General features: G+C 49.2%; 66 protein-coding genes (1 of these 66 only partly in view). 54 read left to right on the forward strand and 12 right to left on the reverse strand.

The window, feature by feature from the left end; translation table 11 throughout:
- The 33 genes from H8L47_RS08200 to H8L47_RS08360 form a co-directional block, all read left to right on the forward strand.
- The coding region (locus tag H8L47_RS08200) for an EF-Tu C-terminal domain-related protein (RefSeq protein WP_456243385.1) at nt 1-125 on the forward strand (125 nt) is incomplete at its 5' end.
- Nucleotides 126-257: 132 nt separating this feature from the next.
- Nucleotides 258-575 carry a 30S ribosomal protein S10 gene (gene rpsJ / locus H8L47_RS08205; protein ID WP_110255911.1) on the forward strand — a complete coding sequence of 106 codons (318 nt, stop codon included), beginning with the start codon at nt 258-260 and terminating at the stop codon, nt 573-575.
- A 223-nt stretch (nt 576-798) separates the two neighbouring features.
- On the forward strand, nt 799-1,455 hold the full coding sequence (rplC, locus tag H8L47_RS08210) for a 50S ribosomal protein L3 (RefSeq protein WP_186953125.1): 657 nt from the start codon (nt 799-801) through the stop codon (nt 1,453-1,455).
- Nucleotides 1,456-1,458: 3 nt separating this feature from the next.
- Nucleotides 1,459-2,082, forward strand: a complete 624-nt coding sequence (gene rplD, locus H8L47_RS08215) for a 50S ribosomal protein L4 (RefSeq protein WP_186953126.1) — start codon at nt 1,459-1,461, stop codon at nt 2,080-2,082.
- Nucleotides 2,079-2,393, forward strand: a complete 315-nt coding sequence (gene rplW / locus H8L47_RS08220) for a 50S ribosomal protein L23 (protein WP_110255914.1) — start codon at nt 2,079-2,081, stop codon at nt 2,391-2,393. The genes rplD and rplW overlap by 4 nt, the downstream gene beginning before the upstream one ends.
- A gap of 2 nt (nt 2,394-2,395) precedes the next feature.
- Nucleotides 2,396-3,223, forward strand: coding sequence for a 50S ribosomal protein L2 (gene rplB, locus H8L47_RS08225; protein WP_186950513.1), 828 nt, complete (start codon nt 2,396-2,398; stop codon nt 3,221-3,223).
- Nucleotides 3,224-3,233: 10 nt separating this feature from the next.
- Nucleotides 3,234-3,509 carry a 30S ribosomal protein S19 gene (gene rpsS / locus H8L47_RS08230; RefSeq protein WP_110255916.1) on the forward strand — a complete coding sequence of 92 codons (276 nt, stop codon included), beginning with the start codon at nt 3,234-3,236 and terminating at the stop codon, nt 3,507-3,509.
- A 6-nt stretch (nt 3,510-3,515) separates the two neighbouring features.
- On the forward strand, nt 3,516-3,848 hold the full coding sequence (rplV, locus tag H8L47_RS08235; RefSeq protein WP_174244915.1) for a 50S ribosomal protein L22: 333 nt from the start codon (nt 3,516-3,518) through the stop codon (nt 3,846-3,848).
- A 9-nt stretch (nt 3,849-3,857) separates the two neighbouring features.
- A complete protein-coding gene (rpsC, locus tag H8L47_RS08240) occupies nt 3,858-4,691 on the forward strand; it encodes a 30S ribosomal protein S3 (protein WP_186953127.1) in 834 nt (277 codons plus the stop codon).
- 2 nt (nt 4,692-4,693) lie between these two features.
- Nucleotides 4,694-5,113, forward strand: a complete 420-nt coding sequence (gene rplP / locus H8L47_RS08245) for a 50S ribosomal protein L16 (protein WP_110255918.1) — start codon at nt 4,694-4,696, stop codon at nt 5,111-5,113.
- Between the two features lie 12 nt (nt 5,114-5,125).
- Nucleotides 5,126-5,317: a 50S ribosomal protein L29 gene (gene rpmC, locus H8L47_RS08250; RefSeq protein ID WP_110255919.1), complete on the forward strand. Its 192-nt coding sequence runs from the start codon at nt 5,126-5,128 to the stop codon at nt 5,315-5,317.
- Nucleotides 5,317-5,589, forward strand: a complete 273-nt coding sequence (gene rpsQ, locus H8L47_RS08255; RefSeq protein ID WP_110255920.1) for a 30S ribosomal protein S17 — start codon at nt 5,317-5,319, stop codon at nt 5,587-5,589. The genes rpmC and rpsQ overlap by 1 nt, the downstream gene beginning before the upstream one ends.
- 239 nt (nt 5,590-5,828) lie before the next feature.
- Complete coding sequence (rplN, locus tag H8L47_RS08260) at nt 5,829-6,197, forward strand: 50S ribosomal protein L14 (protein WP_006464924.1); 369 nt, start codon at nt 5,829-5,831, stop codon at nt 6,195-6,197.
- Nucleotides 6,198-6,206: 9 nt separating this feature from the next.
- Complete coding sequence (gene rplX / locus H8L47_RS08265) at nt 6,207-6,521, forward strand: 50S ribosomal protein L24 (RefSeq protein ID WP_186953128.1); 315 nt, start codon at nt 6,207-6,209, stop codon at nt 6,519-6,521.
- Nucleotides 6,522-6,525: 4 nt separating this feature from the next.
- Nucleotides 6,526-7,065: a 50S ribosomal protein L5 gene (gene rplE / locus H8L47_RS08270; protein ID WP_186953129.1), complete on the forward strand. Its 540-nt coding sequence runs from the start codon at nt 6,526-6,528 to the stop codon at nt 7,063-7,065.
- Between the two features lie 7 nt (nt 7,066-7,072).
- Nucleotides 7,073-7,378: a 30S ribosomal protein S14 gene (gene rpsN, locus H8L47_RS08275; protein ID WP_110255923.1), complete on the forward strand. Its 306-nt coding sequence runs from the start codon at nt 7,073-7,075 to the stop codon at nt 7,376-7,378.
- 14 nt (nt 7,379-7,392) lie between these two features.
- On the forward strand, nt 7,393-7,788 hold the full coding sequence (gene rpsH / locus H8L47_RS08280) for a 30S ribosomal protein S8 (protein ID WP_110255924.1): 396 nt from the start codon (nt 7,393-7,395) through the stop codon (nt 7,786-7,788).
- 10 nt (nt 7,789-7,798) lie between these two features.
- Complete coding sequence (gene rplF, locus H8L47_RS08285; protein ID WP_110255925.1) at nt 7,799-8,332, forward strand: 50S ribosomal protein L6; 534 nt, start codon at nt 7,799-7,801, stop codon at nt 8,330-8,332.
- A 12-nt stretch (nt 8,333-8,344) separates the two neighbouring features.
- Complete coding sequence (gene rplR, locus H8L47_RS08290) at nt 8,345-8,707, forward strand: 50S ribosomal protein L18 (RefSeq protein WP_110255926.1); 363 nt, start codon at nt 8,345-8,347, stop codon at nt 8,705-8,707.
- 12 nt (nt 8,708-8,719) lie between these two features.
- Nucleotides 8,720-9,238, forward strand: coding sequence for a 30S ribosomal protein S5 (gene rpsE, locus H8L47_RS08295; protein WP_110255927.1), 519 nt, complete (start codon nt 8,720-8,722; stop codon nt 9,236-9,238).
- 10 nt (nt 9,239-9,248) lie between these two features.
- On the forward strand, nt 9,249-9,428 hold the full coding sequence (gene rpmD / locus H8L47_RS08300) for a 50S ribosomal protein L30 (RefSeq protein WP_110255928.1): 180 nt from the start codon (nt 9,249-9,251) through the stop codon (nt 9,426-9,428).
- A 28-nt stretch (nt 9,429-9,456) separates the two neighbouring features.
- A complete protein-coding gene (rplO, locus tag H8L47_RS08305) occupies nt 9,457-9,888 on the forward strand; it encodes a 50S ribosomal protein L15 (protein ID WP_110255929.1) in 432 nt (143 codons plus the stop codon).
- 25 nt (nt 9,889-9,913) lie between these two features.
- Complete coding sequence (gene secY, locus H8L47_RS08310; protein ID WP_186953130.1) at nt 9,914-11,251, forward strand: preprotein translocase subunit SecY; 1,338 nt, start codon at nt 9,914-9,916, stop codon at nt 11,249-11,251.
- 23 nt (nt 11,252-11,274) lie between these two features.
- Complete coding sequence (gene infA, locus H8L47_RS08315; RefSeq protein ID WP_005663428.1) at nt 11,275-11,493, forward strand: translation initiation factor IF-1; 219 nt, start codon at nt 11,275-11,277, stop codon at nt 11,491-11,493.
- Between the two features lie 33 nt (nt 11,494-11,526).
- On the forward strand, nt 11,527-11,640 hold the full coding sequence (rpmJ, locus tag H8L47_RS08320; RefSeq protein ID WP_014004415.1) for a 50S ribosomal protein L36: 114 nt from the start codon (nt 11,527-11,529) through the stop codon (nt 11,638-11,640).
- Nucleotides 11,641-11,667: 27 nt separating this feature from the next.
- Nucleotides 11,668-12,033: a 30S ribosomal protein S13 gene (gene rpsM / locus H8L47_RS08325; protein ID WP_186950499.1), complete on the forward strand. Its 366-nt coding sequence runs from the start codon at nt 11,668-11,670 to the stop codon at nt 12,031-12,033.
- 31 nt (nt 12,034-12,064) lie between these two features.
- Nucleotides 12,065-12,469 (forward strand): 30S ribosomal protein S11, encoded by a 405-nt coding sequence (gene rpsK, locus H8L47_RS08330; RefSeq protein WP_110255932.1) that lies wholly within the window; start codon nt 12,065-12,067, stop codon nt 12,467-12,469.
- 249 nt (nt 12,470-12,718) lie between these two features.
- Nucleotides 12,719-13,342 (forward strand): 30S ribosomal protein S4, encoded by a 624-nt coding sequence (gene rpsD / locus H8L47_RS08335; RefSeq protein ID WP_110255933.1) that lies wholly within the window; start codon nt 12,719-12,721, stop codon nt 13,340-13,342.
- Nucleotides 13,343-13,446: 104 nt separating this feature from the next.
- Nucleotides 13,447-14,424 (forward strand): DNA-directed RNA polymerase subunit alpha, encoded by a 978-nt coding sequence (locus tag H8L47_RS08340; RefSeq protein ID WP_186953131.1) that lies wholly within the window; start codon nt 13,447-13,449, stop codon nt 14,422-14,424.
- A gap of 124 nt (nt 14,425-14,548) precedes the next feature.
- Nucleotides 14,549-14,944 (forward strand): 50S ribosomal protein L17, encoded by a 396-nt coding sequence (gene rplQ, locus H8L47_RS08345; RefSeq protein WP_110255935.1) that lies wholly within the window; start codon nt 14,549-14,551, stop codon nt 14,942-14,944.
- 150 nt (nt 14,945-15,094) lie between these two features.
- Complete coding sequence (gene cutA, locus H8L47_RS08350) at nt 15,095-15,424, forward strand: divalent-cation tolerance protein CutA (protein WP_186953132.1); 330 nt, start codon at nt 15,095-15,097, stop codon at nt 15,422-15,424.
- Entirely contained in the window at nt 15,421-17,271 is a 1,851-nt protein-coding gene (gene dsbD / locus H8L47_RS08355; RefSeq protein ID WP_186953133.1) for a protein-disulfide reductase DsbD, read from the forward strand. Before cutA ends, dsbD begins: the two co-directional genes overlap by 4 nt.
- A 99-nt stretch (nt 17,272-17,370) precedes the next feature.
- Nucleotides 17,371-18,012 carry a peroxiredoxin gene (locus H8L47_RS08360; RefSeq protein ID WP_186953134.1) on the forward strand — a complete coding sequence of 214 codons (642 nt, stop codon included), beginning with the start codon at nt 17,371-17,373 and terminating at the stop codon, nt 18,010-18,012.
- A 255-nt stretch (nt 18,013-18,267) separates the two neighbouring features.
- On the opposite strand, the gene sbcB is transcribed toward H8L47_RS08360, so the two are convergent.
- The 6 genes from sbcB to yihA all read right to left on the reverse strand — a co-directional run bounded on the left by sbcB (nt 18,268) and on the right by yihA (nt 24,778).
- Complete coding sequence (sbcB, locus tag H8L47_RS08365) at nt 18,268-19,704, reverse strand: exodeoxyribonuclease I (RefSeq protein WP_186953135.1); 1,437 nt, start codon at nt 19,702-19,704, stop codon at nt 18,268-18,270.
- Between the two features lie 71 nt (nt 19,705-19,775).
- Nucleotides 19,776-20,870: a magnesium transporter CorA family protein gene (locus H8L47_RS08370; protein ID WP_186953136.1), complete on the reverse strand. Its 1,095-nt coding sequence runs from the start codon at nt 20,868-20,870 to the stop codon at nt 19,776-19,778.
- A complete protein-coding gene (locus tag H8L47_RS08375; RefSeq protein ID WP_186953137.1) occupies nt 20,851-22,101 on the reverse strand; it encodes a sterol desaturase family protein in 1,251 nt (416 codons plus the stop codon). The genes H8L47_RS08370 and H8L47_RS08375 overlap by 20 nt, the downstream gene beginning before the upstream one ends.
- Before the next feature lie 10 nt (nt 22,102-22,111).
- A complete protein-coding gene (locus H8L47_RS08380) occupies nt 22,112-22,792 on the reverse strand; it encodes a lysoplasmalogenase (RefSeq protein WP_186953138.1) in 681 nt (226 codons plus the stop codon).
- 5 nt (nt 22,793-22,797) lie between these two features.
- Nucleotides 22,798-23,823, reverse strand: a complete 1,026-nt coding sequence (hemB, locus tag H8L47_RS08385; RefSeq protein WP_186953139.1) for a porphobilinogen synthase — start codon at nt 23,821-23,823, stop codon at nt 22,798-22,800.
- 187 nt (nt 23,824-24,010) lie between these two features.
- Nucleotides 24,011-24,778 (reverse strand): ribosome biogenesis GTP-binding protein YihA/YsxC, encoded by a 768-nt coding sequence (gene yihA, locus H8L47_RS08390; RefSeq protein WP_186953140.1) that lies wholly within the window; start codon nt 24,776-24,778, stop codon nt 24,011-24,013.
- 217 nt (nt 24,779-24,995) lie between these two features.
- On the opposite strand from yihA, the gene H8L47_RS08395 reads away from it, so the two are divergent.
- The 6 genes from H8L47_RS08395 to H8L47_RS08420 all read left to right on the forward strand — a co-directional run bounded on the left by H8L47_RS08395 (nt 24,996) and on the right by H8L47_RS08420 (nt 31,800).
- Nucleotides 24,996-25,694, forward strand: a complete 699-nt coding sequence (locus H8L47_RS08395; protein ID WP_186953141.1) for a c-type cytochrome — start codon at nt 24,996-24,998, stop codon at nt 25,692-25,694.
- A gap of 249 nt (nt 25,695-25,943) precedes the next feature.
- The gene (locus H8L47_RS08400) at nt 25,944-28,082 is read left to right on the forward strand and encodes a cytochrome c biogenesis protein ResB (protein WP_186953142.1); all 2,139 of its coding nucleotides are present in this window, start codon (nt 25,944-25,946) and stop codon (nt 28,080-28,082) included.
- 83 nt (nt 28,083-28,165) lie between these two features.
- Nucleotides 28,166-29,311: a c-type cytochrome biogenesis protein CcsB gene (gene ccsB, locus H8L47_RS08405; RefSeq protein WP_186953143.1), complete on the forward strand. Its 1,146-nt coding sequence runs from the start codon at nt 28,166-28,168 to the stop codon at nt 29,309-29,311.
- Nucleotides 29,312-29,420: 109 nt separating this feature from the next.
- Entirely contained in the window at nt 29,421-30,401 is a 981-nt protein-coding gene (gene msrP, locus H8L47_RS08410; protein WP_186953144.1) for a protein-methionine-sulfoxide reductase catalytic subunit MsrP, read from the forward strand.
- 12 nt (nt 30,402-30,413) lie between these two features.
- Nucleotides 30,414-31,040 (forward strand): protein-methionine-sulfoxide reductase heme-binding subunit MsrQ, encoded by a 627-nt coding sequence (locus H8L47_RS08415; RefSeq protein ID WP_186953145.1) that lies wholly within the window; start codon nt 30,414-30,416, stop codon nt 31,038-31,040.
- A 130-nt stretch (nt 31,041-31,170) separates the two neighbouring features.
- Nucleotides 31,171-31,800: a 1-acyl-sn-glycerol-3-phosphate acyltransferase gene (locus tag H8L47_RS08420; protein WP_186953146.1), complete on the forward strand. Its 630-nt coding sequence runs from the start codon at nt 31,171-31,173 to the stop codon at nt 31,798-31,800.
- On the opposite strand, the gene lptM is transcribed toward H8L47_RS08420, so the two are convergent.
- Nucleotides 31,791-31,916 carry an LPS translocon maturation chaperone LptM gene (gene lptM / locus H8L47_RS08425; protein WP_186953147.1) on the reverse strand — a complete coding sequence of 42 codons (126 nt, stop codon included), beginning with the start codon at nt 31,914-31,916 and terminating at the stop codon, nt 31,791-31,793. The two genes, H8L47_RS08420 and lptM, sit on opposite strands and share 10 nt — an antisense overlap.
- A 62-nt stretch (nt 31,917-31,978) precedes the next feature.
- Here lptM and cyaY point away from each other — a divergent pair, with 62 nt between their 5' ends.
- Nucleotides 31,979-32,290: an iron donor protein CyaY gene (gene cyaY, locus H8L47_RS08430; protein WP_186953148.1), complete on the forward strand. Its 312-nt coding sequence runs from the start codon at nt 31,979-31,981 to the stop codon at nt 32,288-32,290.
- A gap of 14 nt (nt 32,291-32,304) precedes the next feature.
- On the opposite strand, the gene H8L47_RS08435 is transcribed toward cyaY, so the two are convergent.
- Nucleotides 32,305-34,617, reverse strand: coding sequence for a penicillin-binding protein 1A (locus H8L47_RS08435; protein WP_186953149.1), 2,313 nt, complete (start codon nt 34,615-34,617; stop codon nt 32,305-32,307).
- Between the two features lie 313 nt (nt 34,618-34,930).
- Between H8L47_RS08435 and H8L47_RS08440 the strand changes: the two genes are divergently transcribed.
- The 14 genes from H8L47_RS08440 (at nt 34,931) to H8L47_RS08505 (ending at nt 52,622) form a co-directional block, all read left to right on the forward strand.
- Entirely contained in the window at nt 34,931-36,010 is a 1,080-nt protein-coding gene (locus H8L47_RS08440) for a pilus assembly protein PilM (RefSeq protein ID WP_186953150.1), read from the forward strand.
- The gene (locus H8L47_RS08445; protein ID WP_186953151.1) at nt 36,010-36,630 is read left to right on the forward strand and encodes a PilN domain-containing protein; all 621 of its coding nucleotides are present in this window, start codon (nt 36,010-36,012) and stop codon (nt 36,628-36,630) included. Before H8L47_RS08440 ends, H8L47_RS08445 begins: the two co-directional genes overlap by 1 nt.
- Before the next feature lie 35 nt (nt 36,631-36,665).
- The gene (locus H8L47_RS08450) at nt 36,666-37,319 is read left to right on the forward strand and encodes a type IV pilus inner membrane component PilO (protein ID WP_186953152.1); all 654 of its coding nucleotides are present in this window, start codon (nt 36,666-36,668) and stop codon (nt 37,317-37,319) included.
- Nucleotides 37,316-37,858, forward strand: coding sequence for a pilus assembly protein PilP (locus H8L47_RS08455; protein WP_186953153.1), 543 nt, complete (start codon nt 37,316-37,318; stop codon nt 37,856-37,858). Before H8L47_RS08450 ends, H8L47_RS08455 begins: the two co-directional genes overlap by 4 nt.
- Nucleotides 37,855-40,005 carry a type IV pilus secretin PilQ gene (gene pilQ / locus H8L47_RS08460; RefSeq protein ID WP_186953154.1) on the forward strand — a complete coding sequence of 717 codons (2,151 nt, stop codon included), beginning with the start codon at nt 37,855-37,857 and terminating at the stop codon, nt 40,003-40,005. Before H8L47_RS08455 ends, pilQ begins: the two co-directional genes overlap by 4 nt.
- 70 nt (nt 40,006-40,075) lie before the next feature.
- Nucleotides 40,076-42,448: a beta strand repeat-containing protein gene (locus tag H8L47_RS08465; RefSeq protein ID WP_186953155.1), complete on the forward strand. Its 2,373-nt coding sequence runs from the start codon at nt 40,076-40,078 to the stop codon at nt 42,446-42,448.
- Nucleotides 42,449-42,606: 158 nt separating this feature from the next.
- Nucleotides 42,607-44,244 carry a bifunctional shikimate kinase/3-dehydroquinate synthase AroKB gene (gene aroKB / locus H8L47_RS08470; protein WP_186953436.1) on the forward strand — a complete coding sequence of 546 codons (1,638 nt, stop codon included), beginning with the start codon at nt 42,607-42,609 and terminating at the stop codon, nt 44,242-44,244.
- A gap of 5 nt (nt 44,245-44,249) precedes the next feature.
- Nucleotides 44,250-45,395: a deoxyguanosinetriphosphate triphosphohydrolase gene (locus H8L47_RS08475; RefSeq protein ID WP_186953156.1), complete on the forward strand. Its 1,146-nt coding sequence runs from the start codon at nt 44,250-44,252 to the stop codon at nt 45,393-45,395.
- Between the two features lie 145 nt (nt 45,396-45,540).
- Nucleotides 45,541-46,242 (forward strand): DUF4197 domain-containing protein, encoded by a 702-nt coding sequence (locus H8L47_RS08480; RefSeq protein ID WP_186953157.1) that lies wholly within the window; start codon nt 45,541-45,543, stop codon nt 46,240-46,242.
- Nucleotides 46,243-46,663: 421 nt separating this feature from the next.
- On the forward strand, nt 46,664-47,821 hold the full coding sequence (locus tag H8L47_RS08485) for an ABC transporter substrate-binding protein (RefSeq protein ID WP_186953158.1): 1,158 nt from the start codon (nt 46,664-46,666) through the stop codon (nt 47,819-47,821).
- A 135-nt stretch (nt 47,822-47,956) separates the two neighbouring features.
- Nucleotides 47,957-48,847 carry a branched-chain amino acid ABC transporter permease gene (locus H8L47_RS08490; protein WP_186953159.1) on the forward strand — a complete coding sequence of 297 codons (891 nt, stop codon included), beginning with the start codon at nt 47,957-47,959 and terminating at the stop codon, nt 48,845-48,847.
- Nucleotides 48,848-48,856: 9 nt separating this feature from the next.
- Nucleotides 48,857-50,806 (forward strand): branched-chain amino acid ABC transporter ATP-binding protein/permease, encoded by a 1,950-nt coding sequence (locus tag H8L47_RS08495; protein ID WP_186953160.1) that lies wholly within the window; start codon nt 48,857-48,859, stop codon nt 50,804-50,806.
- Nucleotides 50,807-50,816: 10 nt separating this feature from the next.
- The gene (locus tag H8L47_RS08500; protein WP_186953161.1) at nt 50,817-51,545 is read left to right on the forward strand and encodes an ABC transporter ATP-binding protein; all 729 of its coding nucleotides are present in this window, start codon (nt 50,817-50,819) and stop codon (nt 51,543-51,545) included.
- 126 nt (nt 51,546-51,671) lie between these two features.
- A complete protein-coding gene (locus H8L47_RS08505; protein ID WP_186953162.1) occupies nt 51,672-52,622 on the forward strand; it encodes an alpha/beta hydrolase family protein in 951 nt (316 codons plus the stop codon).
- A gap of 451 nt (nt 52,623-53,073) precedes the next feature.
- On the opposite strand, the gene H8L47_RS08510 is transcribed toward H8L47_RS08505, so the two are convergent.
- From H8L47_RS08510 to H8L47_RS08525, 4 genes are all read right to left on the reverse strand, one after another.
- On the reverse strand, nt 53,074-54,168 hold the full coding sequence (locus H8L47_RS08510; protein WP_186953163.1) for an enoyl-CoA hydratase/isomerase family protein: 1,095 nt from the start codon (nt 54,166-54,168) through the stop codon (nt 53,074-53,076).
- A gap of 78 nt (nt 54,169-54,246) precedes the next feature.
- Nucleotides 54,247-54,615, reverse strand: coding sequence for a hypothetical protein (locus H8L47_RS08515; RefSeq protein WP_186953164.1), 369 nt, complete (start codon nt 54,613-54,615; stop codon nt 54,247-54,249).
- Nucleotides 54,616-54,813: 198 nt separating this feature from the next.
- Entirely contained in the window at nt 54,814-55,161 is a 348-nt protein-coding gene (gene hpf, locus H8L47_RS08520) for a ribosome hibernation-promoting factor, HPF/YfiA family (protein WP_186953165.1), read from the reverse strand.
- A 107-nt stretch (nt 55,162-55,268) separates the two neighbouring features.
- Nucleotides 55,269-55,962 carry the end of an RNA polymerase factor sigma-54 gene (locus H8L47_RS08525; protein WP_186953166.1) on the reverse strand. It continues 797 nt past the right edge of the window, so 694 of the gene's 1,491 nt are visible here — the last part of the coding sequence; its start codon lies beyond the right edge, outside the window; its stop codon occupies nt 55,269-55,271.

The raw sequence follows: 55,962 nt of genomic DNA on the forward strand, positions 1-55,962 counted from the left end.
GTGATAACGTTTCTATCACTGTAAAACTGATCAACCCGATCGCGATGGAAGAAGGCTTGCGCTTTGCTATCCGTGAAGGTGGTCGTACAGTCGGTGCTGGCGTTGTTGCTAAAATCATCGAGTAATATCTGCTGTAATTTGTAGTATACTAGCTGGCTGCCGTATTGAATTTAATGCGGCAGCCAATTTAGTTTTCGCTCTTTATTAAATATGCCGGCGGCTCTGCCGTACCTGGCTCGCTCTTTATAGGAATGAACATGTCCACACAAAATCAAAAAATCCGTATCCGTCTGAAGGCTTTCGATTACAAACTGATCGATCAGTCCGCTCTGGAAATCGTGGAAACAGCCAAGCGCACTGGCGCTGTTGTTAAAGGCCCGGTTCCTTTGCCTACACGTATCCAGCGCTTCGACGTACTGCGTTCCCCACACGTGAACAAAACTTCCCGTGATCAATTTGAAATCCGTACTCACCAGCGTTTGATGGACATCGTTGACCCAACTGACAAAACAGTTGATGCGTTGATGAAGCTCGATCTGCCAGCTGGCGTTGACGTAGAAATCAAATTGCAATAATTCTTATTGATTTGAGCATACTGATGCAAATTAGTATTCTCAGAAAAATACTGAAAATTCGACATACCACAATTTTTCGAAAATTCAAATAAATTAGTCTTGTAAATAAAAAATTTGCGGGCTATAATCGAAGGCTTAGATGTGGGTCAGCTCCGGCTGGCCTATTCGTTTAAGTTTTTTAAACATCAGCCTCACCCAATCGTAGGTGAGAATGGAGAAAACAATGAGCTTGGGCCTAGTTGGTCGCAAGGTTGGCATGATGCGCATCTTTACAGATGATGGGGATTCGATTCCTGTTACTGTTTTGGACGTGTCCAACAACCGCGTGACGCAAGTCAAAACTCCTGAAACAGACGGTTACTCCGCTGTTCAGGTAACTTTCGGTCAGCGCCGTGCATCCCGCGTAACAAAAGCGGCTGCCGGTCACCTCGCAAAAGCAGGTGTTGAAGCTGGTACTGTATTAAAAGAATTCCGTATTGATGCTGCTAAAGCCGCTGAAATGAAAGCAGGCGATGTCGTGCCTGTTGGCATGTTCGAAGCTGGTCAAAAAGTGGACGTGCAAGGTGTGACGATTGGTAAAGGCTATGCCGGTACTATCAAGCGCCATCACTTCTCTTCTGGTCGTGCAACTCACGGTAACTCCCGTTCGCATAATGTACCTGGTTCTATCGGTATGGCGCAGGATCCAGGTCGTGTATTCCCTGGTAAGCGCATGACTGGTCATCTGGGTGATGCAACTCGCACTGTGCAAAATCTGGAAATCGCTCGCGTAGATGCAGAGCGTCAGTTGTTGCTGGTGAAGGGTGCCGTGCCGGGTGCAAAAAATGGTCAGGTGATTGTATCTCCTGCTGTTAAAGTTAAAGCCAAGAAGGGAGCCTAATCCATGGAACTGAAGCTCCTAAACGAACAAGGTCAAGCAGCGTCTAATGTAGCCGCTCCTGATACTATCTTTGGTCGTGATTACAATGAAGCCTTGATCCATCAAGTCGTTGTTGCATTCCAAGCCAATGCTCGTAGCGGTAATCGCAAACAAAAAGATCGTGAAGAAGTTCATCACACAACCAAGAAGCCTTGGCGTCAAAAGGGTACTGGTCGTGCACGTGCTGGTATGTCTTCTTCTCCATTATGGCGTGGCGGTGGTCGTATATTCCCGAACTCGCCTGATGAGAATTTCTCTCACAAAGTTAACAAAAAGATGTATCGCGCAGGTATCTGCTCGATTCTGTCCCAGTTGGCTCGTGAAGGTCGTTTGAATGTGGTTGACGATGTTACTGTTGACGCACCTAAGACAAAACTGTTGTCCGACAAACTGAAAGCAATGGGTTGCTTGGATTCCGTCCTGATCATTACTGACGAATTCAATGAAAACCTGATGTTGGCAGCGCGTAACCTGGCAAACGTGCTGGTTGTTGAACCACGTTATGCTGATCCAGTTTCTTTGGTGTTCTACAAGAAAGTGTTGATCACCAAGCCAGCACTGGCAAAGATTGAGGAGATGCTGGCATGAGCGCACAAGTCAAAATTAGCGAAGAACGCCTGATGAAGGTGTTGCTGGCTCCTGTTATTTCTGAAAAAGCAACTATGGTTGCTGAGAAGAATGAGCAAGTGGTTTTCCTGGTTATGCCAGATGCAACCAAGCCAGAAATCAAAGCTGCCGTCGAATTGCTGTTCAAAGTACAAGTTGAATCCGTACAAGTAGCAAATCGCCAAGGTAAACAAAAACGTACCGGTAAATTTAATGGCCGCCGCAATCATACAAGACGCGCTTTTGTATGCTTGAAGCCAGGTCAGGAAATTAACTTCACTGAGGGGGCATAAGCATGGCACTCGTTAAGATGAAGCCAACCTCACCAGGTCGTCGTGGTATGGTGAAGGTAGTGACAGAAGGCCTGTACAAAGGTCGTCCGTTCGCTGCTTTGTTGGAAAAGAAATCAAAAACTGCTGGCCGTAATAATAACGGTCACATCACTACCCGTCATATCGGTGGTGGTCACAAGCAGCATTATCGTCTGGTTGACTTCAAACGCAACAAAGATGGTATCCCTGCAAAAGTAGAACGTATTGAATACGATCCTAACCGTACAGCGCACATTGCTTTGTTGTGCTACGCGGATGGTGAGCGTGCATACATCATTGCTCCCAAAGGTATGGCTGCTGGTGATCAGGTCATGAACGGCTCTCAAGCGCCAATCAAATCTGGTAACTGTTTGCCTATCCGCAATATCCCGGTCGGTACAACTATGCATTGCGTAGAAATGCTGCCAGGTAAAGGTGCTCAGATTGCACGTACAGCTGGTGCTGGCGTTGTATTGATGGCGCGTGAAGGTACTTACGCTCAGGTTCGTCTGCGCTCCGGTGAAGTTCGTCGTATTCATATCGAATGCCGCGCGACTATCGGTGAAGTAGGCAACGGTGAGCATAACCTGCGCAAAATCGGTAAAGCTGGTGCAATGCGTTGGCGTGGTGTTCGTCCTACCGTTCGCGGTGTGGTCATGAACCCGGTCGATCACCCGCACGGTGGTGGTGAAGGTAAAACTGCAGCCGGCCGTCACCCAGTATCACCATGGGGTCAGCAAACCAAGGGTAAGAAGACTCGTCGCAACAAGCGCACTACTTCGATGATCGTCTCACGCCGTGGCAAGAAATAAGGGATAAAACATGACACGTTCATTGAAAAAAGGGCCGTTTTGCGACGCCCACCTGGTGAAGAAAGTCGAAACCGCGCAAGCGACCAAAGACAAGAAGCCAATCAAGACTTGGTCCCGTCGTTCGACAATTATGCCGGACTTCATCGGTTTGACCATTGCGGTTCATAACGGTAAGCAACACGTACCAGTTTATGTTTCCGAAAACATGGTTGGTCACAAGCTCGGCGAATTCGCGCTGACCCGTACGTTCAAGGGTCACGCTGCCGATAAAAAGGCTAAGAGATAAGGACCGATGATGGAAACTAAAGCAAATTTGCGCGGTGTGCGTCTGTCTGAGCAAAAAGGTCGCCTGGTGGCTGACCTGATTCGCGGTAAAAAAGTAGATCAGGCATTGAATATCCTGGCATTCAGCCCTAAAAAAGGTGCTGCGATCATCAAGAAAGTGTTGGAGTCTGCAATTGCAAACGCCGAACACAATGATGGCGCGGATATCGACGAGCTGAAAGTAAAGACTATCTATGTCGAAAAAGGTGCGATTCTGAAGCGCTTCACAGCACGCGCTAAAGGTCGTGGTGATCGTATCTCTAAACAATCCTGTCACATTTATGTGACCGTTGGTAACTAAGGAGTCACGATGGGACAGAAGATACATCCAACCGGTTTTCGTTTGGCAGTAACACGTAACTGGTCTTCTCGTTGGTATGCTGGCAATGGTAACTTTGCCACTATGCTCATCGAAGATCTGAAGGTACGTGAATACCTGAAGAAGAAACTGAAAAACGCGTCTGTAGGCCGCATCGTTATTGAGCGTCCTGCTAAAAACGCACGCATCACGATATACAGCTCCCGTCCAGGCGTTGTGATCGGTAAAAAAGGCGAAGATATTGAAGTATTGAAAGCTGAATTGTCGAAATTGATGGGCGTGCCAGTGCACGTCAACATCGAAGAAATTCGCAAGCCAGAAATCGATGCTCAACTGATCGCTGATTCTATCGCTCAGCAACTGGAAAAACGCATCATGTTCCGTCGCGCCATGAAACGTGCGATGCAAAATGCAATGCGTTTGGGCGCTCAAGGTATCAAGATCATGTCTGGTGGTCGTTTGAACGGTATCGAGATCGCACGTAAAGAATGGTATCGCGAAGGCCGCGTGCCTCTGCATACTCTGCGTGCTGACATCGACTACGGCTTTGGCGAAGCATCCACAACTTACGGCATTATTGGCGTAAAAGTATGGGTCTACAAAGGCGATCGTTTGGCAAATGGCGATGCGCCTGTTATTGAATCGACACCGGAAGACGACAAAAAACGTCGTGGCCCACGTCGTGATGATGGCAAGCCAAATAGCCGTCCACGCGCCAAGCGTCCAGAAGGACAAACACCGACGACCGGCGCAGCAGCCCCGGCAGCCAAGCGCGTACGCGCAAAAGCTGACGCTGCAGCACCGGCTGAGAAAGCAGGAGAATAATCATGCTGCAACCAGCACGCAGAAAATATCGCAAGGAACAGAAAGGCCGTAACAAGGGTATCTCGCATACTCGTGGTACAGCAGTTTCCTTCGGTGAGTTTGGCTTGAAGGCAGTTGGTCGTGGTCGTATCACAGCGCGTCAGATTGAAGCAGCGCGTCGTGCAATGACTCGTCACATTAAACGCGGTGGCCGTATCTGGATCCGCATTTTCCCGGACAAGCCAATTTCCCAGAAACCAGCGGAAGTCCGTATGGGTAATGGTAAAGGTAATCCTGAGTACTACGTTGCCGAGATTCAACCAGGCAAAATGTTGTACGAAATGGATGGTGTCGATGAGACGCTGGCACGCGAAGCGTTCCGCTTGGCTGCAGCTAAATTGCCGCTGTTGACTACGTTCGTCGTCCGTCAAGTCGGCCAATAATAGGAGTTGTAAATGAAAGTATCTGAACTCCAAGGTAAGGATCAGGCGGCTTTGACCAAAGAACTGAATGAATTGTTGAAGGCTCAATTCAGCCTGCGCATGCAAATCGCTACGCAACAGCTGACTAACACTTCTCAATTGAAGAAAGTTCGTCGTGACATCGCACGTGTGAAAACCGTCATGAACCAGAAGGATGCCAAATAATGAACGATCAAGTTAAAGTCGCACTGAAGCGCACATTGATTGGCAAGGTTGTTTCCGACAAGATGGACAAAACCGTAACAGTGGTTGTTGAACGTCACGTCAAGCATCCTTTGTATGGCAAGATCATCGTCCGTAGTGCCAAGTACCACGCACACGATGAAGCGAACCAGGCAAAGGCCGGCGACACCGTTGAAATTCAAGAAGGTCGTCCTATCTCCAAGACTAAAGCTTGGACAGTGACACGTGTGGTTCAAGTCGCACAAGTAGTATAAATTTATTGCACAAATCGTTTTTTAGTGTAATAATGATGGGCTGTCATTTGCAAAGTGTGCGAGTGGCAGCCTAAATGTCTTTCATAGCGCCCTCTTGTTGTGAAAGTGGTTAAAAAATCGTCCACCTAATCAGTTGGCTCGTGCATTGTAGGTTATGTAGGGGTTAGCTGGCGGGACCAAGACTGACTACAAATTTGCATTGCGCAAGTTGTGTGGATTAAGTTGGGAAAGAGAACATTATGATTCAAACAGAAAGCCGGCTGGAAGTGGCTGACAATACTGGTGCGCGCGAAGTTCTGTGCATTAAAGTGTTGGGCGGTTCCAAGCGTCGTTATGCGGGTATTGGTGACGTAATTAAAGTCACTGTAAAGTCTGCTGCTCCGCGCGGTCGTGTAAAAAAAGGTGAAATTTACAACGCCGTTGTCGTGAGGACAGCTAAGGGTGTTCGTCGTCAAGATGGCTCGTTGGTCAAATTTGATGGCAATGCTGCAGTATTGTTGAATGCAAAACTTGAGCCTATCGGTACTCGTATTTTCGGCCCAGTAACACGCGAACTGCGTACTGAGCGCTTTATGAAAATCGTGTCTTTGGCTCCAGAAGTGCTGTAAGGGGTCGTGATGAACAAAATTCGTAAAAACGACGAAGTCATCGTCTTGACGGGTAAAGACAAAGGTAAGCGCGGTCAGGTACAAACATGTATCGATAGCGATTACGTTGTTGTTGCAGGTATTAACGTTGCTAAAAAAGCTGTTAAGCCTAACCCAATGACTGGCGCAGTAGGTGGCATCGTGGATAAAGTGATGCCGATTCATGTGTCGAATGTTGCATTGTTTAATGCAGCGTCTGGCAAAGCAGACCGTGTAGGCTTCAAGGTAGTGGATGGCAAGAAAGTCCGTATCTACAAGTCGACTGGCGAAGTTGTGAAGGCATAACATCATGGCCCGTCTACAAGCAATATATAAAGATAAAATCGTTGGTGATCTGACTGAAAAGTTCGCTTATAAGTCAGTCATGGAAGTTCCGCGCATCTTGAAAATCACCCTGAACATGGGTTTGTCTGAAGCAATTGCAGATAAAAAGATTATTGAGCATGCAGTTGGCGACCTCACCAAGATTGCTGGTCAAAAACCAGTAGTTACCAAAGCTCGCAAAGCGATCGCTGGTTTTAAAATCCGTGAAGGCTACCCAATTGGTTGTATGGTAACTTTGCGTGGCGCTCAGATGTATGAATTCCTGGACCGTTTCATTACTGTGGCTTTGCCACGTGTACGTGACTTCCGTGGCGTTTCTGGTCGTGCGTTTGATGGTCGTGGTAACTATAATATCGGTGTCAAGGAACAAATCATTTTCCCTGAAATCGAATACGACAAGATCGACGCGTTGCGTGGTATGAACATCAGTATCACGACAACAGCAAAGACCGACGAAGAAGCGAAAGCGCTCCTCGCCGCATTTAAATTTCCGTTCAGAAACTGAGGTCGCCATGGCAAAACTGGCACTGATTAATCGTGAGCAAAAGCGTGCAGACCTGGTGAAGAAATTCGCTGGTAAGCGTGCCGAATTGAAGGCCATCATTGATGACCAATCAAAGACTGAAGAAGAGCAGTACGCTGCCCGTCTGAAGTTGCAGGCATTGCCACGTAACTCCAATCCGACCCGTCAGCGTAACCGCTGCGCCTTGACAGGTCGCCCACGTGGCACATTCCGTAAATTCGGTTTGGGCCGTATTAAACTCCGTGAAGTCGCCATGCGTGGTGAAATCCCGGGTATGACTAAAGCCAGCTGGTAATAGGAGAATAAGCAATGAGTATGAGCGATCCTATCGCCGATATGCTGACCCGCATCCGTAACGCACAAGTTGTTCAAAAGACTGTCGTCGCGATGCCGTCCTCTAAAGTAAAGATCGCAATTGCGAACGTACTTAAAGACGAAGGTTACATTGAAGATTTCGCAGTTTCTGAAACTGCAGGTAAGTCCGAATTAAAAATCGGCTTGAAATATTACGCAGGACGTCCTGTGATTGAACGCTTGGAACGTGTATCACGTCCAGGTCTCCGTATTTACAAAGGTAAAGACGAGATCCCAAGTGTCATGAACGGTTTGGGAGTGGCGATCGTTTCCACACCACAAGGCGTTATGACTGACCGCAAAGCGCGCGCAACCGGTGTCGGTGGCGAAGTGATTTGCTACGTCGCCTAAGGAGTGAAAGATGTCTCGAGTAGGTAAGATGCCAATCGCTTTGCCGGCAGGTGCTGAAGTCACCATTTCGACAGAGCAGATTACAATTAAAGGCCCACAGGGCGTGTTGTCTCAAGCCTTGAACGGCCTGGTGACAGTTGCGAACGACAATGGCACTTTGAGTTTTTCCCCAGCGAATGATGGTCGTGAAGCCAATGCGATGAGCGGTACCTTGCGTGCCCTGGTCAACAACATGGTTAACGGCGTCACTAAAGGTTTCGAAAAGAAACTGAACCTGGTCGGTGTTGGTTACAAAGCGCAAGCTCAAGGCGACAAATTGAATTTGTCTCTTGGTTTCTCGCACCCTGTTGTTCACGCAATGCCAGCTGGCGTTACATGTGCAACACCAACTCCAACTGAGATCCTGATTAAAGGGATTGATAAGCAAAAAGTTGGTCAGGTCGCCGCTGAAGTTCGTGCATACCGCAGTCCAGAGCCTTATAAAGGCAAAGGCGTTCGCTATGCGGACGAAGTGGTTGTGATTAAAGAAACCAAGAAGAAGTAATAGGGGTTGACGATGGACAAGAAACAATCACGTCTGCGCCGCGCACGTCAAACCCGTGCCAAGATCGCAGAACTCAAAGTGAACCGCCTGGCCGTGCATCGCACAAACCTGCACATCTATGCAAACATCATTGGCCCAGATGCCAAAGTGTTGGCATCGGCTTCTACCGTAGAGGCAGAAGTACGTGCAGAGTTGGCTGGCAAGTCTGGTGCTGGCGGCAACGCTGCTGCAGCGAGCTTGATCGGCAAACGTGTTGCAGAGAAGGCAATCAAAGCAGGGGTTACCGAAGTTGCGTTTGACCGCTCCGGTTTCCGTTACCACGGTCGCGTCAAGGCGCTTGCAGAAGCAGCCCGTGAAGCTGGCTTGAAGTTCTAAGGAAAATTTGTCATGGCAAAAATGCAAGCAAAAACAGCAGCCGACAAGCCGGATGATGGCATGCGCGAAAAAATGATCGCGATCAACCGCGTGACCAAAGTGGTCAAGGGTGGTCGTATCATGGGTTTCGCGGCGCTGACAGTCGTTGGTGACGGCGATGGCCGTATCGGTATGGGCAAAGGGAAATCGAAAGAAGTTCCAGTTGCTGTACAAAAAGCGATGGAAGAAGCACGTCGTAAGATGATCAAAGTGACTTTGAAGAACGGTACTCTGCAACACACCGTTACTGGCAAGCACGGCGCATCTTCCGTCATGATTTCTCCAGCAAAAGAAGGTACTGGCGTTATCGCTGGTGGTCCAATGCGCGCGATTTTTGAAGTAATGGGTATTGTAAACGTCGTGGCGAAATCCAACGGCTCCACAAATCCATACAACATGGTTCGTGCAACTTTGAATGGTTTGGCCAAGATGAGTACTCCATCTGAAATCGCTGCAAAGCGTGGCAAAACTGTTGAAGAAATTCTCGGTTAAGGAGCACCTCATGTCTAAGACAGTAAAAGTGCAATTGGTTAAAGGTTTGATCGGCACACGCCAGGATCACCGTGCAACTGTACGTGGCCTGGGTCTGCGTCGTGTTAATTCAGTTTCCGAATTGGAAGACACGCCATCCGTACGCGGCATGATCAATAAAGTCTCGTATCTTGTGAAGGTTGTATCGTAAGCCGTCAGGTTTGCGATCGGAGCAAATTATGGAATTGAATACAATCCAGCCAGCTGATGGCGCAAAACACTACAAACGTCGTGTTGGTCGCGGTATCGGTTCAGGCTTAGGTAAAACAGCGGGTCGCGGTCATAAAGGCCAAAAATCCCGTTCAGGCGGCTTTCATAAAGTCGGTTTTGAAGGCGGTCAGATGCCTCTGCAACGTCGTTTGCCAAAACGTGGTTTCAAATCACTGGCAACTCCGTACAAAGCAGAAGTTCGCCTGACAGATCTGGAAAACCTGCCAGTGACAGAGATCGACGTTTTGGCTTTGAAACAAGCCGGCGTAGTTTCTGAGCTCGCACGTGTAGTCCGTGTGATCTTGTCTGGTGCTATCACCAAGAAAGTTTCTTTGAACGGCTTGATCGTCACTAAAGGCGCTAAAGCTGCAATCGAAGCTGCTGGTGGCACAATCGCTTAATTTGAGCAGACAACCGGAGCATTAATTGGCAACATCTCCACAACAAGCTAAAAGTGCTGCAAGCGGGTTTCCCTGGGGGCGACTCTGGTTCTTGCTGGCGGCACTGGTTGTCTACAGGATTGGTGCACATGTTCCTGTACCAGGTATAGACGCCAAAGTGCTGGAAGAAATGTTTAAACAAAACCAGGGTGGTTTGCTGGGTATGTTTAATATGTTCTCTGGCGGTGCGATGCAAAGATTTACCGTGTTCGCGCTGGGTATCATGCCGTATATTTCTGCGTCGATCATCATGCAATTGATGTCGATCGTCTCTCCGCAGTTGGAAGCTCTCAAAAAAGAGGGTGAGTCCGGCCGTAGAAAGATTACGCAATATACACGGTATGGCACTGTGGTTCTTGCCTTGATCGAAAGTTACTTCATCGCATTTGGTCTGGAAGGTCAGGCCGGCTTGGTACTTGACCCTGGATTGGCATTCCGTTTAACAACGGTCTTGTCACTGGTGACAGGCACTATGTTCTTGATGTGGTTAGGTGAGCAAATCACTGAACGCGGTCTGGGAAATGGTATTTCAATTATCATTTTCGCTGGTATTGCAGCAGGTTTGCCTGGTGGTTTGAGTAATTTGTTTGAACTGGTCCGTACTGGTCAAATGGGTAACTTTGCTGCACTGGTTATCTGTGTTGTAGTTCCTGCAGTAACGTTTGCTGTGGTGTTTGTCGAGCGCGGTCAACGCAAGGTCTTGGTGAACTATGCCAAGCAACAAACTGGCAACAGGGTGTCGCAAAGGCAAAGCAGTCATTTGCCACTGAAGTTGAATATGGCTGGTGTGATTCCTCCTATTTTTGCTTCTTCGATTATCTTGTTCCCGGCGACGATTACCAGTTGGTTCACCAAGGGTGCAGAATCTTCAACAAGTGGTTTTATCACTTTCCTGAAGGATCTGGCAGCGTCGATGGCGCCTGGTGAGCCGATACACGCTTTGTTGTATGCAGCAGCGATCATCTTCTTTTGCTTCTTCTATACCGCATTGGTATTTAACAGTAAAGAAACCGCAGACAACTTGAAGAAGAGTGGTGCTTTTGTTCCCGGGATACGTCCTGGTGATCAGACCGCACGCTATATCGACAAGATATTGATGCGTTTGACGCTGGCAGGTGCGATTTACATTACGCTGGTTTGTCTGTTGCCAGAATTTTTGATTGCGAAGTGGAAAGTACCATTTTATTTCGGCGGAACGTCTCTGCTGATTATCGTGGTGGTGACCATGGACTTTATGGCGCAGGTACAGAACTATGTTATGTCCCAGCAATATGAATCGCTTCTTCGTAAAGCAAATTTCAAGGGCGGGATTCCTTCGAGGTAATCGCCCAGGGGACAGCAGATCGAATGGCAAAAGACGACGTTATACAGATGCAGGGCGAGATTCTTGAGAATCTTCCGAATGCAACATTTCGAGTTAAGTTGGAAAACGGGCATGTTGTACTTGGCCATATTTCCGGGAAGATGCGAATGAACTATATTCGTATTCTTCCAGGTGATAAGGTGACAGTGGAATTGACGCCTTATGATTTGAGCCGGGCGCGAATAGTGTTCCGTACCAAGTAAATTTAAAATGAACTAGAAGGAAAGAGGGCAAAAATGAAAGTTCTCGCATCAGTTAAGCGGATCTGCCGCAACTGCAAAATCATCAAGCGCAAGGGTGTTGTTCGTGTTATTTGCACAGAACCACGCCATAAGCAGCGCCAAGGTTAATTAACGTTATTGAACGAGGAATAACGAATGGCACGTATCGCAGGGGTTAATATCCCAAATCATCAGCATACCGTAATCGGCTTAACAGCTATCTATGGTATTGGCCGTCCACGCGCACAGAAAATCTGTGACGCAACAGGTGTTTTGACCAATAAAAAGGTTAAAGATCTGGATGACAACGAACTCGAGAAGCTTCGCGACGAAATCGGTAAATTTATCGTCGAAGGCGACTTGCGTCGTGAACTGTCCATGAACATCAAGCGCTTGATGGACTTGGGTTGCTACCGTGGTCTCCGTCATCGTAAAGGCTTGCCTTGCCGTGGCCAACGTACTCGCACAAATGCGCGTACTCGTAAGGGTCCACGTAAAGCAGCGCAATCTTTGAAGAAATAATCCAGGCTAGCCCGGATCCAAGGAAAACATTATGGCAAAAGCTCAAAATAACGCTGCAGCAGCACGTGCGCGTAAGAAAGTTAAAAAGAACGTTGCAGAAGGTATTGCTCACGTTCACGCTTCTTTCAACAACACCATCATCACGATCACTGATCGTCAAGGCAATGCGTTGTCTTGGGCAACTGCCGGTGGTGCTGGTTTTAAAGGCTCACGTAAATCTACTCCGTTTGCAGCGCAGGTCGCAGCAGAAGCAGCAGGTAAAGTGGCCGTTGAATGCGGTATCAAAAATCTGGAAGTTCGTATCAAAGGCCCAGGCCCAGGTCGCGAATCTTCAGTACGCGCTTTGAACAATCTGGGTATCAAGATCTCCCTGATTCAAGACGTTACTCCAGTTCCACATAACGGCTGCCGCCCTCCAAAGCGTCGTCGTATCTAAGCTGGAACACTAAGACGCTGGTTATTTAAGCGCCTTAAGCAAGCAGATTTATTCTCTGCTGGCATTCTTGCGGAATCTCCGTTAGAATGCAGACCCGCCATTCCGTTGGCGGGTTTTGTGTTGTGGAAATTTTAGAGTAGTACAAATTAATCAAAGGCTTAGCCTTTGTTGTTAAGACCACCGTCTGGTTGCAGGTAGATCAGACTAGCGTAGTGTAGAAAACATTACGTCATTTACAAGGAAAATATCGTGGCACGTTATATCGGACCAAAAGCAAAACTTTCCCGTCGCGAAGGCACGGACCTGTTCTTGAAGAGCGCACGTCGCTCCCTGGACTCCAAATGCAAACTGGACGCAAAACCAGGTCAACATGGTCGCACTTCCGGTGCTCGTACCTCTGACTACGGTAACCAATTGCGCGAAAAGCAAAAAGTTAAACGTATGTACGGCGTTTTGGAACGTCAGTTCCGCCGCTACTTCGCTGAAGCTGACCGTCAAAAAGGCAACACAGGCGAAACACTGTTGAAATTGCTAGAATCCCGTCTGGACAACGTTGCTTATCGTATGGGCTTCGGTTCCACACGCGCTGAAGCACGTCAGCTGGTGAGCCATAAAGCATTCACAGTCAACGGTATCGTTGTTAACATCGCTTCTTACCAAGTTAAAGCTGGTGACGTAGTTGCAGTTCGTGAAAAAGCTAAAAAACAAGTTCGTATCGCTGAAGCGCTGTCCCTGGCAGAGCAATCCGGCATGCCTTCATGGGTAGCTGTTGATGCGAAAAAACTGGAAGGTACTTTCAAGTCCATGCCAGATCGTAGCGACATCGCTCACGATGTCAACGAATCCTTGATCGTTGAATTGTATTCTCGTTAATACTTAAGTTTCACCGCCTGCCTGTTTTGTTACAGGCAGGCTTTTTTCTTTAATGCCGTCAGCCTTATCGGTGTAACGAACCGAGGGTATTGAAAAGGACATTCATGCAAAACAATCTGTTAAAGCCACGTATTATCGATGTGGAAATGTTGGGTGCCGGTCACGCTAAAGTCGTGATGGAACCGTTTGAACGTGGCTATGGCCACACACTGGGCAACGCGTTGCGTCGCGTCCTGTTGTCCACTATGGTTGGTTATGCACCGACTGAAGTTGTGATCGCCGGTGTCGTTCATGAATACTCTTCCCTTGATGGCGTGCAAGAAGACGTCGTCGACATTCTGTTGAACTTGAAAGGTGTAGTTTTCAAGTTACACAACCGTGATGAAGTCACGCTGACATTGAAAAAAGATGGCGAAGGCGCAGTATTGGCTTCCGACATCGATCTGCCGCATGACGTAGAACTGATCAACCCGGATCACGTTATCGCCAATCTGACTGCCGGCGGTAAGCTGGACATGCAGATCAAGGTAGAAAAAGGCCGTGGCTATGTACCTGGTAACGTTCGTCGCTTGTCTGAAGATGCGAACAAAACCATCGGTCGTATGATATTGGATGCGTCTTTCTCACCAGTACGCCGTGTTTCTTACGCTGTGGAATCTGCCCGCGTTGAACAACGTACTGATCTGGATAAACTGGTCATCAATATTGAGACCAATGGCGTTATCTCTCCTGAAGAAGCAATCCGTCAATCTGCCCGCGTGCTGGTTGATCAATTGAATGTCTTTGCCGCTCTGGAAGGTACTGAAGCCGCTGCTGAAGCTCCATCCCGCGTACCTGCAGTTGATCCTGTCCTGTTGCGTCCAGTCGATGATCTGGAACTGACAGTACGTTCAGCCAACTGCCTGAAAGCAGAAAACATTTACTACATTGGTGATCTGATACAGCGTAGTGAAAATGAACTGTTGAAGACCCCAAATCTGGGTCGCAAGTCGTTGAACGAAATCAAAGAAGTTTTGGCTTCCCGTGGTTTGTCTCTGGGCATGAAACTGGAAAACTGGCCACCTGCTGGCCTGGAAAAATAATTTTGTCTGACGGGTGGGCTGGGACAGCCTGCTCGTTTTTTAACTGTAGTAAAAATAATTACCGGCCCGCGATAAGTTTACTTATCGATAGAAGAGCTGGCATTTAAATCTGAAAGGAAATACCATGCGTCATCGTCACGGCTTACGTAAGCTGAATCGTACTTCTTCCCACCGTCTGGCAATGCTGCGCAACATGACAGTATCCCTGTTGCGTCACGAAGCCATCAAAACAACTTTGCCAAAAGCTAAAGAACTGCGCCGCGTTATCGAGCCGATTCTGACTTTGGGTAAAACAGACACACTGGCTAACAAGCGTTTGGCTTTCTCCCGTTTGCGCGACCGCGAAATGGTAGTTAAGCTGTTTGCTGAACTGGGCCCACGTTACGCAAATCGTAACGGCGGCTACCTGCGTATCCTGAAAATGGGTTTCCGCGTTGGCGATAATGCTCCTATGGCATACGTTGAATTGCTGGACCGTCCAGAAGGCGTAGATGCAGCTGATGCACCTGTTGCTGAGTAATTAGCAAGCCTGGGCTTCCTGCTCAAGACTAGAAAAAGCCGTTCAGTGTAAACTGAACGGCTTTTTGCATATGCGCACTTATTCCGGGACACATATTTTGTGGTGCCCTGTAATGGCCAGGCATGGCGTTCGACCAAATAGAGAATAACAATGGATAATGACAATCTGATCCTGGTATTGACTAATCTGCCCAGCCGCGACATGGCCAGAAAGCTGGCCAGCCAGATCGTCGCCGAAAAATTGGCTGCCTGCGTGAACATTTCTCCTGATATATTGTCCATCTACAACTGGGACGGCGAGCAACAGGCTGATACAGAAGTGCAATTGATGATCAAGACCCGGCAAGCTTGCTATGCCGGGCTGGAAGCACTGATACTGAGCCAGCATCCCTATGATCTACCCGAAATAATAGCCATCCCCCTGTTGGCCGGACTACCGGCTTATCTGGACTGGGTGAGAAAAGAAACTGAAACGCCATGAATACCTCAACGCCGTTGTTTTCTGTAAGCATGCCAGCCAAGCTCCAGAATGTCAGGATATCGCAGCTATGGTGCCTGTGTGCCTTGCTGGCTGCCTTGCTGTTTGCCTCCCTATTGTCATCCAATGCCAAGGCAGAAGACTTCCTCGACCCTGAAGAGGCATTCAAAGTATCTGCCAGAATGATAGAGCCAGGCATGGCCGAGGTGACTTTTACGATAGCAGACGGTTACTACCTGTACCGTGAACGTTTCAAATTCAGCTCAGATGATGCCAAGATTGGTGACATAACCATGCCAGCTGGCAAGGTCAAGTTTGATGAAACCTTTCAAAAAGAAGTAGAGACTTATCGTAAATCCCTGGTGGTGCGTGTGCCTGTCCAGGCGGCGGCAGATTTCACCCTGAACATAGGGCGGCAGGGCTGTGCTGACGGAGGTTTGTGCTATCCACCGCTGGAGACGCCGGTTAAGTTGCAGATAACTGGGGCCAACAGCGCTGGCACACAGACCGCAGCAAATGCCAGCATTGCTACCGCTAATGTTAGTACAGAATCCAATGGCAAAGGCGCAGAAGCTAGCACTGATGAGGAAACCAGCAGCATCAGCGCTGCACTGAAGAGCGGTAGATTGGTCCTGATCCTGCCTTTGTTCTTACTGCTTGGCCTGGGCTTGTCCTTCACTCCCTGTGTCTTGCCTATGGTGCCAATTTTGTCCTTCATCATCGTCGGTGAAGGTGCTGGCATCAAACGCAGTCGCGGCTTTCTGCTGTCCTTGTGCTACGCCCTTGGCATGGCGCTGGTGTACACGGCCCTCGGCATAGCGGCGGGACTGGTTGGCGAAGGTTTGTCGGCTACTTTGCAAAATCCCTGGGTACTTGGTGCCTTCGCCTTGCTGATGGTGATATTGTCGCTGTCCATGTTCAATGTGTATCAATTGCAGGTGCCTGCTGCCTTGCAAACCAAGCTCACCATTGCATCAGAAGGTCAGCGCAATGGCAAGCTGGTAGGTGTGTTTTTCATGGGGGCAATCTCTGCCCTGATCGTTGGCCCTTGCGTGGCCGCTCCACTGGCAGGTGCGCTGGTTTATATCAGCCAGACCCGCGATGTCGTCGTTGGTGGCTCGGCCTTGTTTGCCATGGCGATGGGCATGAGCGTGCCATTGCTGCTGGTGGGTATCTCGGCCGGTAGCCTGTTGCCACGCGCTGGTATGTGGATGGAAAGTATCAAACGTTTCTTTGGTGTCTTGATGCTGGCCATGGCCCTGTGGATGATCAGTCCAGTGATCCCGGCCTGGTCGCAAATGCTGGGATGGGCCATCTTGTTGCTTGCCTATGCCATCTATCAATTATTTTTCCATCGTAGTGGCATGTTCGCCAAAGCTGTGGCAGTAATGTTTTCCCTGCTCGGTGCCGTGCAACTCGTTGGTGTTGCGACTGGTGGCCGCGATGTATTTTCTCCCGTTGCCCACTTGTACGGTGGCAGTACGGAACATGTAAAATTTACCCGTGTGCGCAGCATTGCAGAACTTGATGCTGCCCTGGCGCAATCCAAAGGCAAAACGGTCATGCTGGATTTTTACGCGGACTGGTGCGTCTCTTGCAAAGAGATGGAAAAACTGACTTTCCCAGAAACCAAGGTCAAAGCCAAGCTCGACAATATGCTCTTGCTGCAAGTTGATGTCACTGCCAACAATGCCGATGATAAAGCCCTGTTGAAACGCTTTGGCCTGTTCGGCCCTCCAGGCATTATCTTCTTTGATGCGCAGGGTAAGGAAATTCCCCGTCAGCGCGTCATCGGTTATCAGAATGCGGATAAATTCCTGCAATCCTTGAATCGTGCTGAGGGCAAATAAAGCATATTCTTAGAATGTATAAGCATGCAACAAAACTATCCTTGAGTAAGGGCGACAGAGGGGCTATATTCAAACTCTTGTTTCTTTTTGGAGAAAAATATGACTTTGCGTTTAGGCGATATCGCCCCTGATTTCGAACAGGATTCTTCTATCGGCCCTTTGAAATTTCATGAATGGGCAGGTAATTCCTGGGTAGTTTTGTTTTCCCATCCGGCTGACTTCACGCCCGTCTGCACAACAGAACTCGGCTTGACAGCAAAACTCAAGCCAGAATTTGACAAGCGCAATGTAAAAGCCATCGCCCTCTCAGTCGATGGTGCAGAATCCCATCTGCAATGGATCAAGGATATTGAAGCTACACAAAATACGGTAGTCGGTTTCCCTATCGTCGCTGATGCCGACAAAAAAGTTGCCGCATTGTATGACATGATCCACCCTAACCAGTCCGAGACTGTGACTGTGCGATCCTTGTTCGTCATCGACCCGAATAAAAAAGTCCGTCTCATCATCACTTATCCTCTGACCACAGGACGCAATTTTGATGAAGTCCTGCGGGTCATTGATGCCCTGCAATTGACAGATGGCTATACCGTCGCTACCCCAGGTAACTGGCGTGATGGTGATGACGTGATCATTCCGTTGTCTATCAAGGATGAAGACGTGATCAAACAAAAATATCCTAAAGGCTATACCGCTGCCCGCCCTTATCTGCGCGTGACACCACAGCCAAACAAACCATGACTTGCGCAAAACCGCCCCAACTGCGTTGCAGCTCCTAGCCGTACTAAAGTACTGTCTTCGTCGCTGATGGTATAGTCGGGATTTCAGGCAACATGTTGCCTGCCGATGCAACGAACCTCCCTTGCAAGGGAGGTTTCCTGAAAGCGATAGCCTTGCTGGGACAATTTTGCGCAACTCATGTAGTGCATCAGTAAAAAAAACAAAAGCCACGAGTCACTCGTGGCTTTTGTTTTTGAAATGCAGAATGAATTCAGCTTATCTCGACGGCACGATCATTTCAGCATAGTCATACAAAGCGCCTAAAATCTCTTCTGCCGCTTCATCTGCTGTTTCTGACAAAGTATCGATCTCATTGAAATACATGTCCACCGTCCTGGCATTGCCTGCACCATCAAGCAAACGTGCGGCGCGGTGTTCTTCCCAAGTTTCCTTTTCTTCCATGCTCAGGCTGTCAAAGAAATTACGGGCGCGGTAACGGAATAGCAATTCGGCCAGGCGGACATCCTGGAAGACGACGCTGACGGCAGCCAGTTGCACTGGCTTCTTGCGGCGTAACTCATTGAGTAGACGGCGGTCACCAGCACCCACAAAGCCGCCATACAAGTCTTCATCGACGTCGCTGGCCGCAGCCTCAGGGCGGGCATACACTTCTTCCCAGATTGCCTTGGCAGAGGCGGGCAGGGAGGCCGCTTTGATGATGTGCTCTTGCACCAGATGCATATCTATCTTCCAGCGCTCAGCCATGGGGGCAGTCAAGGTTTTTAGATTGCCAATGACGATGGGGGACTTGTTGATGTGTATGCTTTTCACTGGCAGACGCTGCACACCTTCAGGCAAGGCATCGCTCTTGCTGAACATGCGCAGCTGTATGGTCTCTGCATCCAGTCCCGCCAGCTCTGTCGGATCATGGGACAGGTCCCAGGCGATGACTTCATTCTTGTTCTTGGGATGCATGGCCAGCGGCCACATGACGGCCAAGCACCCACGCTCTATCGGGAACATGCCCGACACATGCAAGAACGCTTTGTTCAGCACGGGCATATCAATTTCTGATGCAACCTTGTCTTTTTTGTGCAGGGCAAAGCAAAAATCGAATAACTTGGGCTGACGCTCACGTATCAGACGTGCCAAAGCTATCGTCGCGCGCACATCTGACAAGGCATCATGTGCTGCTTCATGCGCAATGCCATTGGCCTTGGTCAGGTGCTCCAGGCGAAAGCTGGGCTTGCCTTCATCATTCTTTGGCCAGTTGATACCCTCCGGGCGCAACGCATAACAGGTACGCACCATGTCCATGATGTCCCAGCGGCCACAATTGTTTTGCCATTCGCGCGCATACGGGTCGATGAGGTTACGCCAGAACATGAAGCGGGTAATTTCATCATCGAAACGTATGGTGTTATAGCCGACACCGATAGTGCCAGTCTTGGCCAGTTCCTGTTCTATCTTTGATGCAAATTCATGCTCAGGTATGCCACGCTCCAGGCAGGTTTGTGGTGTGATATGGGTGATCAGGCAAGACTGCGGGTCAGGCAAGAAATCATTGGCGGGTTGGCAGTACAGCATGAGCGGTTTGCCGATTTCATTGAGTTCAGCATCCGTGCGTATGGCGGCAAATTGCGCAGGCCTGTCGCGACGGGCGACAGCGCCAAAGGTTTCATAGTCATGCCAGAGAAAGGTATGTTCTTGCATTGGTATTTAAATTAGTTTGTTGATTTGGTCTTCACAGATCGTATTACGCAGACCGCATTTTATCCAGTATGTCATTCAATGCGACGGCTGGCCTGATCTTGCAGATAGCGCTGGCTGCGGAAATAAATCAGCAAGAGCACCACGATGACACCCATGCCTCCCATGATGTACCAGAAACCAGAAGCATGCTTGAGCAAGGGCATGACTTCAAAGTTCATGCCGAAGATCCCTGTGAGTAAGGTCAAGGGCATGAACAGGGCGGTGATCACAGTCAGGGTACGCATGATTTCGCTGGTTCTGTGTGCCATCGCTGCAAAGTGGATTTGCACTGCCGATTCCAGTGATGCTTCGAGGCGGCGAGCATGATTGAGCACGCGACTGATATGTTCCATCACATCATTGGTGCGCACCAGCAGCAAATCCTTGGCACGGCTATTGCCATCGTGGGTATCGACGATATGGTCGCGCAATTCCTGCATGGCATCGCGCTGTTCTTCACACAGGTTATCAAGCTTGCGTAGTTCCACCCGAGAGTCGAGCAAGGCCAGCCAGTTATTGAAAGGGCGGCGCGGGTCCAGCAAGGCATGTTGCCACCGATCGAGTTGCTGGGTCAGTGGATGGCGCAATTCTAGGTATTGATCGACCATGGCGTTCAAGAGCCGCAACATCAATTCTTCCGGTGACGCTGGCAAGCGGCTGCCGTGGGTATTATTCTCTGCTCTCGATCGATAATCCAGCAGGCGTTGGCGCGCCAGTTCGACCGTGCGGCTTTGTGCAGGGCGTACTGTGATGAGAACATTTTTCATCAGCAAAAAAGACACTGGCGAGGTCGCCAGTTTATTCAGAGCTGCAGGTATCTTGCGATTCACGCCACTCTTGTTGTCGCCATTTGCTTCTGTCAGTGTCAGCTTGCGAAACACCACCATTTCATAGTCTTCAGTAGCATCGAAATAGGATGGGTGCGAGAGATTGCTGATGTCCTTCAAATGCAAGTCATAAATTTGCGTTCCCGTCATGGCCTCGACACTGCTACGCCATGCTTCCGGGTCTGCTGCGACTTCATCATGGCTGGCATCGAGCCACAGAAAACCTACAGCATTGATCAGGGTTTCAGGTTTGTCAGGATTTTTCAGGGTCTGCGTATCGTTAATGTGGAAGATGTCCATGCGTCTTTTGTCGGGAGAAAATAAGCCAGAGTCCAACCAGCGAAATCAGGCAAGTGGCAGTCAGCAATGCCTGAATTGGCGTGGACAATGCAAAGGAGTAAAACCAGTTGGCAGTAAATAAATTCATCACCAGGATGCACAGTATACGCACGGTCTCAGGCAACAGGTAAATACGACCTCTTTCCATCAGGCCGCCTATGCACCAAAGACCCATAACCAGCCAGCTCACATAGATGGTGGCATTCAAGGCGCTGATGGATTTATACACCAACAAAAAATGCGTCGCCGCTTGCAGCAGCAGGATAAACTGCACGATGCAATACCATGTTGTAGCCTTGCTCATGGCGGGATCATAAATGGGGCGTTGCAAATTGAATGTGGTAGGCGCAGATTGCGCCAGCAAGTCGGCAGGACGCCAGTTAGGTGGGCGCAACCAGATCTGCAATTTATCCAGCCAGTTTTTCGTGTGCCAGGCATCGCGCCAGACTTGCTCGTACACTTCCAGGTTGGCCCACAAGGGGTTCCAGCTTCGCAGAGGCTTGCGCGTGCCGTAGACGATAGCTACATGATCTCGCTCTTCGATGAAAGTGCCAAACAGTCTGTCCCAGATCACTAGTATTCCGCCAAAATTCTTGTCCAGATACATGTCATTGACAGCATGGTGAACCCGATGATTGGAGGGGGACACAAATATGCGGTCAAACCAGCCGAGCTTGCCTATCTGTTCGGTGTGTACCCAGAACTGGTAGAGTAAATCGATGAGGGCAACCGCAATAAACACATCCAGTGGAAAGCCTATCAGCGCCATGGGCAGATAAAAAATCCAGCCAAACAAGGGGCCTGTGCTGGTTTGCCGCAAGGCTGTGCTCAGATTGTATTGTTCGCTCTGATGGTGTACGACATGGGCAGCCCATAACAGATTGGTTTGATGCCCCATCCTGTGCAGCCAGTAATACAAAAAATCGTAGAGTAGCAGGGCCGCTACCCATACCCAGACACTGTCTGATGGCAGGTTGAACAGCGAAAGATACTTGAGCACCAGGGCATACATGCCTATCGAAAACAGCTTGGAAAATGCTCCTATGATCTGGCTCATGACACCCAGGGATAGGCTGTTGAGTGAATCATTGATCCGATACAAATGGCGCTGGCGCTTGCGTGCCACGATAAATTCTAGGGCGATCAGAATGAAAAAAACCGGGCTGGCAAAGGTAATGATTTTTTCATGCATGATCCTGGCCTTATTCAGAGGGGAATGATGTGACCGAAGCAGCAATCAGCCACAGCGCCAGATAATAGCTGCTGAGGATGAGTAAAGGGGAATGGGCAATAGGTGCGTAGAAACGATTGTAAGCGAGCAGGGTATCTGACAGCATGAAGCATAGGCCGCCAATCAAAGCCAGGCGGCCAGACATGCTGCGCAATTGCAAACCACGGCTGATGGCTTGTGCTGTCATGCAAAGCAGCAGACAGACGTAGGCAACGACTGGTATCTGCAAGGCGCTGGGCAAGCCCGGCCACAATATGGACAGGTTGATGATACCAAGTGCTGCGATGCTGACAAAGGCCAGCGGTTTGCCAGCGAAGCGGCTATCTGTGAGCAGGGCGCGCAAGAAGCAAATGTGGGCCAGCAAAAAACTCAACAGGCCGCATAGGAATCCCTGGCGAAATACGCTAGACGGTAACATCAGGAAGACGTCGCCAATCAGCGAGCAGATGATGCCTGCCAGTATGGCTTGCTGATAGGTGCGACTGATGACAGGCTTGCTGTGCCAGGCAAAAAAGAAAATAGTGAGGGTCGTCAGTGGTTTGAAAATGTAGTGGAGATATTGCGCACTGCTTATCTCTTTTCCCAGTTCTGCTCCGGCGATTGCCAGCGCAGCAAAAATGAAGATGAAGACAGAGCGCAACATCGCAGACATGGTGATCAACCAGTATGCTTCAGCAGGCGCGCAATGTCGCGGGCGAAGTACGTAAGGACGCCATCGGCACCAGCACGCTTGAACGCGAGCATGGATTCCATCATGGTCTTGTTGTGATCGAGCCAGCCATTTTGCGCAGCGGCCTTGATCATCGCATATTCACCACTGACCTGATAAGCAAAGGTCGGCACCTTGAATTCATCCTTGACCCTGCGCACGATATCCAGATAAGGCATGCCGGGTTTTACCATCACCATGTCAGCACCTTCTGCCAGGTCCAGAGCGACTTCGCGCAAGGCTTCATCGCTATTGGCCGGGTCCATCTGGTAACTGGCTTTATCACTCTTGCCCAGGTTGGCAGCAGAACATACGGCTTCGCGGAAAGGGCCGTAAAAAGCTGATGCATATTTCGCAGAGTAAGCCATGATGCGGGTATGGATGAAGTCATTGACTTCCAGCGCGTGGCGGATCGCACCTATGCGGCCATCCATCATATCGCTGGGGGCAACGATGTCGACACCAGCTTCGGCTTGCACCAATGCCTGGCGTACCAGCATGGCTGTAGTTTCGTCATTGAGGACATAGCCGTCAGCATTGATCAAACCATCCTGGCCGTGGCTGGTATAGGGGTCCAGCGCGACATCGGTCAATACACCCAGTTCAGGGAAGCGGCTTTTCAGCTCGCGTACTGCGCGAGGGATCAAACCTTTGGGATTGGTGGCTTCTACGCCATCTGGCGTTTTCAATTGCGGGTTGATGGCAGGGAACAGCGCCAGCACCGGAATACCAAGGGCCACGCAATCTTCCGCCACGCCCATCAGCAAATCTATCGTTACTCTTTCCACGCCAGGCATGGATGAAATTTTTTCACTTTGGTTGACACCGTCGATGACAAAAACGGGGTAAATCAAATCAGATGCAGTGACCATGTTTTCACGCATCAATGCGCGCGAAAACGCATCCTTACGCATGCGGCGCATACGTATTGCGGGGAAATGTGCTGAGGGATGAGATTGTTTTATGGATGACATAGTCAGATGAAAATCAATGAAAAGAATTTTATGCAGGTTAATGAAACTTTTTTGAAGTTGCAACATCTTAATGCATAGGTTGGATCAACTCCACGCCTACCGCTTCTCCTCCCTGAGCGGGCACCGTGCGTCCCTATTCGTAACGGTGTTATTACCCCGGCAAATAACTAATTTTGCCGGGGTTTTTTTATTCTGCGTCGGCAGGCTTGTCCGCCGGGGTTTCTGCAGGCGAATCTGTTACATTTGCGTTCGCATCTGCATCGTTTTCATCAATAGTGTCGACGACAGGGTCACGGTCCAGTCCAACCAGGCGCTGTACCGCTGCATCAGCTTCTTCTATACCTATGCGTTTCAGTGCAGAAAACAATTGCAGGCTGAAAGGGAAGAGCGGGCCTTCATCATCAACGTAACTGTCCAGCACAGCCTTGGCTTTGCGCAAAGCGTCAGTACATTCGCTGCGATTGAGTTTGTCGGCCTTGGTCAAAATGCAATGGATAGGGCGCCCAGTTGGTGCAAACCATTCCAGCATCTGTATATCAAGATCAGTAAACGGACGACGTGCATCCATGATCAGGACCAGCGCCGCTAATTGCGTACGTCTTTGTACATAGGCACCGAGTAACTGGTTCCAGTGTTGTTTGGCGGCCCCAGGTACTTCTGCATAGCCATAACCTGGCAAATCTACTAACAGGGCGCGAATTTCATCGACCCTGGTTTCATCTTTGCGATGCTGGCCTACATGGGCACCACCAATGGAAAAATAATTAATATGTTGAGTGCGTCCCGGTGTTTTGGAGGCAAAACAGAGTTTTTTCTGATTGCACAGGGTATTGATTGCAGTCGATTTGCCAGCGTTGGAGCGGCCAGCGAAAGCAATTTCGGGCACGTGGGTGCGCGGGAGATCGCGCAGATGGTTCACTGTAGTGAAGAAGCGGGCTTGCCAGAGGATAGACATAGAGGAAAGGAATAATGGAAAAATGCAACATAAGGCAGTAAAATCGCCCGAAAGCTATTGTACAATAAGGGGTTAGGTCTTGGGCAGCGATTAAAACCATGTCCACATGCCAGTTTTGAACGTATTTTGTTGCCAAAAAGTGCTGTTTACGTATCAAAATAGCTGCAATGCGTCGCCAATAGGGCAGATTTCCATTATTTAGTCTCAGGGTGTTTGAATGAACCGTGCGTTTTTATCGTTGTCCAAGTCCATCAGCGTCGCAGTCCTGGCGGTGTCTTCTTTTGCCTCCTCGGTCTACGCTAATGAAGTAGCCAAGCCAGCCAAAGCTGATCCTGTCAAAGGCGAAGCCCTGTATACCAACGGCGATGCAGCACGCGGCATTGCTGCTTGTGCATCCTGCCACGGTGCAGCTGGTAATTCGACCATCGCTGCCAACCCCAAGTTGTCGGCACAGCACGAAGCTTACCTGGTAAAGCAGTTGACAGACTTCACTGGTGATACACGCAAAAATGCCGTAATGACCGCGTTTGCCAAGGCCATGACTGCGGAAGACATGAAAAACGTTGCAGCCTACCTGTCGGTACAAAAATCCAAACCAGGTACTGCAAAAAATAAAGACATCGTTGAACTGGGTAAACAAATCTATCGCGGTGGTATCGCTGAGAAAAACGTTCCAGCCTGTGCTGGCTGTCATAGCCCGAATGGTGCTGGTATCCCTGCACAATTCCCTCGTATTGCTGGTCAACACCAGGATTACACGATTGCCCAGTTGACTGGCTTCCAGAACGGTTCCCGCAAGGATGGCGCAAAAATCACTGGTGCCCGTCTGAACAGTGCACAGATGATGACTATCGCCAAGAAAATGTCTGAAGATGAAATTAAAGCGGTAGCGGACTACGTTGCAGGTTTGAAATAATAAACAAAGATAGAGTAATTGAGGAGGGGGTGGCAATAGCCATCCCCTTTTTTCATGATGAAAGCGGCTGCCAGACAGGTGTGCAAAGTGCTTGCGCGTGTTTCAGCCATTTTTTGATGAAACGTGTACTATTCGTTGCGCCTGGATATTGATATAAAACACCTACTGGCATGGATGTTTCCTCTAACATCTGCCACATTCATTTTGCGCAAGCCTCATAAGTAATATCACAAGCAATAAGCAGAGAGTATGAACAATAAGACAGACGGCGATCAGCCTGCAGATACTGGCGGAATACAGTTACAAACCCGGCGTGCCTGGCTTGCAGACGGGGTGGAGTTGCTGTCTTCCATGCGCTTTGCCATCAGCTTACTGACATTGATCGCGATTGCCTCAATCATAGGCACAGTGCTCAAGCAAAATGAACCGATGCCGAACTATGTGAATCAGTTCGGCCCTTTCTGGTTTGAGGTTTTCAATAAGCTGGGCTTGTATGCGGTGTATTCTGCATGGTGGTTCCTGCTGATCATGACTTTCCTGGTGATTTCGACTTCGCTCTGCGTGATACGCAATGCACCGAAGATGATGAGGGATATGCGCAGCTGGCGCGATACTGTGCGTGAGCAATCACTGCGTAATTTCCATCACCGCTCTGAATGGCATAGCAGCAATGCCAGGGCCAAAGTGACAGAGCAAATCCTGGCTCATCTGGCCAGGTTAGGTTATCGCTTCAAGCTCGTCGAAAAAGAGGGAGCGACCCTGATTGCCGCCAAGCAAGGCGCTGCAAACAAATGGGGATATATTTTTGCCCATGGTGCGATCGTCATCATTTGCGTGGGTGGCTTGCTTGATTCGGATCTTTCGATACGTTTTCAGCAATGGTTCATGGGTAAAGTGCCATTTGAGGGAAGCGGCATTATTTCCAAGATACCTGAACAACATCGTCTGTCGCTGGCTAACCCCACCTTCCGTGGCAATACCATGATCCCTGAAGGGGCCAGCAGTAGTACCGCAATCTTGCCACAGGCAAGCGGAGTACTGGTGCAGGATTTGCCATTCACCATCAAACTGAAAAAATTCACGATAGATTTTTACTCGACTGGCATGCCCAAGCTGTTTGCCAGTGATGTGGAAGTGACTGACCATGAAACCGGCAAGTCATTTTCCTCTGTCATCAAGGTCAACGAACCTTTGATCTACAAGGGTATTGCTGTTTATCAATCGAGTTTTGAGGATGGTGGAAGCCGTTTGCAAGTCAAGGCCTATCCCATGTTGGGGCCGGATGTCAGCACTTTGGCCATGAGCGGAGAAATGGGCGGCAGCACCGCTCTGAAGCCAGGCACAGGGAATGACTACACGATAGAGTGGTCAGGCTTTCGGCCTTTCAATGTCGAGAATATGGCGCGTAATGGTGCGGATGTCAGGGCGGTTAATCCGAATCAAAGCTTGAATGAAAAATTCACCGCTGACTTGAACAAGCACCTGGGCTCTGCTGCCAAGAATGCGAATAATAAAGACTTGAAAAATGTTGGCCCTAGCCTTCAGTATAAATTGCGCGATAAAACTGGCCAGGCCAGGGAATTTCATAACTATATGCAGCCTGTGCTGATCGATGGTGCTTATATGATACTGGCGGGTACCCGCGATACCCCGGCCGAGGCTTTCCGTTATTTGCGCATACCGGCTGATGATGAAGACAGCGTCAAGGAATGGATGCGTTTGCGCGCTGCCGTGCAAAATCCTGAATTACGGGAACTGGCCGCGCAACGCTATGCCAAACGTGCGCTACCGGCGAACATGCCGAACGCAGAGCAAGTGCAGGCGCAATTGACAGAGTCAGCCAGGAAAAGCCTGAACATTTTTGCCGGTGATGAACAGCAGTCCGGGTTTGTGGTAATTTCCAAGTTTCTTGAGCAAATCCCTGAGGCAGAGCAAGGCAAGGCGGCCGATGTCTTCATGAAGATTTTGAATGGCAGTATGTGGGATTTGTGGTTGGTCGCCAGGGAAAAAGAAGGCTTGCCAGCACTGGAGCTGGATGAGAAACATGCACGCTTCTTGCAACTGGCAACCGGAGCGATTTCTGATGCGTTTTTCTATGGCGCACCGGTTTTCCTGCAACTCACGGGTTTTGAGGAGGTCAAGGCGTCCGTTCTGCAAGTGACGCGTTCGCCAGGCAAGAATGTCGTATATCTGGGCTGTTTACTGTTGGTATTGGGTGTATTTGCGATGTTTTACATACGTGAACGCCGCCTCTGGGTATGGATCAGGGACGATGTTGCAGGCACACATGCCTTGATGGCGCTCAGTTCTCAGCGCAAGACCCTGGATTTTGAAAAAGAATTTGAACAGTTGAAGATACATTTACAGCAATTGAGTACGCAGCCTTAACACTGCAAGTAGCCACTAACTGCAGCGTAATCGACTACACTAGGAAGCATACGGCCTGATGGCCATGCATCTGGGGATATATGATGGAAATCACACAGAACTACTCACCCTACCAGGGTTTTTTCAAACGCCTCTCTATCGCTGACTGGTTGTATGCCGTGGTCTTGTGCCTGGCGTCCCTGTTTGCCTTAAGCCGTTTTGGTGCTTATATGGATGTCTACGAAAAAGGCATCCTCTTGCTGGCAGCTCCGACTTTTGCCTGGTTGGGCTGGCATTGGAAATCAGTGCGCACCCTGATGGTGATCCTGGCGGTATTGAGCCTGCTTGCCATACAGATGTACGGTGGGTCACTGGATATGGCAAACAAGAAATTCTTCTTGAAATACCTCTTGTCCAGCCAGTCGGCGATTCTGTGGATGAGTACCCTGTTTTTCCTGTCCACCCTGTTTTACTGGGGGGGACTGATTGCCCGTTCTGATTTTGGTGCTTCCCTTGGTTCAGTCTTGTGCTGGTCTGCGGTCGTCATGGGTTTCACTGGCATGCTGGTGCGCTGGTATGAGTCTTACCTGATCGGTGCTGATGTTGGCCATATCCCGGTATCGAATCTGTATGAAGTGTTCATACTATTCTCCATGATTACGGCCTTGTTCTATTTGTATTACGAGCAACAATACCGTACCCGCCAACTGGGGCCCTTTGTCATGCTGATCATTTCAGCAGCAGTTGGTTTCCTGCTGTGGTACACCGTCAGCCGTGATGCTGCAGAAATTCAGCCTCTGGTGCCTGCCCTGCAAAGCTGGTGGATGAAGATACATGTACCGGCCAATTTCATCGGTTATGGCACTTTTGCACTGGCGGCCATGGTGTCTGTTGCCTATTTGCTTAAATCTAAAGGCTACCTCGTTGACCGTTTGCCTGCACTCGAAGTGCTGGACGATGTCATGTACAAGGCGATTGCCGTTGGCTTTGCCTTCTTCACCATCGCCACCATTCTCGGTGCGCTGTGGGCGGCTGAAGCCTGGGGAGGCTACTGGTCCTGGGACCCGAAAGAAACCTGGGCGCTGATCGTCTGGCTCAACTATGCAGCATGGTTGCACATGCGCCTCATGAAGGGTTTGCGCGGCCAGGTAGCTGCATGGTGGGCGCTGGTTGGTTTGTTGGTGACCACTTTTGCTTTCCTGGGCGTGAACATGTTCCTCTCTGGCCTGCATTCGTATGGCACGCTATAAATACTGAGGTAATTTGTAAGAATCAGCAGGAAACTGCGACTCATGAGAAACTAGGGCGCAACAACGATGTCAAATGGCTGTTGTGCCAGTCTCAACCACGGAGTCCACCATGCTGATAAAACGTAGTCCCAATGGCATAGACCTGCCTTACTCTTCTGAAATCACACCGCGCGCCGTGTTTGAGGCGCGCCGCGACTTCATCCGCAAGATGGCCGTGGGCTCAATCGCTGGAACCGCCCTGTTTGAAATGGCCAATCGCGCTGCTTTTGCCCAAAATGCTGGCGCACAAAAACTGGCTGCGAATCTGAATTCTGCCTATGCTCTGGTGGAAAAGAAGACCGCCTATAAAGATGCCACCACTTACAATAATTTCTATGAATTCGGTACGGATAAGGCTGATCCGGCGATTACTGCGCACACACTGAAAACGCGGCCATGGAGCGTCAGCATAGAAGGCGAAGTTAAAAAGCCGATGACGCTGGATCTGGACAGCCTGCTGAAACTGGCATCGCTGGAAGAGCGTATTTACCGCCTGCGTTGTGTTGAAGGCTGGTCGATGGTGATCCCTTGGGTAGGTTACTCTCTCTCCAATCTCATCAAAAAAGTCGAACCTACAGGCAACGCCAAGTATATTGAATTCGTCACGCTTGAAGACAAAAAGCAAATGCCGGGTTTGCGCAGCCCAGTGCTGGAATGGCCGTATGTAGAGGGTTTGCGTATGGATGAAGCAAATCATCCATTGGCCTTGCTGACCTTTGGCATGTATGGCGAAGTCTTGCCCAACCAGAATGGTGCACCAGTGCGCATGGTCTTGCCATGGAAATATGGTTTCAAATCTGCCAAATCCATCGTCAAGATTCGCTTCGTCAAAGACCAGCCACGCACGGCCTGGAATATCGCGGCACCCAGCGAATACGGTTTTTATTCGAATGTGAATCCTGATGTCGATCACCCGCGCTGGTCACAGGCGACTGAACGCCGCATCGGTGAAGATGGCTTGTTTACCCGCAAGCGCAAGACCCTGATGTTCAATGGCTATAGCGAAGTGGCGTCGCTGTATTCTGGCATGGATTTGAAAAAGCTTTTCTAGGATTAACGCCTCATGTTGCTCACCAATAAGCAGGTTTCCTGGTTCAAGATAGTCTTGTTTATCCTGGCGCTCTTGCCATTTATCCGGCTGGTCAGCTTTGTATTTCTGGATAAACTGGGCGCGAATCCGGTTGAATTTATTACTCGCAATACAGGTGATTGGACGCTGTATTTCCTGTGCTTTACACTGGCGGTGACGCCATTGCGCAAGTTGCTGCATATGCCCTGGCTAATCCGCTGCCGCCGCATGCTGGGCTTGTACGCCTTCTTTTATGCTTTCCTGCATTTCATGACCTTTCTCTGGTTTGATCATTTCTTTGATGTAGCAGAAATGTGGAAAGATGTGATCAAGCGGCCCTTCATTACGGTCGGCTTTATTACCTTTGTCTTGCTGATCCCGCTGGCTGCGACCAGCACCAATGCCATGATCAAACGGTTGGGCGGCAAGCGCTGGCAGTGGTTGCACAGATTGATTTACCTGATCGCACCACTGGGGGTGCTGCACTACTTCTGGATGAAGGCAGGCAAAAGTGATTTTTCCCAGCCTGTGCTATTTGGCCTTATCGTTGCCGGCTTGCTCATGATACGTCTGTGGTGGCGCTGGTTTGGTCGTGACCCTGTGGTTGTCACCGGAGCTTGAATCTCGCCCGCAACTTGTCGGCTTCTCATGTTGCGGGTGCACATTGATCTTGTTTTACAGCGCATATTTCTTCGAGGCATAATCGCGCATTTGAAGAATGCAGGCACAGAACTGCTCACGTGCATAAAACATGGCAGATTTTTTACTGGAAAAAAAAGCAGTAGCAACCCGTACTCAGCGAGTTGCCATCAGTATCCTGGGTGTCTTTGGCTGGCGTGTACGCTATCGCCCTTTACCTGGGCCGCGTGGCGTCATCATTGTTGCTCCCCACACCTCCAATTGGGATTTCATGGTTGGCATATTGGCCAAGCTGGCGATAGGCATGCCTTTTCATTTTATCGCCAAATCTTCGCTATTTGAAGGAATTACCGGGGCGACCCTGGGCCAGCTGGTGCGATATCTGGGCGGCGAACCGGTAGAGCGTGGTGTATCCACTGGGACAATTGCCCGCCTGGCAGAAAAAATCAATCGTGCAGACTGGTATTGGATGGCAATCGCGCCTGAAGGTACGCGCAGCTTGAAACCGTATTGGCGTAGCGGTTTTTACCATATTGCAACCAGCGCAAACGTACCACTGGGTTGTGCTTATTTTGACTTCACCAAAAGAGAAGTATCACTGGTCGATTATCTCGACATGACAGGAGAGCGTGAGCGGGATATGACCAGCATCGCAGCGATCTATCAAGGTGTGCAAGGCTGTCGTCCGGCTTTGGCCAGTCCTGTTACCTTGCGCCCTGAGGATAGTCATTCTCAGGGCTGATTTGGTGTGCTGGTGGCAGTTGCCGGAGCAGGCTTGGCTGGCATGACCAGTGGGCCTTTTTGGCCGCAAGCCGTCAATAAAGACATGATGAAAAATAGGCTAATCAGTTTGCGCATCTTGTATTCCCCGAACACCGTATAGAATGGCGTTTTTACATATAAAGACGCTGGAGTTTAGCATGACTGAATCCGAATTCCTGGTACTGGCAGATACTTGCTTGCGACAGGTGGAAGAATTATTTGAGCAAGCCTTTGAAAAAGATGAATACGATGTGGAATGCAGCCGCAGCGGTAATGTATTGACTGTGGAATTTGTTGATACCAACTCCAAAATTATCGTCAATAGCCAGGCACCAATGCAGGAAATGTGGGTGGCCGCACGCAGCGGTGGCTTCCATTACAAATATGATGGCTGTCAGTGGCTCAATACCCGAGACGGCTCGGAATTATTTGCAACCTTGTCCCGCGTTGCGCAAGAGCAAGGTCGCTGATCACAAGTTTGCTACTATTCTTCAATCAATTCCACAGGGGGCGCCAGCGTACTGACGCCTGATCCGGGGGGATTTTCTGCATAGTAATAGTCGCCATCTACCGCGATAATACCTTTCGGGATTGGTCTTTCTTCTATTGGGAAATCTTTCAGGATTTTTTGCATATAGGCTATCCAGATAGGCAAGGCCAGGCCACCACCTGTTTCTTTATTGCCCAGATTTTTTGGTTGATCAAATCCCATCCATGCAATGCCAACGACTTTCGATTGATAGCCAGCAAACCAGGCATCAATAGAGTCATTCGTAGTCCCTGTTTTTCCCGCAATGTCAGGACGTTTCAACACCAGTGCCTTGGTGGCAGTCCCCATTTTGACGACGTCACGCATCATACTATCCATAAGGAAGGCATTGCGTTCATCAATGACGCGATTGGCTTCGTCGCCAGCCATATCCGGCTTGGTTTGTACCAGTACCTGGCCATTGCTGTCGGTAATCTTGGAAATCAGATAAGGATTGACCTTGTAACCACCATTGGCAAACACGGAATAGGCAGCCGCCATTTGCAGGGGAGTGACTGCTCCTGCGCCCAGAGCCAGCGTCAGGTAAGGTGGGTTTTTCTCAGGCACAAAGCCGAAACGGCTGGTGTACTCCTGACCATACTTTGCCCCTATCTTGTGCAGGATGCGTATGGAAATCATATTTTTCGACCTGGTCAAGCCGCGGCGCATCGTCATCGGGCCTTCGTACTTGCCGTCATAATTCTTGGGTTCCCAGGCCTGGCCTCCAGTCTGACCGGCATCGAAGCTGAGAGGCTCATCATTGATAATGGTTGATGGCGACAGGCCTTTTTCCAGTGAAGCAGAATAAATGAAGGGTTTGAAACTGGAGCCAGGCTGGCGCCAAGCCTGGGTGACGTGATTGAACTTGTTCAAGTTGTAATCAAAGCCACCGACCAAGGCGCGGATGGCACCATCTGTGGTGTTAGCAGCAACAAAGGCAGATTGTACTTCAGGCATTTGCGTGATGCTCCAGTTCTTACCTTCCAGTACCACGCGTATGACGGCCCCGCGCTGTATGCGCTTGTTGGCGGGAGTCTTGGTTGATAAGCCACTGGCAGCGAATGTAAGACCGCTGTCTTCGATACGAATTTCCTCGCCCGACGACAAGACTGCCCGCACCAGTTTTGGCGCTGCTTCCAGCACCATGGCTACTTGCAAATCGTCGCTGTTGGAATGTTCGGCCAGCTCTTTTTCTATGGCATCTTCTGCCGCTTCCTTGCCTTCCGGTATGGCGATAATGGCTTCCGGTCCACGATAACCGTGGCGTTTTTCATAATCCATGACGCCGCGGCGCAAGGCCAGATAGGCGGTGTCCTGGTCCGCCTTGGTAATGGTGGTGTACACATTCAAACCACGGGTATAAGTTTCTTCCTTGAATTGCTCGTAGACCAACTGACGGGCCATTTCTGCAACATACTCAGCATGAATACCAAATTCACCGCTATCTGTCTTGGTGACCAATTCTTCATTCTTGGCTTGCTCATATTGCGCCTCTGTGATGTAGCCGAGATTGCGCATTCTTTGCAAAATGTATTGCTGTCTGACTGTGGCGCGTTTCGGATTTACCACAGGATTATAGGCAGACGGTGCCTTAGGCAAGCCTGCCAGCATGGCCGCCTCGGCAATGGTCAGGTCTTTCAAGTCCTTGCCAAAATAAATTTGCCCGGCCGATGAAAAGCCATAAGCGCGCTGCCCCAGGTAAATTTGGTTCATGTAAATTTCCAGAATCTGATCTTTGCTCAAATTCTGTTCTATCTTCCATGCGAGCAGGATTTCATAAATCTTGCGCTTGAAAGTCTGTTCACTGGACAGAAAGAAATTTCTGGCGACTTGCTGTGTAATGGTGGATGCGCCCTGTTTGGCACCGCCACTAAGATTATGCAAGGCAGCACGGGTGATACCCAGGTAGTCAACACCACCGTGCTCATAGAAGCGATCATCTTCGATCGCCAGTACCGCTTTCTTTACGATTTCCGGAATGTCTTTGAAACGCACGACATTACGCCTCTCTTCGCCAAACTCGCCGATCAGCATGTTATCCGCCGAAAACACCCGTAATGGCATCTTTGGCCTATAGCTCGTGATTGAATCAAGTTCAGGCAGATTAGGGTAGGCCATGGTCAGAGCGAAACCGACAATAAGTACTCCTGCTACAACTAATCCGCATAAAACGCCCGTAGTTCCGAGTACAATGCGGGCCAAAAGCTTTCCTGCAGAGCGTTGTTGTGGCTCAGTTTTATTGTCGGGTTCTTTGTTTTGTTCTGACATAGCGGGTAATTGTAAATAAGGCAGTGCTCATTATAGCCGCCTTCGTCGGGCATGAGACCGCCAGCAGATAGACGGATTTGTAAGCAAATTTCAAAATATTCCTGATCTACGTGGATATTTGGCAACGCATACGGGTAGTGCTGCGTGGAAATTGCTTTACCAATGCCAGTCTTATTGCTAGGATTTCATGTAAGCTTGGATAATTGTCTCGTAAATAGCGGTTTTTAAAGAGAATTTACTCCAGGAACTAGAATGATTCGCACATGTAATTTTGTGTAAATTGAAATGATGATGTAATCGTGAGGGGATATTCTTGGCTTTAGATCTGGCTTCATTGCTCGGCAGAAAAAATCCGCCACTATTTGGTCTGGATATCAGTTCTCTCGATATCAAGCTTGTTGAACTTTCGGAAGGGAGCAACAAGTCATATCGACTTGAGCGCTATGCCTCCGAACCACTGCCCAAGGGTGCGGTGTTGGATGGCAATATCGAGAATATTGAACAAGTGACCGAGGCAGTACGCAAACTCGTTAAGAAAAGCGGAACCTCGGCTAAGAATGTGGCAATGGCAATGCCGGCTTCTGCCGTCATTACTAAAAAAATAATACTTGCCGGAACCTTGACTGAGCAGGCACTGGAAGTGCAGGTGGAGTCTGAGGCTAGTCAGTACATACCTTTTTCCATGGATGAAGTCAGCCTGGATTTTTGTGTGCTGGGTCCGGCAGCAAATGCGGAAGAAGACATAGAAGTGATGCTTGCTGCGTCGAGAAAAGAAAAAATTGAAGATCGCGTGGCCGTGATTCAGGCTGCAGGTTTGCAAGCTAAAGTCATGGATATTGAATCCTATGCTGCGCGTGCAGCCGTGTCACGCCTGATAGATCAGCAATCAAATGGCGGCAAGGATCAAATTTATGCGATTTTCCAGATTGGTTCCAAGCGTACCTATATTTTCATCATACTTAATGGTGACGTTATTTATGAGCGTGAACAGCAATTTGGCGGCGCGCAACTGACTCAGGACATCGTCAGAAATTATGGTTTGTCCGTAGAAGAAGCAGAAATAAAAAAGAAAAATGGCGATTTGCCTGATACGTATGAAATGGAATTGCTTGAGCCTTTCCTGGAAAGTGCAGCCTTGGAAGTGACTCGTGCCATACAGTTCTTTTTCACTTCCACTCCTTATACCAGGGTGGACCAGATTTACTTGTCTGGCGGTTGCGCAGTGATACCAGGACTGGTGGATATTATTGCCGAACGTACCAAAATTTCCACTGCCGTGGTCAGCCCGTTCAAGGGCATGGAACTGGGTTCAGGGGTAAATGAAAAGACCTTGCGCATTGATGCTCCTGCTTACATGGTTGCCTGTGGCCTGGCATTACGGAGATTTGGCTAATGATCAAGATTAATCTCCTGCCGCACAGGGAAGAAAAGCGCAAGCAGCTAAAAAGTGACTTTTATGGGCTGTTATTGTTGTCCGCGATCGTCGGCGCACTTGTTGTGGTGATGGTGAGTGCTTACTTTTCGCGGGAGTTGACTACGCAAAATGATAAGAATGCTTTCATCAAGAAAGAAAATGCCAAGCTTGACGAGCGCATAAAAGAAATTGCGACACTCAGACAGGAGATTGCTGGGTTGAAAGCAAGGCAGCAGGCGGTGGAAGATTTGCAGGGTGACCGGAATCAGCCAGTCTATTTGCTTGACGAGCTGGTGAAGTTGACGCCTGAAGGTGTTTATTTGCGTACTTTAAAACAGGAAGGGCAAAGAGTCGTTTTAAATGGCTATGCCCAATCTCAGGACAGGGTTGCAGAATTTATCAGAAACCTGGGAGCAAAATCAGATTGGATGTACAAACCGGATTTGGATGATATACATTCAGCGGCCTTGCAGACTGGCAAGGACTCGAAAAAGGTGTTCGAATTCCAAGTCAATGTGAGTATAAAACGTCCTCGTGAAAAAGAGGAAGTAGCATCGCAGACTGGTGAGACGACGGTTAATAAACCTGGTGCGCCTTAGCGCGTAATGATATGCAATACAACGGAAGATTGTAAATGGCGATTAATCTGAATGAAATTGGTCAGTCTATTAACGCCCAGTTTCAAGGCTTGAATGGACTTCATCCTGGTCTTTGGCCAATTGCACCACGTATGGCTTCGGCCATTGGTGTGGTTGTTGCCGTGGTGGCTTTGGGGTGGTTTCTCCAGTGGGATGGCCAGATGCAAGCCATAGAAGCTGGTCAAGCGGAAGAAGTCAAGCTCAGGGATGAATACAAGTCCAAGCTACAACAGGCAATTAATCTTGATGCCTTGTTAGAGCAGCGCAAGACAGTGCAGCAATATGTTGCAACCATGGAAAAACAGCTCCCTAGTCAGGCCGAAATGGCTGCTTTGCTGGGTGATATTAACCAGGCAGGTTTAGGGCGCGGTTTGCAATTTGACTCCTTTAAACCTGGATCCCCTGCGGTAAAGGATTATTACGCTGAGCTGCCAATTGCAATCAAGATTCAAGGTAGTTATCACGATCTTGGGCAATTTGTAGCAGATATTGCAAAATTGCCAAGGATTGTTACCTTGAATAATTTGGGTATCACCGCTTTGAAAGAGGGGGGATTGTCATTGGATGTCACAGCCAAGACTTTCCGCTACCTGAATAAGGATGAGGTTCAGGATCAGGCTGACAAGAAGAAAAAGGAGCCTAAGAAATGATGAAATTTCTCATTAGGCCAACAATCTACATGATGCTGGCTCTGTCCTTGTCAGCATGTGGCGATGCTGAAGAAACTGAATTGAAAGCCTGGATGGATGCTGAGCAAAAGCAAGCCAAGGCCGTGATCCCGAAAATTAGTCCGCCAAAAGTGTACACGCCATTTTCTTACGCGGGAAAAGGAGAGATAGAGCCATTTGATCCAGCCAAGTTGCTGGTGGTTCTGGCACGCTTGAAAGCGGCATCAAGTAATGGTATTAAAGCTCCCAACCTGGATAGGCCAAGAGAAGCTCTGGAAGCTTTCCCGATGGATACCTTGGTAATGGTAGGGACGATAGAGAAAAATAAAATGGTTTATGGCTTGGTTCAAGTGGATAAAACAGTTTATCAAGTCAAGTTGGGTGCTTATATGGGGCAAAATCTGGGACTAATTACAAAGATTTCAGAAAATGAAATTGAAATCAAGGAAACAGTTCAGGATGCCGCAGGCGACTGGATTGAGCGTCAAGCCAAGTTAGAGTTGCAGGAGGCTAAGAAATGAATGCGTTGATAAATACAAGTAAAAGGGGCGCCAAATTGGTTAAATTGATTTTATGTGCTTTGCTAGGTTTTTGTAGTGCAGCTTTTGCACAAACAAATTCGATCGAGTCGCTGACGGCAAATCAGCAAGGTGCCAATATTATTGTCAAAATTACCCTTAAGCAGCCTTTGCAAAAAGTACCTGTTGGGTTTTCAATTGCCAATCCATCCCGAATCGCGCTTGATTTTGCCGACGTTAGCAATAATACAGGTAAGACGGCATTCGAAATGAATATGGGCGACCTGCGCGCCATCAATCTAGTGGAGGCAACCGGGCGTTCGCGTGTGATTTTCAATCTGAACAAGTCTCTCAACTATGCTACAGCAATAGACGGCAACTCATTGATAGTCACAATTGATGCTTCAGGCGGTACTGCTACTGCAGTCAATTCGCAAGGCTTGCCAGTGACTGTGCAGCCAGCAGTTGTTGGAAAACGCATGTTGCGCGATATAGATTTCCGTCGCGGTAGTGCTGGTGAGGGCCGCATTGTCATCGATTTGCCACTGGACCAGGTAGCGGTAGACATTCGTCAGCAAGGTCAAAAAATCATCGTGGATTTCCTCAAAGTAGGCTTGCCAGAAACGCTGCGCCGCCGCCTGGATGTTGCTGATTTCGGTTCGCCGGTCCAGATTGTGACTACGACGCCATTTGGTGAGAATGTCCGCATGGTGATAGAACCCACAGGCTTGTGGGAACACAGCGCATATCAGAGTGATACCCAGTTTGTAGTGGAAGTTAAACCTATCAAAGAAGATCCAAATAAGCTGACCCAGGGCACGCAAGGGTATCGTGGCGAGCGACTCTCTTTCAACTTCCAGAATATCGAGGTCCGTGCCATCTTGCAGATCATTGCAGAAATCAGTGGTTTGAATGTGATTGCCAGCGATACAGTCAATGGCACCATTACCTTGCGTCTGAAAGATGTACCTTGGGATCATGCTTTGGATATCATCATGCAATCCAAGGGATTGGATATGCGCAAGAATGGTTCTGTCATCTGGATTGCTCCGAAAGAAGAGTTGCTGACCAAAGAAAAGCTTGAACTTGAGCAAAAGGCGCAAATTGCAGAATTAGAGCCTGTAAAAACAGAATCATTCCAGTTGAATTATCAAAAAGCCGAATCCTTCAAGAAAGTTTTTGGGGATGAAGGCGGAGCTAATAATCGCCTGTTGTCTAAGCGGGGTAGCGCTGTGATTGAACCGCGTACCAATCAGTTGTTCGTGACTGATATTGCTTCCAAACTCGAAGAAGTCCGCAAATTAATTGCAAAAACTGATATTGCTTCCAGGCAGGTTTTGATTGAAGCCAGGATAGTTGAGGCGGATGATAAATTTAGCAAAAGTCTTGGTGCAAAACTGGGCTTCCTGGACATGCGTGGTCTTCGTGGTGGTGACGTGGGCTACCAGCTTGCAGGTAATCAACGAGTTGGTCTGACAGGTAATTATCTTGGCTTGGGTGAGCAGCAAGGCACTGCAAAAATTACTGATTCAAGCTATGCGCCAAATAGTCAGTTTGTGAATTTGCCGGCATCAGGAGCTAATGGTTTGAATCCTGGTAGTTTGGCTGTCAGTTTGTTTTCATCTGCGGCTAACCGTTTCCTGAATTTGGAATTGTCAGCGCTGGAAGCAGATGGCAAGGGTAAAATAGTCTCCAGTCCAAGGGTTGTTACTGCCGATCAATTAAAAGCATCGATAGAACAAGGTACTGAATTGCCTTATCAGGTAGCCACATCCAGCGGTGCGACATCGATTTTCTTCCGTAAGGCTTCGTTGCGACTGGAAGTCACGCCACAAATTACACCAGATGGCAATGTGATTCTGGATGTTGATGTGCATAAGGACAGTGTTGGCCAAGAAACTAGGGCTGGCTTTGCGATTGACACCAAAGAGGTAAAAACAATTGTTTTGGTTGAAAATGGCGGTACCGTGGTGCTAGGTGGGATTTTCCAGCAAACTGAACGCGATAGTGTGACTAAAGTGCCATTTTTTGGTGATTTGCCTTTGTTTGGGAATTTGTTCAAATCCACAGGTAGAACAAATGAAAAGACCGAATTGCTGATATTCATTACCCCAAAAATTATTGCTGAAAAATTCAGTAGCAAGCAATAGCCGTATATGATGTTGAACGCATAGCAATATGCAAACCGATTTCCTGAGTTCGTAAAATTATAGGTGTTTCATGATGAAGTATATTCGCGGTCTATTCGCACTACTCTTAATTTTTGGCCTGACGGCTTGTGGCGGTGGCGGCGGTTCGCCAGGTTCCACCACGAATGTCAAGTTTTATACTACGGCCCCCGATAAAATCACGGTGGCTCCAGGTGCCAGCCAAACTTTTAGCATTGGTGGCGGTGTTCCTGGTTATCAGGCCAACAGCAGTACATCGGCTGCCACAGTCAGCATTACTGGGCAAACCCTGACTATCACTGGCGGTGGTGGTGGTTCGTCGATTGTGACAGTAAAAGATTCTACTGGCGCGTCAGTCACCATCGATGTCACCGTTGGAACTGGTCTTGCCTTGTTTACAACGGCACCAGGTGATGTCATTGTTGGAGTCGGCGCTCAGTCATCTGAATTCACGATAGGTGGTGGTAGCGCTGTCTATGCTGTAAGCAGCGGCAATTCTGCTATCGCTCAAGTAATTTCATCAGGCAATCGCTTTGCAATTGTCGGTGTTGCCGGTGGTAAAACAACGGTCTCTGTCAAGGACACCATAGGCGGTTCAGTCACTATTAATGTTACGGTAGGTTCTGCGGATCCCTTGTTCTCCAATGCTGCAGGTGATATTAACCTGGGTGTCGGTGCTGCCACAACTTATACAGTGGGTGGCGGTGCGGGTCCTTATACGGTAGGTAGCAGCAATGTTGCGGTTGCAACGGCCTCGATCTCAGGCACCAAACTGACTATCACTGGCATTAGCGTAGGTACATCCAGTGTCGTGATTCGTGATGCAACAGTTGGTAATGTGACTATTAGAGTGACAGTTGGTTCGAATGCAGACTTGTTTACTTCAGCACCAGCTACTTTAACCGTAGGCATTGGAACTTCCAGCCCTACATTTACTATCGGTGGTGGCAGCCAGGTGTACACAGTCACTAGTGGCAATACCCAGATAGCAGGTGTCGGTATTAACGGAAACAAATTCACGATCAATGGAGTTTCTGCCGGTAAGACGATAGTTACTGTAAAAGATAGTTTTGGGGCAGTAGTGCTGATTGATGTAACCATCGGTTCTGGAGCAGATTTCTATACAACTGCTCCACTGGATCTTACTCTGACTGCAAATGGTAGTGGCACTTATGTACTGGGTGGCGGTAGTGCTCCTTACACGGCTACAAGTAGCAATACCTCGGTAGTTACTGCTTCAGCCTCAGGAAACAGTCTGACATTGACTGGTGTTGGTTCTGGTAAAGCAGTGGTGGTATTGCGGGACGCAGCAGGCAAGATCATTAACGTGAACGTAACTTTGGGTTCCGGTACGGTTAATGCGCTCTTTACAACAGCTCCAGCTGCTGTCACAGTCGCTGTAGGGTCCAGTCCTGCTTATCAAATTGGTGGCGGTACTGCGCCTTATTCGGTTAGCAGCAGTAATACTGCAATTGCAACAGCAACTCTGACAGGTAGTACTTTCACGATTACGGCACTGGCGACAGGGACAGCCAATATTGTAGTTAAAGATGCGGCTGGCGTTCCTGTCACTATTGTAGTTAGTGTGGGCACTGGTGCAACAGTAGCTCTATATACCTCCGCACCAAATATTGTAACTATAGCCCCAGCGTCTGCCCCTACTTACATTATCGGTGGCGGTACGGCACCATATGCCGCGACGAGTAGCAATACTTCGGTTGCAACAGTCGCCGTAACAGGTAGCACGATGACGATTACTGGCGTGGCACCTGGTACAGCAACAGTCAGATTGGTCGATAGCGTGGGTGCTCCAGTCACAATTACTGTGAATGTAATATCCGGTACAAACTCGACTCTTTCCGTTGCTCCGTCGTCAATCAGTGGATTTGTTGGTGACGCTGTGACTATTCGAGTTGACGGTGGTAGCGCTCCATATACGGCAACTTCCAGTATTCCAGGTAATGCGACTATTACGAGCGGTGCAACATTGACCGCAGCTGGGAACGTTACAGTGTTTCTTGCAAGGGTTGGTACTGCTAACATTGTTGTGACTGATGCACAGGGTACGGTTTCTAGCGTTGCAGTTACAGTAGCGGCACAAACATCTAATATGTTCCTGAGCCCAACAGTGTGGAATATTAATGAGACAAATAATGCGATTATCCCGCTGACAATCTCCGGTGGTAATGGACCATTCCAGGTATTCACCAATAACACCGTGTTGTCCAATGTTGCAGGAACTAGCCCTGATCCTTTGAATCCGCTGACATTTACGGGCCGTACTGTAAACGTAAGTTTGGGTACTCAAGGTACGCGTTGTGTGGCTGCTGATACCAATGTGACCATCACAGTCAAAGACAGCCTGAATATAACAACAACCAGTGTTATGACCATTAAAGACTTGAATGGTGGTGCTGGCTGTTAATATGGCTCGACAGGTTTGCCTGAAGCGGAAAATTTCTACACAATAGCTGTTTATTTGCTTCGAACCTTTATATTCCCCAGAGCCTCAAACTCTGGGGAGTTCAGCAAAAGTCTTAAGCCAGGTAAACAGTTTTGAAGAATATTTTTCTCGTAGGCCTGATGGGCTCCGGCAAAACCACGGTTGGGCGGGCCCTGGCAAAAAAACTCAATAAACGTTTTATTGATACTGATCACGAAATTGAGGCACGTACAGGTGTCTCGATTCCCGTGATTTTTGAGATTGAAGGTGAGGCTAGTTTTCGACAGCGTGAAGCGGATGTGATCCGTGATCTGACTGAACAAGAAAATATAGTCCTGGCTACAGGTGGTGGTGCCGTGTTGAATGCAGATAGCAGGAAGTATTTGCATGAACGCGGCATTGTCATTTATTTGCGTGCAGGTATAAACAGCATCTTGCAGCGCACCCGCCACGACAAGAACAGACCTCTTTTGCGCACTGCAGACCCGCGCAAAAAACTCGAAGAGCTGGAATCCCAGCGAGCCCCCCTCTACCAGGAAGTTGCCCATGTCAGTATTGAAACTGGCAGGCCCAACGTACAGTTTCTGGTGCAATCCGTACTGGAAAAATTAGCTCAGGAAAAATTACTCGACATTCCTGAAGCCTTACTTAGCCATAGCAAAACAAATATGTCAGACCAAAGCACTGCCAGCACCACGACACTCCTGAATGTGGACCTGGGTGAACGCAGCTACCCCATTGCCATAGGCACTTCCCTGTTATCCGACAGCCAGTTTTTGCAGTCGAAGATCAAGGGCAAGAAAACCGTCATCGTCACCAATACAGTTGTTGCCCCCCTTTATCTTGCCGCACTGGAAGCAGCCTTGCGCGCCGCTGGCAAGGAAGTGCTGTCCGTCGTTTTGCCCGATGGTGAAGAGCAAAAAAACTGGACCAGCCTGATGCTGATTTTTGATGCCCTGCTTGAACATAAATGCGATAGAAAAATTACCTTGCTGGCCTTGGGTGGCGGTGTCATTGGTGACATGACAGGCTTTGCCGCCTCTGCTTACATGCGCGGCGTCCCTTTCGTACAAATCCCGACCACCTTGTTGTCACAAGTCGATTCATCCGTCGGCGGCAAGACCGGTATCAATCACCCTTTGGGCAAGAACATGATAGGGGCGTTTTATCAGCCCGAAGCAGTGATCGCCGATATCGACAGCCTGCAAAGCCTTCCTGACAATGAACTCTCCGCTGGCCTGGCCGAAGTCATCAAGCATGGTGCGATCATTGATCCCGTGTTCTTTGACTGGATAGAGGCAAACATGGCGGCCCTGCGCGCCAAAGACCCCAAGGCCCTGACGCATGCGATTTTGCGCTCCTGCGAAATCAAGGCAGATATCGTGCGCCAGGATGAGCGTGAAGGTGGTTTACGTGCCATCCTGAATTTTGGTCATACATTTGGACACGCCATAGAATCTGGCCTGGGTTATGGCAAATGGCTGCATGGCGAAGCGGTAGGCTGTGGCATGGTCATGGCTGCTGATTTATCGTGTCGCCTGGGCTATATTGATTACGTGACCAAGACCCGTATCAAACAAGTGGTAGAGGCTGCAGGATTGCCAGGCGTGGCTCCTGATCTTGGTGAAGAGCGCTGGCTGGAATTGATGGAAGTCGACAAGAAAAATGAAGGCGGTAAAATCAAGTTCATCCTGTTGAAACCTTTGGGGCAGGCGCATATCACTACGGTGCCCCAAGAGACTTTGCTGGCAACCCTGCGTAGCTGCATCATCAACTAACGACCATGTTCACCGACGCCCACCTCGCTCCCTATGCTGCACAATCAGCCAACACGCGAGGGAGGCGTTATACTGAAGAGTCATCGCCCTCGCGCAGCGAATACCAGCGCGACCGTGACCGTATCATCCACAGCACTGCCTTTCGCCGTCTTGAATACAAGACCCAGGTTTTCGTCAATCACGAAGGCGACCTGTTTCGCAACCGCCTGACACACAGCCTTGAAGTAGCACAGATAGGCCGTTCAATTGCCCGCAACCTGCGTCTGAATGAAGACCTGGTTGAGGCGATCTCACTGGCACATGATCTCGGCCATACCCCTTTCGGCCATGCCGGCCAGGATGCCCTGAATACCTGCATGAAGCCCTTTGGCGGCTTTGAACATAATCTGCAAAGCCTCCGTGTGGTCGATGAACTGGAAGAGCGCTATGGTGCTTTTGATGGGCTTAACCTCACCTACGAAACCCGGGAAGGCATACTCAAACATTGTTCCATCACGAATGCCAGAATGCTGGGTGATGTCGGGCAGCGATTTATCGATAAACAACGTCCAACGCTGGAAGCTCAAGTCACCAACCTGGCAGATTCCATCGCCTACAATAATCATGATATTGATGATGGCCTGCGTTCCGGTTTGCTGCTTGAGTCGCAATTGCTGGAAGTCGATATTTATGCCCGTCATCGCGCGGTTGTTGACGCTACTTATCCAGGTATCAGCGGTCGTCGTGGCATCGCTGAAACCATACGCCGCATGATCAATACCCTGATCGTCGATTTGATACAAACATCGGCAAATAACATCCAGAATTGTGCCCCCACATCAGTGGACGAAGTACGCCGCATGGAAAGAATGATCGCCTTTTCAGATGCCATGTTTCAAGAGGCACAAACCCTCAAGCAATTTCTGTTTGAAAACCTGTACCGCCATTATCAGGTTAACCGTATGACCTTCAAAGCCAGGCGCACCATCACTGAATTATTTGATGCCCTGCATGCAGAACCGAACCTGTTGCCTGCTGATTATCAAGTCCGCAAATCTGATAGCGAAGCGCAGCAATTGCAAGCCAGGAAAATTGCCGATTACATCGCAGGCATGACAGACCGCTATGCCATGCGTGAGCACAGGCGTCTGTACATGGTGGACGAGATTTAGCTTCATCACCAAAGCCGTTTCTCACTAAAACATAATACTGGGTAAACTTCTTAGCTGAGTCATGGATTCACATAATTTGTACATTCAAATTGAGGATATACACTGAGTCTTGTATAGAATAGCAACTCTTTAACAGGAGGAAACCATGCCATCCATTTCTACTTTGTTCGCCCGCCTGCTGATGACCAGCAGCCTGGTTTTCGCTACTGCGGCAGCGCATGCCATCTCTTTGGCTGATCTCAGCAATCAGGATGCAAGCAGCGGGTTAAAAGCTGCCCTCGACAAAGGTTCTGCTGCAGCGGTCAGCAAGCTTGGTGTCGATGGCGGTTTTTTAAATAATGACAAAGTTAAAATCCAATTGCCGTCAATACTGGAAAAAGCACGCCCAATTTTACAGATGACAGGCAAAGGCCAGCAACTTGATGAATTGGTGGTGTCCATGAACCGTGCCGCAGAAGCTGCCGTGCCGATGGCCAAACCTTTGCTGGTGAATGCCGTCAAATCCATGAGCCTGACCGATGCAAAGAATATTCTGACAGGCGGCGAAACCTCGGTGACAGATTTTTTCAAACAAAAAACAGCAACACCCCTCAGTGCAAAATTCTTGCCCATGGTCAAAGCAGTGACTGACAAGGCGGGTTTGTCGGCTAAATATAATGGCATCATGGGACAAGCGCAGAAATTTGGTGCAGTGTCGCAGCAAGAAGCAACAGTTGAAGGTTATGTCACTCAAAAAGCCATGGATGCCTTGTTTTTGATGATAGCAGAAGAAGAAAAAGCGATCCGCCAAGACCCATTAGGTGCTGGCAGCAAGGCTATCAGTAAAGTCTTTAGCTTGTTGAAGTAAGTGAATCAGCAATGGCAAGGCAAGAATTTGCCTTGCCATTAAGATGGAGATTGATTGCCGCAGTTTGAAAATCTTTCGCTCTCACAAAATTTTGCAGCTTTTTTGCACAGGTTTTGTCACATTCTTTCCTGTCAGCCATAGATGCGATGAATTTCTTTCATCGCAAGCTTGAAAGAGTTTCCTTTGGCCATAATTCCTACCCATTTTTTCTATTCTGGAAATTGGGCAGGTGCTCTAGAAGCCTTGCTGTATAAGGCTTTGTGCTTCCCAGGAATTTCCTTGGACCTTTCCTGCACCTCGACGTGCGTAGTATTACTTAAGTAGAACGGAGTCCGAGAATATTTCCGTTTCCTGCTAATTTATGCGGGTAATTCATGAATTTATTTTTTTGAAGTACTCACATAAAAATCAGGAGACCAAGATGTCATACAAAGTCAAAACCCTAGTCGCATCCATCGTTCTGGGCCTGGCCGCTGCCAGCAATGCAGCAGAGCCTATCAAGATCGGTGTTGCCGGTCCTTTCACTGGTGGTTCCGCACCCATGGGTGTGTCCATGCGTGACGGCGTCAAACTTGCCGTTAGTGAAATCAACGCCAAAGGCGGTGTGCTGGGAAGACAGTTGCAATTGGTCGAGCGTGATGATGAAGCAAAAAATGAACGCGGTGTGCAAGTAGCACAAGAGCTCATCAACAAAGAAAAAGTGGTCGCTACCGTCGGCTATATCAATACTGGCGTAGCGCTGGCATCCCAGCGTTTTTATCAGGAAGCAAAAATCCCTGTCTTGAACAATGTCGCTACAGGCAGCGTGGTGACCAAGCAATTTTTGGCACCTGAGCACAAGGATAATTACATTTTCCGCACGGCAGCCAATGACACCATACAGTCAGCCATGATTGTTGATGAGGCCGTCGTCAAAAACAAATTCACCAAAGTCGCCATCTTGGCTGACTCAACCAATTATGGCCAGCTGGGTCGTGAAGACCTGGAGAAAACCCTCAGTGCCAGAGGCATCAAACCAGTTGCAGTAGAAAAATTCAATGTCAAGGATGTCGATATGACAGCCCAGTTATTGAAAGCCAAGCAGGGTGGTGCGCAAGCCATCCTGACCTATGGCATAGGCCCTGAGCTGGCGCAAATCGCCAACGGCATGGAAAAGCTTGGCTGGAAAGTACCAATGATAGGAAGCTGGACTTTGTCCATGGGTAACTTCCTCGACAATGCTGGTAAAAATGGTGATGGTGCCATGATGCCGCAAACCTTTATCCAGGACCCGAATACGCCCAAGCGCAAGGCTTTCATCGAAGCCTATCAAAAGGCTTACAAGGTCGAGCGCATGCCTTCTGCCGTTTCTGCTGCACAAGGCTATGACTCCATCTATCTGCTGGCTGCTGCTATCAAACAGGCGGGTAGTACAGATGGTGTCAAAGTGCGCGAAGCATTGGAAAATCTGAATGAAAAAGTGGAAGGCGTGATCACCACCTATAACAAACCTTTCACGCATGACGATCATGAAGCGATCAAAGCTGGCATGCCTGTCATGGGCCTTGCCAAAGCTGGGCAGATCGTCCAGGTGAAATAAGGGCTGGGCGTAACACCTGCCCTTAGCTCAGCCGCCTGCGCGGCGCTTGGTTTGTTATTCAGACAGACAGCCGTCATCAGGCTCTCCAACAATTTTGGAGAGCCTTGGCAGGCTGCATTCCACGGGTGAATCAAAATGGAAATATTACTTCAGCTCGTCTTCAGCGGCATCGCCCTGGGGATGATTTATGCTGTCATCGCGTTCGGCTATCAACTCACGTTTGCAACTTCAGGTACCCTCAACTTCGGTCAGGGCGAGGCGTTGATGCTGGGTGCACTGGTCGGCCTAAGTGTGGTCGGCAATGTGCACGGTGGCCCCTACATGAATTATTGGGTGATGATACCGATAGTCTTGCTCTTCGGTGGCTTGCAAGGCATGGTGGTGGAATGGATAGGTGTACGGCCTGCCATCAAGATCAAATCAGAATTTGGCTGGATCATGTCCACCATTGCACTTGCCATCATCTTCAAAAACGTTGCAGAAAATATCTGGGGCAAGGATGATCTGACCTTCCCATCTCCTTTGTCCGCTGCACCATTTCAGGTGCTTGGCGCAAATGTGCAAGCCATGCAAGTCGTGGTTGTTCTAGGCGCACTGGCGATGATGCTGGCAGTAGAATTTTTCAACCGCAAATCGATTTATGGCAAGGCTGTGGTGGCAACCTCCAATGACAGGGATGCAGCTGGACTGATGGGTATCAATACCAGCATGGTGATTACCTTCTCTTATGCGCTGTCATCTGCTACCGCTGCCTTCGCTGGCGTGTTGGTGGCACCCTTGACGCTGACCGGCGCGACCATGGGTTCTGCACTGGGTTTAAAAGCCTTTGCCGTCGCCATTATCGGTGGTCTGACGTCTGGCGTAGGTGCCATTGTTGGTGGCCTGATTTTGGGGATTGCTGAAACACTTACAGGTTTCTATATTTCCACCGGCTACAAGGAAGTACCAGGCCTGGTCTTGCTGCTGCTGGTACTGGCCGTCAAACCTGCCGGTTTGTTTGGCAAAGCTGCCATCAAGAAAGTGTGAGGTCCAGATATGAATAAGCAGACTTTAACTCTTTCCGTACTGGGTATAGGTGCACTGGCCTTGGTGCCGGTTGTCATGCACAATCCTTACTACCTGCACCTGGCAGAAACCATACTGATCTACGCCATACTTTTATTTGGTCTGGATATCGTGGTTGGCTATACCGGCCAGGTTTCTCTCGGCCATGCCGGTTTGTTTGGTATAGGATCGTATACAACGGGTGTGCTGGTGTTCAAGCTTGGTATGTCGGTGTTTGTCGCCATTCCTTGCAGTATCGCTGTCACAGCCGTATTTGGTGCCTTGCTGGCTCTCCCTGCGCTACGTGTGACCGGGCCTTACCTGGCCATGGTGACACTGGCCTTTGGTACCATTATCCAGATTCTCATCAATGAAATGAGTTTCCTGACTGAAGGGCCAATGGGTATCAAGCTCACCAAGCCTGTCATCTTTGGGCAAAAGCTCGGTGAAGTGGGTTTTTTCTACCTTGTCGCAGTCATGCTGGTGCTGTCATTGATTGTGGTTCACCGCATCTTGCGTTCTCACTACGGCCGTGCATTCCAGGCCTTGCGCGACAGCCCGATTGCCTCTGATTGCATGGGTGTTTCAGTTTACAAGTACAAAGTCATCGCCTTCGTCATCAGCGCAGCGCTGGCTGGTCTGGCAGGCAGCCTGTATGCGTATTCGGAAGAGTATATTTCGCCGAATACCTACAACTTTGAACTGACCATCATGTTCTTGCTGGCAGTCATCATGGGCGGACGCAAGACACGTACCGGTTCACTGCTGGGCGCTTTGATCGTCGTCATGCTGCCATCCCTGCTTGCTGATATAGAACTGTTCCGCAAGATCGCTACCGTGGCTGCATTGATAGCCGTAGTTGCCGGTGGCCTGGCAATCAGCAAAAAGCGCAAGACAGTCGGGGAACTTATTGTGCCAGTTGGTGCGACTGTGGCCATGGCCTTGTTCTCGTACAAGCTGGAAAACATTACCGACTGGCGTCTGACCATCTTTGGCCTGATGACCTTGTTTGTCGTGTATTACCTGCAGGATGGCATCGTCGGTTTCGTCAACAGCTTGCTGGGCAAGGGGCAGCAGCATCTCATCGTCAACGCAGAAAGCGCCGAGACCAATGCAGGCAATGCCATAGTCAACGCCAGCGATACCCGTGTTGGTGTCTTGCTGACAGGCAGAAAAATTCTCATGCAATTCGGCGGTCTGAAAGCACTGAACCAGGTTGATCTGCAAATTAACAAAGGTACTGTGCATGGCCTGATCGGTCCTAACGGTTCCGGCAAAAGTACCATGATGAATGTGCTGACCGGTATTTATCAACCTACTGATGGGGTAGTGGAGTTTGCCGGTAAAGTCATCTCTGGCAGCACGCCCTCGGCAATTGCACTGGGTGGTGTTGCCCGTACTTTCCAGAACGTGCAACTGTTTGGTGAGATGACGGCAACAGAAAACATCCTCGTCGGCTTGCACAGCACCTTCCGCAGTAATGTGGGTGATGCCATGCTGCATACGCCACGATATTTGCGTGAAGAACAGCAGGCAAGAGCGCGTGCGGCCAGCATCTTGCAATTTGTTGGCCTGGCTGACCTGGCCAATGAAGAGGCGCGCAATCTGCCCTACGGCAAGCAACGCCTGCTGGAAATCGGCCGCGCGCTGGGTCTCAATCCGCAGCTCTTGCTGCTGGATGAGCCTGCCGCTGGTTTAACTGCGCCTGATATCAAGGACTTGATCGCCATCATCCGCAAGATACGTGAGCACGGTATCACCATCATCCTCATCGAGCATCATATGGATGTAGTCATGTCGATTTGCGATACTGTGACTGTGCTGGATTTTGGTCAGAAAATTGCCGAGGGCAAACCGGCAGCCGTACAGGCCGATCCAAAAGTGATCGAAGCCTATCTGGGTGGCAGCGTAGCTGATGCCACTGAAGTTGCTGCAGCATAAGGAGAGAGCAATGTTAACCATATCAAATCTGCATGCAGCCTATGGCAAGGTCGAAGTCTTGCATGGTATTTCCATGGACGTGCCCAAGGGCAAAGTCGTCACCCTTATTGGTTCCAATGGTGCTGGCAAGACCACTACCATGCGCGCGATTTCCGGCATGTTGAAGCCTAAAGAAGGCACCGTTACTCTGGCTGGTAAAGATGTCACCGGTCTGGATTCTCACAAGATCGCCAGGGCAGGTCTGGCACATTCGCCGGAAGGCCGACGCGTGTTTGCCACCATGTCGGTGACCGATAATCTTTTGCTTGGTGCTTTCCCGCGTTTCACACGAAGCCGCCCGCGTGGAGATATAGAAAGTGATCTGCAAAAAGCCATGGAATTGTTCCCGCGCCTGAAAGAGCGCAAGAACCAGTTGGCTGGTACCTTGTCTGGCGGTGAGCAACAAATGCTGGCGATGGCGAGAGCCGTCATGCTTAATCCTGATGTGGTCTTGCTGGATGAGCCCTCGATGGGACTTGCTCCTATTCTGGTCGATGAAGTTTTTCGCATCATCGTGCGTTTAAAAGAGCAGGGCACGACCATGCTGCTGGTGGAGCAGTTTGCAGCGGCTGCTTTGGCCGTGGCTGACTATGGCTATGTGCTGGAAAATGGCAGAATATCTGTACATGGCCCGGCGGCCAGTTTGCAGAATGATCCGGCGGTGAAGGCTGCTTATTTGGGTGGTGGTGCGCAGCATTGATAGCAACGCTCATGCAAGTTTGGCAAGTTTGAGGAATGGGGAGCTTGCTCCCCATTTTCATTTTTATCGCATTGCTGGCAGGGCTGTGATATTTTCTTAAGTCATTTAAGTAAATCACGCCAGCCCATGCATATCAATTCTATTTCTTCGCGCGTTCTCCAAATCGTTCTGGCATTCATCACGTTCTTTTGCGCTTCCGCGATGGCGGCACCTGTGCTGCAAGAACACAGCATAAAAATCGATGGCAAGCAAAGGCGTTACTATCATTTATCTGATCCTGCGGCGATAACACCTGGTCGTCCTATATTACTGGTCAGCGGTTCGGGATGTGATGATTTTGCAGTTCGTTTGCCGATGTTTTTTGAGCGCTACCCCGGAGCGGTGAATGTCTATTATCTGGAAAAACCTGGCGTTGCCAAAAATGCAGATGGCAGCAAATGCTCTGAAGCGTTTCTGGCTGCAGATCAGTTCGGCAAACGATTGTCCGATCATTTGAAATTTCTATCGATCGAGCCTGAACTGAAAAAAATGCCTGCACGGTCTATTGCTGTATTGGGCTTTTCTGAGGGGGGAGCGGTTGCTCCTTATATCGCCAGGGACAGCAATAAAATCGGCTGGCTGGCAACCGCGGGTAGTGGAGGTTTACCGCAGAGTGAAGAGTTTTTGATCTTTGCAGACCGCGGGGTGGAACCTTATGCCAAGCCATTTTCACGCGACTATTTTTTACAGGTCTATGCAGAGATCAAAAAAGATGGCAAGAGCCTTAAGAAAGAGTTCTTTGGTCATCCCTATGCCTATTGGTCAGGTCATTTGTTTACTTATCCTTTGAATGTGTATGCAAGTCTGAATATTCCCATGGTGGTAGCGATGGGTGAGAAGGATGAGAGTGTGCCGATTGAATCAGGGCATGCCTTGCGGGATCATTTCTTGAAGCATCCAGAAAAGGATTTTCAGTTTGTGGAATTTCCTGGTGCCAGTCATGGTTTGAGGTATGGGGATAGGAATGGGGCGCAAGAATTTGTTGCGGGGTTGGCGGGGTGGTTTAAGGGGGATAAGAAGGCGTTTGAGTTGAAGTGATGGTCGCCCATAGCTAGCTGCTCAGCCTTGGATTTTATGGCAATCTTATTCACGTCATTCCTGCGTAGGCAGGAATCTAGCGGCGTTCGTGGTATGCCGTGTTGTTCGTTGAATATTGCACTTTGACTAAAGCGGTTGCCTTTCGTAGAACCAAGCCGGGTCTCGGCCCGGCAGCCGAAATACTTTCTTTGCGTCGCCAAAGAAAGTATTCAAAGAAAGGCGACCCAGGCGTCGTCGCCCCTGCGGGGTTCCCGTTTGTGCAGTACAAAAAATGGGAAATGCCCGAAACTCGCTACGCTCAAACACGGGCATTTCTTAATCCATTTTCTGTACTGCACAAACGGCGTCGACACATGGGAACTGCAGAAAGTCAAAATCAACGTCAACACGACCTTGGTCTAAATTTTTAGATACGTGATTGATTAACACTCTGATCAATCAACAGTTCAACTCACCCCTCCAAATACCGCAAAGGATGCGCATGAGCTGGCCAGGCTTCTGCAAAGAACCCTGTCACTTGCTCTGTCGTCACTTCCTCCAATGTCTCAGGTGACCAGCGTGGGTTATTGTCTTTATCTACCACCAGCGCGCGTACACCTTCCAGCACTTCGCCATGCTTGAAGCAGTGGCGTACCATGTTTCTTTCCATGCGCAGGCATGCTGATACTGTCATGTCTTTACTGCGGCGCAATTGTTCCAGTGTGACTGACATCAGCAGAGGCGAACGCTTTTGCATGGTGGCCAGGGTTTGCTGGGCAAACTCGCTGTTGTCCTGTTGTAGTTTTTCACTGATGGCAGTAACGCTATTGCCAGCAAATATGTTGTTGATTGCAGCGTGTTGTGTAGCCAGTTTGCTGGTATCCGGTTTTGCCTGATCTACAAAAGCCGTAGCAAAATCGCGTATCGCCAGACGCAAGTCTGTAGCCTTGCTTTCACTAAGCAAGTTCATCAATGCTGGTATTTCTGCGGTGGGGATATAGACATCCGCCAGCCCTGCGTAGATGGCATCAGCGGCTGTAATGATCTCACCTGTCAGGCCCAGGTAAGTGCCAATTTCACCCTCAGTACGAGACAGGAAATAGCCGCCGCCCACATCTGGGAAAAGGCCAATATTCACTTCCGGCATGGCCATCTTGGTACGCTCAGTGACGATGCGCAAACGACAATTTGCTCCTGCCTGCGCGATACCCATACCACCGCCCATCACCACGCCATTCATCAGCGCGATATAGGGTTTTGGGTAGAAATGGATTAAATGATTTAAGGCATATTCCTCAGTGAAGAAATCTTCCAGCAGGGCTGAGTCGCCCTTGGGTGTGGCAGTACCTACGTCATAGAAAAAACGGATATCACCACCAGCACAAAATGCCTTTTCGCTACTGCTATGGATAAACACGGCACGCACACTTTGATCATCCTGCCAGGCCAGCAAAATCGTAGTCAGTGCTCTTACCATATCGAGAGACAGCGAGTTCAATGCTCTAGGTCTGTCGAGGGTGATGTAGCCTATATTGTTCTTGACGGAGGTAAGTACAAATTCGCTCATGGTGATTGACTATGCAGGGTAGGGGATGAAGCTGCTATTTTAACTTTGTCAGGCGTGGGCGTCACGGGGTGTATATGCTTATGAGGAAATAGCGTAAAAACAGCATGCTCGTTGCAGTTGCAGTTGCAGTTGCAGTTGCAGTTGCAGTTGCAGTTGCAGTTGCAGTTGCTGTCGGGTTTGGGGTTGAAGTTGTTTTTTGACTTTGGCAGTTCCCATGTGTCGACGCCATTTGTGCAATACAGAAAATGGAAAGAGAAAGGCCGATGTTTGAGCGTAGCGAGTTTTCGGACTTTCCCATTTTTTGTATTGCACAAATGGGAACCCCGCAGGGGCGACGACGCTTGGGTCGCCTTTCTTTGAATACGTTCTTTGGCGACGCAAAGAAAGTATTTCGGCTGCCGGGCCGAGACCCGGCTTGTATCCACAAAGAGCAATCGTTTTAGTCAAAGTGCTGCATGCAACAAACGCCACTAGATTCCTGCCTACGCAGGAATGATGGTTAATACGTGTACGGATTGTCGCAGGGCAATTCAATTAATGATTGAGGTAAATCGTTAAATCAAAACCCATCACCCAACAAAAAGGACGCCTTCTAGCGTCCTTGTTTTGGATGTCCACAACCCTGTTCGGGTAAGGACTGGGGTCTTATGAAGCCGATGCCGGATCAGGTATGTGCTTGATAGCGTCGTGCTGATGGTCCTGGATCTTGTCTTTATGCTTGATGACCTGGCGATCCAGTTTGTCTACCAGTGCATCAATTGCTGCATACAGATCATGCGCCAGACTTTCAACATGGATATCTTTACCGCTGATATGCAGGTTAATGTCGGCTTTGTGTCGTTTATCCTTTTCCCGGAGCTTGTCCACCGTCAGGATGACGGCGATATCAATGACCTGGTCGAAATGCCGCCTGATACGTTCTAGTTTGGTATGTACATATTCACGAATTGCAGGAGTTACTTCGACGTGGTGTCCACTGATGGTGAGATTCATACTGTGCTCCTATAGTGATGTTACTTGCTGTAACGATACGCTCTTGGCCTTTATTTGCTTTGAGCTAAATCATATATAGCAATTCAAACCGTGATTACAAGGACTACTTACAAAGATTTACGCAAACTCACTGGGGGGATTTTGAGGGCTTCACGGTATTTGGCAACTGTCCGTCGGGCAATTACCATGCCCTGTTCACCCAGCATGTCTGCAATTTTGCTATCAGAGAGTGGGCTTTTCTGGTCTTCTGCTCCTATCAGCTGCTTGATGAGTGCACGTATCGCGGTGGAAGATGCTTCACCCCCTGTTTCCGTCGCGACATGGCTGCCGAAAAAATACTTCAACTCAAACATGCCATGTGGGGTCAACATGTATTTTTGAGTTGTTACACGTGAGATAGTGCTCTCGTGTAATCCTAGTGTATCAGCAATTTCGCGCAAAACAAGGGGGCGCATGGCAACAGCACCGTGGGTGAAAAAATTGCGTTGTCTTTCAACTATCGCTTGTGCAACGCGCAAAATAGTGTCGAAACGTTGCCGCATATTCTTTATCAGCCAGCGTGCTTCCTGCAATTGTGTGCCCAGCCCAGCCTCACCGCGGTTTTGCTTCATGATATTGGCATACATGCTGCTGACCCGCAGCCTGGGCATCACGTCCTGATTCAGCATGACCTGCCAGCCATTGTCCGATTTTCTGACGATCACATCTGGCACCACATAATCTGATTCATCAACCGCAAAGGCAATGCCTGGCCGGGGCTGGCAAAGCCTGATGACGGTTTGTGCATCGCGCAAATCTTCA

Source organism: Undibacterium umbellatum, assembly GCF_014284125.1.
Taxonomy (GTDB): Bacteria; Pseudomonadota; Gammaproteobacteria; order Burkholderiales; family Burkholderiaceae_D; genus Undibacterium; species Undibacterium umbellatum.

Coding starts and splice junctions, on each gene's coding strand:
- rpsJ (WP_110255911.1), top strand. CDS start 258: ATGTCCACACAAAATCAAAAAATCCGTATCCGTCTGAAGGCTTTCGAT.
- rplC (WP_186953125.1), top strand. CDS start 799: ATGAGCTTGGGCCTAGTTGGTCGCAAGGTTGGCATGATGCGCATCTTT.
- rplD (WP_186953126.1), top strand. CDS start 1,459: ATGGAACTGAAGCTCCTAAACGAACAAGGTCAAGCAGCGTCTAATGTA.
- rplW (WP_110255914.1), top strand. CDS start 2,079: ATGAGCGCACAAGTCAAAATTAGCGAAGAACGCCTGATGAAGGTGTTG.
- rplB (WP_186950513.1), top strand. CDS start 2,396: ATGGCACTCGTTAAGATGAAGCCAACCTCACCAGGTCGTCGTGGTATG.
- rpsS (WP_110255916.1), top strand. CDS start 3,234: ATGACACGTTCATTGAAAAAAGGGCCGTTTTGCGACGCCCACCTGGTG.
- rplV (WP_174244915.1), top strand. CDS start 3,516: ATGATGGAAACTAAAGCAAATTTGCGCGGTGTGCGTCTGTCTGAGCAA.
- rpsC (WP_186953127.1), top strand. CDS start 3,858: ATGGGACAGAAGATACATCCAACCGGTTTTCGTTTGGCAGTAACACGT.
- rplP (WP_110255918.1), top strand. CDS start 4,694: ATGCTGCAACCAGCACGCAGAAAATATCGCAAGGAACAGAAAGGCCGT.
- rpmC (WP_110255919.1), top strand. CDS start 5,126: ATGAAAGTATCTGAACTCCAAGGTAAGGATCAGGCGGCTTTGACCAAA.
- rpsQ (WP_110255920.1), top strand. CDS start 5,317: ATGAACGATCAAGTTAAAGTCGCACTGAAGCGCACATTGATTGGCAAG.
- rplN (WP_006464924.1), top strand. CDS start 5,829: ATGATTCAAACAGAAAGCCGGCTGGAAGTGGCTGACAATACTGGTGCG.
- rplX (WP_186953128.1), top strand. CDS start 6,207: ATGAACAAAATTCGTAAAAACGACGAAGTCATCGTCTTGACGGGTAAA.
- rplE (WP_186953129.1), top strand. CDS start 6,526: ATGGCCCGTCTACAAGCAATATATAAAGATAAAATCGTTGGTGATCTG.
- rpsN (WP_110255923.1), top strand. CDS start 7,073: ATGGCAAAACTGGCACTGATTAATCGTGAGCAAAAGCGTGCAGACCTG.
- rpsH (WP_110255924.1), top strand. CDS start 7,393: ATGAGTATGAGCGATCCTATCGCCGATATGCTGACCCGCATCCGTAAC.
- rplF (WP_110255925.1), top strand. CDS start 7,799: ATGTCTCGAGTAGGTAAGATGCCAATCGCTTTGCCGGCAGGTGCTGAA.
- rplR (WP_110255926.1), top strand. CDS start 8,345: ATGGACAAGAAACAATCACGTCTGCGCCGCGCACGTCAAACCCGTGCC.
- rpsE (WP_110255927.1), top strand. CDS start 8,720: ATGGCAAAAATGCAAGCAAAAACAGCAGCCGACAAGCCGGATGATGGC.
- rpmD (WP_110255928.1), top strand. CDS start 9,249: ATGTCTAAGACAGTAAAAGTGCAATTGGTTAAAGGTTTGATCGGCACA.
- rplO (WP_110255929.1), top strand. CDS start 9,457: ATGGAATTGAATACAATCCAGCCAGCTGATGGCGCAAAACACTACAAA.
- infA (WP_005663428.1), top strand. CDS start 11,275: ATGGCAAAAGACGACGTTATACAGATGCAGGGCGAGATTCTTGAGAAT.
- rpmJ (WP_014004415.1), top strand. CDS start 11,527: ATGAAAGTTCTCGCATCAGTTAAGCGGATCTGCCGCAACTGCAAAATC.
- rpsM (WP_186950499.1), top strand. CDS start 11,668: ATGGCACGTATCGCAGGGGTTAATATCCCAAATCATCAGCATACCGTA.
- rpsK (WP_110255932.1), top strand. CDS start 12,065: ATGGCAAAAGCTCAAAATAACGCTGCAGCAGCACGTGCGCGTAAGAAA.
- H8L47_RS08340 (WP_186953131.1), top strand. CDS start 13,447: ATGCAAAACAATCTGTTAAAGCCACGTATTATCGATGTGGAAATGTTG.
- rplQ (WP_110255935.1), top strand. CDS start 14,549: ATGCGTCATCGTCACGGCTTACGTAAGCTGAATCGTACTTCTTCCCAC.
- cutA (WP_186953132.1), top strand. CDS start 15,095: ATGGATAATGACAATCTGATCCTGGTATTGACTAATCTGCCCAGCCGC.
- dsbD (WP_186953133.1), top strand. CDS start 15,421: ATGAATACCTCAACGCCGTTGTTTTCTGTAAGCATGCCAGCCAAGCTC.
- H8L47_RS08360 (WP_186953134.1), top strand. CDS start 17,371: ATGACTTTGCGTTTAGGCGATATCGCCCCTGATTTCGAACAGGATTCT.
- sbcB (WP_186953135.1), bottom strand. CDS start 19,704: ATGCAAGAACATACCTTTCTCTGGCATGACTATGAAACCTTTGGCGCT.
- H8L47_RS08370 (WP_186953136.1), bottom strand. CDS start 20,870: ATGGACATCTTCCACATTAACGATACGCAGACCCTGAAAAATCCTGAC.
- H8L47_RS08375 (WP_186953137.1), bottom strand. CDS start 22,101: ATGCATGAAAAAATCATTACCTTTGCCAGCCCGGTTTTTTTCATTCTG.
- H8L47_RS08380 (WP_186953138.1), bottom strand. CDS start 22,792: ATGTCTGCGATGTTGCGCTCTGTCTTCATCTTCATTTTTGCTGCGCTG.
- hemB (WP_186953139.1), bottom strand. CDS start 23,823: ATGTCATCCATAAAACAATCTCATCCCTCAGCACATTTCCCCGCAATA.
- yihA (WP_186953140.1), bottom strand. CDS start 24,778: ATGTCTATCCTCTGGCAAGCCCGCTTCTTCACTACAGTGAACCATCTG.
- H8L47_RS08395 (WP_186953141.1), top strand. CDS start 24,996: ATGAACCGTGCGTTTTTATCGTTGTCCAAGTCCATCAGCGTCGCAGTC.
- H8L47_RS08400 (WP_186953142.1), top strand. CDS start 25,944: ATGAACAATAAGACAGACGGCGATCAGCCTGCAGATACTGGCGGAATA.
- ccsB (WP_186953143.1), top strand. CDS start 28,166: ATGGAAATCACACAGAACTACTCACCCTACCAGGGTTTTTTCAAACGC.
- msrP (WP_186953144.1), top strand. CDS start 29,421: ATGCTGATAAAACGTAGTCCCAATGGCATAGACCTGCCTTACTCTTCT.
- H8L47_RS08415 (WP_186953145.1), top strand. CDS start 30,414: ATGTTGCTCACCAATAAGCAGGTTTCCTGGTTCAAGATAGTCTTGTTT.
- H8L47_RS08420 (WP_186953146.1), top strand. CDS start 31,171: ATGGCAGATTTTTTACTGGAAAAAAAAGCAGTAGCAACCCGTACTCAG.
- lptM (WP_186953147.1), bottom strand. CDS start 31,916: ATGCGCAAACTGATTAGCCTATTTTTCATCATGTCTTTATTGACGGCT.
- cyaY (WP_186953148.1), top strand. CDS start 31,979: ATGACTGAATCCGAATTCCTGGTACTGGCAGATACTTGCTTGCGACAG.
- H8L47_RS08435 (WP_186953149.1), bottom strand. CDS start 34,617: ATGTCAGAACAAAACAAAGAACCCGACAATAAAACTGAGCCACAACAA.
- H8L47_RS08445 (WP_186953151.1), top strand. CDS start 36,010: ATGATCAAGATTAATCTCCTGCCGCACAGGGAAGAAAAGCGCAAGCAG.
- H8L47_RS08450 (WP_186953152.1), top strand. CDS start 36,666: ATGGCGATTAATCTGAATGAAATTGGTCAGTCTATTAACGCCCAGTTT.
- H8L47_RS08455 (WP_186953153.1), top strand. CDS start 37,316: ATGATGAAATTTCTCATTAGGCCAACAATCTACATGATGCTGGCTCTG.
- pilQ (WP_186953154.1), top strand. CDS start 37,855: ATGAATGCGTTGATAAATACAAGTAAAAGGGGCGCCAAATTGGTTAAA.
- H8L47_RS08465 (WP_186953155.1), top strand. CDS start 40,076: ATGATGAAGTATATTCGCGGTCTATTCGCACTACTCTTAATTTTTGGC.
- aroKB (WP_186953436.1), top strand. CDS start 42,607: ATGGGCTCCGGCAAAACCACGGTTGGGCGGGCCCTGGCAAAAAAACTC.
- H8L47_RS08475 (WP_186953156.1), top strand. CDS start 44,250: ATGTTCACCGACGCCCACCTCGCTCCCTATGCTGCACAATCAGCCAAC.
- H8L47_RS08480 (WP_186953157.1), top strand. CDS start 45,541: ATGCCATCCATTTCTACTTTGTTCGCCCGCCTGCTGATGACCAGCAGC.
- H8L47_RS08485 (WP_186953158.1), top strand. CDS start 46,664: ATGTCATACAAAGTCAAAACCCTAGTCGCATCCATCGTTCTGGGCCTG.
- H8L47_RS08490 (WP_186953159.1), top strand. CDS start 47,957: ATGGAAATATTACTTCAGCTCGTCTTCAGCGGCATCGCCCTGGGGATG.
- H8L47_RS08495 (WP_186953160.1), top strand. CDS start 48,857: ATGAATAAGCAGACTTTAACTCTTTCCGTACTGGGTATAGGTGCACTG.
- H8L47_RS08500 (WP_186953161.1), top strand. CDS start 50,817: ATGTTAACCATATCAAATCTGCATGCAGCCTATGGCAAGGTCGAAGTC.
- H8L47_RS08505 (WP_186953162.1), top strand. CDS start 51,672: ATGCATATCAATTCTATTTCTTCGCGCGTTCTCCAAATCGTTCTGGCA.
- H8L47_RS08510 (WP_186953163.1), bottom strand. CDS start 54,168: ATGAGCGAATTTGTACTTACCTCCGTCAAGAACAATATAGGCTACATC.
- hpf (WP_186953165.1), bottom strand. CDS start 55,161: ATGAATCTCACCATCAGTGGACACCACGTCGAAGTAACTCCTGCAATT.